The organism is Nonomuraea marmarensis (assembly GCF_043197025.1).
Lineage (GTDB): Bacteria > Actinomycetota > Actinomycetes > Streptosporangiales > Streptosporangiaceae > Nonomuraea > Nonomuraea marmarensis.
Genome location: NZ_JBICRM010000028.1, coordinates 1 through 53,671, shown reverse-complemented (window position 1 = coordinate 53,671; position 53,671 = coordinate 1). Strand labels below are relative to the sequence as shown.

Annotated in this window: 59 protein-coding genes and 4 tRNA genes (1 of these 63 cut by a window edge); 26 read left to right on the top strand and 37 right to left on the bottom strand. The window is 68.9% G+C overall.

The features are described from left to right. A protein-coding gene (locus ACFLIM_RS35225) for a hypothetical protein (RefSeq protein ID WP_393172694.1) crosses the window boundary here: on the bottom strand, positions 1-1,625 show its 5' portion. 622 nt of this gene lie to the left of the window's left edge; the window shows 1,625 of its 2,247 coding nt (coding positions 1-1,625); the start codon lies at positions 1,623-1,625; its stop codon lies beyond the left edge, outside the window. A gap of 662 nt (positions 1,626-2,287) precedes the next feature. On the opposite strand from ACFLIM_RS35225, the gene ACFLIM_RS35220 reads away from it, so the two are divergent. The 4 genes from ACFLIM_RS35220 to serS all read left to right on the top strand — a co-directional run bounded on the left by ACFLIM_RS35220 (position 2,288) and on the right by serS (position 6,371). Further along, the gene (locus ACFLIM_RS35220; RefSeq protein ID WP_393172693.1) at positions 2,288-3,475 is read left to right on the top strand and encodes a glycosyltransferase 87 family protein; all 1,188 of its coding nucleotides are present in this window, start codon (positions 2,288-2,290) and stop codon (positions 3,473-3,475) included. 18 nt (positions 3,476-3,493) lie between these two features. Continuing rightward, complete coding sequence (locus tag ACFLIM_RS35215) at positions 3,494-3,913, top strand: DUF4446 family protein (protein ID WP_393172692.1); 420 nt, start codon at positions 3,494-3,496, stop codon at positions 3,911-3,913. Between the two features lie 108 nt (positions 3,914-4,021). Continuing rightward, on the top strand, positions 4,022-4,942 hold the full coding sequence (pheA, locus tag ACFLIM_RS35210) for a prephenate dehydratase (RefSeq protein ID WP_393172691.1): 921 nt from the start codon (positions 4,022-4,024) through the stop codon (positions 4,940-4,942). A 166-nt stretch (positions 4,943-5,108) separates the two neighbouring features. Then, entirely contained in the window at positions 5,109-6,371 is a 1,263-nt protein-coding gene (gene serS, locus ACFLIM_RS35205) for a serine--tRNA ligase (protein ID WP_393172690.1), read from the top strand. On the opposite strand, the gene ACFLIM_RS35200 is transcribed toward serS, so the two are convergent. Then, complete coding sequence (locus ACFLIM_RS35200; protein ID WP_393172689.1) at positions 6,335-7,717, bottom strand: hypothetical protein; 1,383 nt, start codon at positions 7,715-7,717, stop codon at positions 6,335-6,337. The two genes, serS and ACFLIM_RS35200, sit on opposite strands and share 37 nt — an antisense overlap. A gap of 154 nt (positions 7,718-7,871) precedes the next feature. Continuing rightward, on the bottom strand, positions 7,872-8,075 hold the full coding sequence (locus ACFLIM_RS35195; RefSeq protein ID WP_219534920.1) for a cold-shock protein: 204 nt from the start codon (positions 8,073-8,075) through the stop codon (positions 7,872-7,874). Between the two features lie 222 nt (positions 8,076-8,297). On the opposite strand from ACFLIM_RS35195, the gene ACFLIM_RS35190 reads away from it, so the two are divergent. After that, a complete protein-coding gene (locus tag ACFLIM_RS35190) occupies positions 8,298-9,095 on the top strand; it encodes an HAD family hydrolase (protein ID WP_393172688.1) in 798 nt (265 codons plus the stop codon). 38 nt (positions 9,096-9,133) lie between these two features. Here the strand turns inward: ACFLIM_RS35190 and ACFLIM_RS35185 are convergent, their stop codons facing one another. Both ACFLIM_RS35185 and ACFLIM_RS35180 read right to left on the bottom strand, forming a co-directional pair. After that, entirely contained in the window at positions 9,134-9,649 is a 516-nt protein-coding gene (locus tag ACFLIM_RS35185; RefSeq protein WP_393172687.1) for a bacterial proteasome activator family protein, read from the bottom strand. A 5-nt stretch (positions 9,650-9,654) separates the two neighbouring features. After that, complete coding sequence (locus ACFLIM_RS35180) at positions 9,655-10,611, bottom strand: NAD(P)H-quinone oxidoreductase (protein ID WP_393172686.1); 957 nt, start codon at positions 10,609-10,611, stop codon at positions 9,655-9,657. A 114-nt stretch (positions 10,612-10,725) separates the two neighbouring features. Here ACFLIM_RS35180 and ACFLIM_RS35175 point away from each other — a divergent pair, with 114 nt between their 5' ends. Beyond that, the gene (locus tag ACFLIM_RS35175) at positions 10,726-12,702 is read left to right on the top strand and encodes a nucleotide-binding protein (RefSeq protein ID WP_393172685.1); all 1,977 of its coding nucleotides are present in this window, start codon (positions 10,726-10,728) and stop codon (positions 12,700-12,702) included. 1 nt (position 12,703) lies between these two features. Here ACFLIM_RS35175 and ACFLIM_RS35170 read toward each other — a convergent pair. Beyond that, a tRNA-Ser gene (locus tag ACFLIM_RS35170) sits at positions 12,704-12,790 on the bottom strand. A gap of 24 nt (positions 12,791-12,814) precedes the next feature. On the opposite strand from ACFLIM_RS35170, the gene ACFLIM_RS35165 reads away from it, so the two are divergent. Next, positions 12,815-13,168, top strand: coding sequence for an STAS domain-containing protein (locus tag ACFLIM_RS35165; protein ID WP_393172684.1), 354 nt, complete (start codon positions 12,815-12,817; stop codon positions 13,166-13,168). Positions 13,169-13,222: 54 nt separating this feature from the next. On the opposite strand, the gene ACFLIM_RS35160 is transcribed toward ACFLIM_RS35165, so the two are convergent. Genes ACFLIM_RS35160 through ACFLIM_RS35135 form a run of 6 tightly spaced genes read right to left on the bottom strand, consistent with a single transcriptional unit; the run spans position 13,223 to position 17,822 of the window. After that, positions 13,223-14,068 carry an NUDIX domain-containing protein gene (locus ACFLIM_RS35160; protein ID WP_393172683.1) on the bottom strand — a complete coding sequence of 282 codons (846 nt, stop codon included), beginning with the start codon at positions 14,066-14,068 and terminating at the stop codon, positions 13,223-13,225. 12 nt (positions 14,069-14,080) lie between these two features. Beyond that, complete coding sequence (locus tag ACFLIM_RS35155) at positions 14,081-14,806, bottom strand: M15 family metallopeptidase (protein WP_393172682.1); 726 nt, start codon at positions 14,804-14,806, stop codon at positions 14,081-14,083. Between the two features lie 29 nt (positions 14,807-14,835). Continuing rightward, complete coding sequence (locus ACFLIM_RS35150; protein WP_393172681.1) at positions 14,836-15,312, bottom strand: universal stress protein; 477 nt, start codon at positions 15,310-15,312, stop codon at positions 14,836-14,838. Positions 15,313-15,325: 13 nt separating this feature from the next. After that, the gene (locus ACFLIM_RS35145) at positions 15,326-15,562 is read right to left on the bottom strand and encodes a hypothetical protein (protein WP_393172680.1); all 237 of its coding nucleotides are present in this window, start codon (positions 15,560-15,562) and stop codon (positions 15,326-15,328) included. After that, positions 15,559-15,969, bottom strand: a complete 411-nt coding sequence (locus ACFLIM_RS35140) for a hypothetical protein (protein ID WP_393172679.1) — start codon at positions 15,967-15,969, stop codon at positions 15,559-15,561. The genes ACFLIM_RS35145 and ACFLIM_RS35140 overlap by 4 nt, the downstream gene beginning before the upstream one ends. Beyond that, positions 15,966-17,822: an MDR family MFS transporter gene (locus tag ACFLIM_RS35135; protein WP_393172678.1), complete on the bottom strand. Its 1,857-nt coding sequence runs from the start codon at positions 17,820-17,822 to the stop codon at positions 15,966-15,968. Before ACFLIM_RS35135 ends, ACFLIM_RS35140 begins: the two co-directional genes overlap by 4 nt. Positions 17,823-17,870: 48 nt before the next feature. On the opposite strand from ACFLIM_RS35135, the gene ACFLIM_RS35130 reads away from it, so the two are divergent. The 3 genes from ACFLIM_RS35130 to ACFLIM_RS35120 all read left to right on the top strand — a co-directional run bounded on the left by ACFLIM_RS35130 (position 17,871) and on the right by ACFLIM_RS35120 (position 21,025). Further along, positions 17,871-18,431 (top strand): TetR/AcrR family transcriptional regulator, encoded by a 561-nt coding sequence (locus ACFLIM_RS35130; protein ID WP_393172677.1) that lies wholly within the window; start codon positions 17,871-17,873, stop codon positions 18,429-18,431. A 139-nt stretch (positions 18,432-18,570) separates the two neighbouring features. Beyond that, positions 18,571-19,929 carry a glycoside hydrolase family 6 protein gene (locus ACFLIM_RS35125; RefSeq protein WP_393172676.1) on the top strand — a complete coding sequence of 453 codons (1,359 nt, stop codon included), beginning with the start codon at positions 18,571-18,573 and terminating at the stop codon, positions 19,927-19,929. Positions 19,930-20,041: 112 nt separating this feature from the next. Beyond that, positions 20,042-21,025: an LLM class flavin-dependent oxidoreductase gene (locus ACFLIM_RS35120; protein ID WP_393172675.1), complete on the top strand. Its 984-nt coding sequence runs from the start codon at positions 20,042-20,044 to the stop codon at positions 21,023-21,025. 79 nt (positions 21,026-21,104) lie between these two features. Here ACFLIM_RS35120 and ACFLIM_RS35115 read toward each other — a convergent pair whose 3' ends face one another. After that, the gene (locus ACFLIM_RS35115; protein ID WP_393172674.1) at positions 21,105-21,572 is read right to left on the bottom strand and encodes a hypothetical protein; all 468 of its coding nucleotides are present in this window, start codon (positions 21,570-21,572) and stop codon (positions 21,105-21,107) included. Then, positions 21,556-22,359 carry a PAS domain S-box protein gene (locus tag ACFLIM_RS35110; protein ID WP_393172673.1) on the bottom strand — a complete coding sequence of 268 codons (804 nt, stop codon included), beginning with the start codon at positions 22,357-22,359 and terminating at the stop codon, positions 21,556-21,558. Before ACFLIM_RS35110 ends, ACFLIM_RS35115 begins: the two co-directional genes overlap by 17 nt. Positions 22,360-22,484: 125 nt before the next feature. Here ACFLIM_RS35110 and ACFLIM_RS35105 point away from each other — a divergent pair, with 125 nt between their 5' ends. After that, positions 22,485-22,763 (top strand): hypothetical protein, encoded by a 279-nt coding sequence (locus ACFLIM_RS35105; protein WP_393172672.1) that lies wholly within the window; start codon positions 22,485-22,487, stop codon positions 22,761-22,763. Between the two features lie 37 nt (positions 22,764-22,800). Here ACFLIM_RS35105 and ACFLIM_RS35100 read toward each other — a convergent pair whose 3' ends face one another. Genes ACFLIM_RS35100 through ACFLIM_RS35080 form a run of 5 tightly spaced genes read right to left on the bottom strand, consistent with a single transcriptional unit; the run spans position 22,801 to position 25,717 of the window. Continuing rightward, entirely contained in the window at positions 22,801-23,769 is a 969-nt protein-coding gene (locus ACFLIM_RS35100; RefSeq protein WP_393172671.1) for a sugar kinase, read from the bottom strand. Continuing rightward, a complete protein-coding gene (locus tag ACFLIM_RS35095) occupies positions 23,766-23,948 on the bottom strand; it encodes a hypothetical protein (protein WP_393172670.1) in 183 nt (60 codons plus the stop codon). Before ACFLIM_RS35095 ends, ACFLIM_RS35100 begins: the two co-directional genes overlap by 4 nt. After that, positions 23,948-24,772: a hypothetical protein gene (locus ACFLIM_RS35090; RefSeq protein WP_393172669.1), complete on the bottom strand. Its 825-nt coding sequence runs from the start codon at positions 24,770-24,772 to the stop codon at positions 23,948-23,950. The genes ACFLIM_RS35095 and ACFLIM_RS35090 overlap by 1 nt, the downstream gene beginning before the upstream one ends. Further along, a complete protein-coding gene (locus ACFLIM_RS50390; RefSeq protein ID WP_449291490.1) occupies positions 24,769-24,954 on the bottom strand; it encodes a hypothetical protein in 186 nt (61 codons plus the stop codon). Before ACFLIM_RS50390 ends, ACFLIM_RS35090 begins: the two co-directional genes overlap by 4 nt. A gap of 31 nt (positions 24,955-24,985) precedes the next feature. Beyond that, positions 24,986-25,717: an SDR family NAD(P)-dependent oxidoreductase gene (locus ACFLIM_RS35080; RefSeq protein ID WP_393172668.1), complete on the bottom strand. Its 732-nt coding sequence runs from the start codon at positions 25,715-25,717 to the stop codon at positions 24,986-24,988. 161 nt (positions 25,718-25,878) lie between these two features. Here ACFLIM_RS35080 and ACFLIM_RS35075 point away from each other — a divergent pair, with 161 nt between their 5' ends. Further along, a complete protein-coding gene (locus tag ACFLIM_RS35075; RefSeq protein ID WP_393172667.1) occupies positions 25,879-26,742 on the top strand; it encodes a helix-turn-helix domain-containing protein in 864 nt (287 codons plus the stop codon). A 5-nt stretch (positions 26,743-26,747) separates the two neighbouring features. On the opposite strand, the gene ACFLIM_RS35070 is transcribed toward ACFLIM_RS35075, so the two are convergent. The 7 genes from ACFLIM_RS35070 to ACFLIM_RS35040 all read right to left on the bottom strand — a co-directional run bounded on the left by ACFLIM_RS35070 (position 26,748) and on the right by ACFLIM_RS35040 (position 38,018). After that, complete coding sequence (locus ACFLIM_RS35070) at positions 26,748-28,904, bottom strand: alpha-galactosidase (protein WP_393172666.1); 2,157 nt, start codon at positions 28,902-28,904, stop codon at positions 26,748-26,750. Positions 28,905-28,931: 27 nt separating this feature from the next. After that, on the bottom strand, positions 28,932-29,795 hold the full coding sequence (locus ACFLIM_RS35065; RefSeq protein ID WP_393172665.1) for a carbohydrate ABC transporter permease: 864 nt from the start codon (positions 29,793-29,795) through the stop codon (positions 28,932-28,934). Next, the gene (locus ACFLIM_RS35060) at positions 29,788-30,717 is read right to left on the bottom strand and encodes a carbohydrate ABC transporter permease (RefSeq protein WP_393172664.1); all 930 of its coding nucleotides are present in this window, start codon (positions 30,715-30,717) and stop codon (positions 29,788-29,790) included. Before ACFLIM_RS35060 ends, ACFLIM_RS35065 begins: the two co-directional genes overlap by 8 nt. Continuing rightward, entirely contained in the window at positions 30,714-31,970 is a 1,257-nt protein-coding gene (locus tag ACFLIM_RS35055) for an ABC transporter substrate-binding protein (protein WP_393172663.1), read from the bottom strand. The genes ACFLIM_RS35060 and ACFLIM_RS35055 overlap by 4 nt, the downstream gene beginning before the upstream one ends. Positions 31,971-32,008: 38 nt before the next feature. Continuing rightward, positions 32,009-34,525: a glycoside hydrolase family 97 catalytic domain-containing protein gene (locus ACFLIM_RS35050; protein ID WP_393172662.1), complete on the bottom strand. Its 2,517-nt coding sequence runs from the start codon at positions 34,523-34,525 to the stop codon at positions 32,009-32,011. A gap of 113 nt (positions 34,526-34,638) precedes the next feature. Next, positions 34,639-37,146: a glycoside hydrolase family 97 catalytic domain-containing protein gene (locus ACFLIM_RS35045; protein WP_393172661.1), complete on the bottom strand. Its 2,508-nt coding sequence runs from the start codon at positions 37,144-37,146 to the stop codon at positions 34,639-34,641. A gap of 782 nt (positions 37,147-37,928) precedes the next feature. Continuing rightward, positions 37,929-38,018, bottom strand: a tRNA-OTHER gene (locus ACFLIM_RS35040). Positions 38,019-38,244: 226 nt separating this feature from the next. Here ACFLIM_RS35040 and rpsO point away from each other — a divergent pair. Then, entirely contained in the window at positions 38,245-38,514 is a 270-nt protein-coding gene (gene rpsO, locus ACFLIM_RS35035) for a 30S ribosomal protein S15 (RefSeq protein WP_393172660.1), read from the top strand. Between the two features lie 53 nt (positions 38,515-38,567). Here the strand turns inward: rpsO and ACFLIM_RS35030 are convergent, their stop codons facing one another. Together ACFLIM_RS35030 and ACFLIM_RS35025 are read right to left on the bottom strand one after the other, a co-directional pair. Continuing rightward, complete coding sequence (locus ACFLIM_RS35030; protein WP_393172659.1) at positions 38,568-39,404, bottom strand: NmrA family NAD(P)-binding protein; 837 nt, start codon at positions 39,402-39,404, stop codon at positions 38,568-38,570. Then, positions 39,401-39,721 carry a nuclear transport factor 2 family protein gene (locus ACFLIM_RS35025; protein WP_393172776.1) on the bottom strand — a complete coding sequence of 107 codons (321 nt, stop codon included), beginning with the start codon at positions 39,719-39,721 and terminating at the stop codon, positions 39,401-39,403. Before ACFLIM_RS35025 ends, ACFLIM_RS35030 begins: the two co-directional genes overlap by 4 nt. A gap of 66 nt (positions 39,722-39,787) precedes the next feature. Between ACFLIM_RS35025 and ACFLIM_RS35020 the strand changes: the two genes are divergently transcribed. After that, the gene (locus ACFLIM_RS35020) at positions 39,788-40,249 is read left to right on the top strand and encodes a TetR/AcrR family transcriptional regulator (protein WP_393172775.1); all 462 of its coding nucleotides are present in this window, start codon (positions 39,788-39,790) and stop codon (positions 40,247-40,249) included. A gap of 184 nt (positions 40,250-40,433) precedes the next feature. Here the strand turns inward: ACFLIM_RS35020 and ACFLIM_RS35015 are convergent, their stop codons facing one another. Then, complete coding sequence (locus ACFLIM_RS35015; RefSeq protein ID WP_393172658.1) at positions 40,434-40,877, bottom strand: hypothetical protein; 444 nt, start codon at positions 40,875-40,877, stop codon at positions 40,434-40,436. Between the two features lie 110 nt (positions 40,878-40,987). Here ACFLIM_RS35015 and ACFLIM_RS35010 point away from each other — a divergent pair, with 110 nt between their 5' ends. After that, positions 40,988-41,701 carry a TetR/AcrR family transcriptional regulator gene (locus ACFLIM_RS35010; RefSeq protein WP_393172657.1) on the top strand — a complete coding sequence of 238 codons (714 nt, stop codon included), beginning with the start codon at positions 40,988-40,990 and terminating at the stop codon, positions 41,699-41,701. Positions 41,702-42,099: 398 nt separating this feature from the next. Next, the gene (locus tag ACFLIM_RS35005; RefSeq protein ID WP_393172656.1) at positions 42,100-42,231 is read left to right on the top strand and encodes an integrase; all 132 of its coding nucleotides are present in this window, start codon (positions 42,100-42,102) and stop codon (positions 42,229-42,231) included. Positions 42,232-42,347: 116 nt separating this feature from the next. Here ACFLIM_RS35005 and ACFLIM_RS35000 read toward each other — a convergent pair. The 3 genes from ACFLIM_RS35000 to ACFLIM_RS34990 all read right to left on the bottom strand — a co-directional run bounded on the left by ACFLIM_RS35000 (position 42,348) and on the right by ACFLIM_RS34990 (position 43,022). Then, a tRNA-Arg gene (locus ACFLIM_RS35000) sits at positions 42,348-42,420 on the bottom strand. 57 nt (positions 42,421-42,477) lie between these two features. Continuing rightward, the gene (locus tag ACFLIM_RS34995; RefSeq protein ID WP_393172655.1) at positions 42,478-42,702 is read right to left on the bottom strand and encodes a hypothetical protein; all 225 of its coding nucleotides are present in this window, start codon (positions 42,700-42,702) and stop codon (positions 42,478-42,480) included. Beyond that, on the bottom strand, positions 42,660-43,022 hold the full coding sequence (locus tag ACFLIM_RS34990) for a hypothetical protein (RefSeq protein ID WP_393172654.1): 363 nt from the start codon (positions 43,020-43,022) through the stop codon (positions 42,660-42,662). Before ACFLIM_RS34990 ends, ACFLIM_RS34995 begins: the two co-directional genes overlap by 43 nt. A 234-nt stretch (positions 43,023-43,256) precedes the next feature. Between ACFLIM_RS34990 and ACFLIM_RS34985 the strand changes: the two genes are divergently transcribed. From ACFLIM_RS34985 to ACFLIM_RS34965, 5 genes are all read left to right on the top strand, one after another. Further along, positions 43,257-43,577 carry a hypothetical protein gene (locus ACFLIM_RS34985; protein WP_393172653.1) on the top strand — a complete coding sequence of 107 codons (321 nt, stop codon included), beginning with the start codon at positions 43,257-43,259 and terminating at the stop codon, positions 43,575-43,577. A 387-nt stretch (positions 43,578-43,964) separates the two neighbouring features. Further along, positions 43,965-44,240: a hypothetical protein gene (locus ACFLIM_RS34980; RefSeq protein ID WP_393172652.1), complete on the top strand. Its 276-nt coding sequence runs from the start codon at positions 43,965-43,967 to the stop codon at positions 44,238-44,240. Position 44,241: 1 nt separating this feature from the next. Then, the gene (locus ACFLIM_RS34975; RefSeq protein ID WP_393172651.1) at positions 44,242-44,973 is read left to right on the top strand and encodes a prolipoprotein diacylglyceryl transferase; all 732 of its coding nucleotides are present in this window, start codon (positions 44,242-44,244) and stop codon (positions 44,971-44,973) included. Continuing rightward, on the top strand, positions 44,970-46,514 hold the full coding sequence (locus ACFLIM_RS34970) for a radical SAM protein (protein WP_393172650.1): 1,545 nt from the start codon (positions 44,970-44,972) through the stop codon (positions 46,512-46,514). Before ACFLIM_RS34975 ends, ACFLIM_RS34970 begins: the two co-directional genes overlap by 4 nt. Then, positions 46,511-46,759, top strand: a complete 249-nt coding sequence (locus ACFLIM_RS34965) for a hypothetical protein (protein WP_393172649.1) — start codon at positions 46,511-46,513, stop codon at positions 46,757-46,759. Before ACFLIM_RS34970 ends, ACFLIM_RS34965 begins: the two co-directional genes overlap by 4 nt. Before the next feature lie 3 nt (positions 46,760-46,762). On the opposite strand, the gene ACFLIM_RS34960 is transcribed toward ACFLIM_RS34965, so the two are convergent. Further along, the gene (locus ACFLIM_RS34960) at positions 46,763-47,221 is read right to left on the bottom strand and encodes a MaoC family dehydratase (protein WP_393172648.1); all 459 of its coding nucleotides are present in this window, start codon (positions 47,219-47,221) and stop codon (positions 46,763-46,765) included. A gap of 76 nt (positions 47,222-47,297) precedes the next feature. On the opposite strand from ACFLIM_RS34960, the gene ACFLIM_RS34955 reads away from it, so the two are divergent. Together ACFLIM_RS34955 and ACFLIM_RS34950 are read left to right on the top strand one after the other, a co-directional pair. Next, a complete protein-coding gene (locus ACFLIM_RS34955) occupies positions 47,298-47,441 on the top strand; it encodes a hypothetical protein (RefSeq protein ID WP_393172647.1) in 144 nt (47 codons plus the stop codon). Between the two features lie 171 nt (positions 47,442-47,612). After that, complete coding sequence (locus tag ACFLIM_RS34950) at positions 47,613-48,794, top strand: AAA family ATPase (RefSeq protein WP_393172646.1); 1,182 nt, start codon at positions 47,613-47,615, stop codon at positions 48,792-48,794. Between the two features lie 104 nt (positions 48,795-48,898). On the opposite strand, the gene ACFLIM_RS34945 is transcribed toward ACFLIM_RS34950, so the two are convergent. Then, positions 48,899-49,690, bottom strand: coding sequence for a MauE/DoxX family redox-associated membrane protein (locus ACFLIM_RS34945; RefSeq protein WP_393172645.1), 792 nt, complete (start codon positions 49,688-49,690; stop codon positions 48,899-48,901). Positions 49,691-49,695: 5 nt separating this feature from the next. Next, positions 49,696-50,643 (bottom strand): hypothetical protein, encoded by a 948-nt coding sequence (locus ACFLIM_RS34940; protein ID WP_393172644.1) that lies wholly within the window; start codon positions 50,641-50,643, stop codon positions 49,696-49,698. A 216-nt stretch (positions 50,644-50,859) separates the two neighbouring features. Between ACFLIM_RS34940 and ACFLIM_RS34935 the strand changes: the two genes are divergently transcribed. Beyond that, the gene (locus tag ACFLIM_RS34935; protein WP_393172643.1) at positions 50,860-51,357 is read left to right on the top strand and encodes a SigE family RNA polymerase sigma factor; all 498 of its coding nucleotides are present in this window, start codon (positions 50,860-50,862) and stop codon (positions 51,355-51,357) included. Here ACFLIM_RS34935 and ACFLIM_RS34930 read toward each other — a convergent pair. After that, a complete protein-coding gene (locus ACFLIM_RS34930) occupies positions 51,314-51,799 on the bottom strand; it encodes a MarR family winged helix-turn-helix transcriptional regulator (protein ID WP_393172774.1) in 486 nt (161 codons plus the stop codon). The two genes, ACFLIM_RS34935 and ACFLIM_RS34930, sit on opposite strands and share 44 nt — an antisense overlap. Positions 51,800-51,902: 103 nt before the next feature. Here ACFLIM_RS34930 and ACFLIM_RS34925 point away from each other — a divergent pair, with 103 nt between their 5' ends. Both ACFLIM_RS34925 and ACFLIM_RS34920 read left to right on the top strand, forming a co-directional pair. Next, entirely contained in the window at positions 51,903-52,463 is a 561-nt protein-coding gene (locus ACFLIM_RS34925; protein WP_393172642.1) for a YceI family protein, read from the top strand. 176 nt (positions 52,464-52,639) lie between these two features. After that, a tRNA-Ser gene (locus tag ACFLIM_RS34920) sits at positions 52,640-52,728 on the top strand. 84 nt (positions 52,729-52,812) lie between these two features. On the opposite strand, the gene ACFLIM_RS34915 is transcribed toward ACFLIM_RS34920, so the two are convergent. After that, the gene (locus tag ACFLIM_RS34915) at positions 52,813-53,169 is read right to left on the bottom strand and encodes a tyrosine-type recombinase/integrase (protein ID WP_393172641.1); all 357 of its coding nucleotides are present in this window, start codon (positions 53,167-53,169) and stop codon (positions 52,813-52,815) included. Positions 53,170-53,671 lie beyond the last annotated feature (502 nt).

Sequence of the window (53,671 nt, the reverse complement as noted above, 5' to 3'; positions counted from 1 at the left end):
CCCCCGTACACCGCGCACACCGCCACCACCACAACCCTGGACACACCCCTGCCGACCAGCCACTGAGCCACTCCAGCCAGCCCGAGGACGGTGCCGGTGGCGTAGACGGCGAAGGCGATGTTGCTGAAGCCGTAGAACCGTCCCCCGGTCACGGGCTCGTAGCCGGTCACGGCGTTCACCTGGAGTTTGGAGCCGGTCATGACATCGACGAGGAGAGCGAGCGAGGTGACGGCGGCGACCACGGTGAGCGGGCCCAGCACGTGCGAACGCCACGGCCCGGCGAAGGCGATGGCGGTGATCAGCCCGGCGATGCCCAGGATCGTCACGATCACCGACACCATCGGCACCGGCAGCGTCCACCAGGGCACCAGCTGGGCCAGGAACGTGGAGACGGCGATGGCTCCGCTGACCACCGCGACGATCTGCACGGCCTTGAGGAGCTTGGAGGTGCTCGCAAGAAGAAGGCCGGTCGGAGGGGTGGCGGCGGGCTCTGCCGCGCGCCTCTGATCGGTGGTGGCGGCGGTGGGGTCCGGTATGCGTGCTTGATCGGCGGAGGTGGCGGGGGGCGCGGACGTGGTGTCGTGCGGCGTGTCGGCAACGGCGGTCTGGGGTGGTGTTTCGGGGAGGTCGGTGGAGCGGCGGCGGAGGGCGAGGGCGGCGAAGGCGTAGAAGAGCAGCTGGACCGTCACCAGGACGGTGAAGAACGGGCCGCGTACCTCTCTGAGGACCTGGCTGGCCAGGTCTCCGTCCGAGAGTTCCGTCACCGTGTCGGCCGATGCGGCGGGGGCGGGGCCGCCGGGTTGCCAGGGGCGGCCGACCACTTCGCGTGGAGAGGGCAGGCCCAGGAGCTGGAGGGTGGTGGCGGTGAGGTCGGTGATCGTGACCAGGGCGTCCTGGCGGGTGGAGGTGGCGGTGAGGTAGCCGTGCGGGTATGCCTGTCCGCTCGAGGACGGGCCGGTGGCGATCGCCACGTGCAGGTGGGCGTTCGTCGTCACGTCGGAGACGCCCGCCAGCAGGATGGACGTGCCGGGCGGCAGCTTGCCGATCAAGGTGCCGATCTGCTGGTCCGCCTGGGTTACGGCTGCTTGGCGCGCTGCGGCGGGCAGAGGGGTGGGGACGCCGTACTCGTCGAGGGGTTGGCGGGTCCAGGCGTTCGCGAGGTCGGCGGCTTCGAGGACGATCAGGTTGTACGGGGTGGGGTCGCCGAGGGCATCAGGAGTGGGGGCGTATTTAGCGATATTTCCGGACTTGTCCGCCCCGCCAACGGCGGCACCCGGGCCGATGGCGGCGACCTTGCCCCCACCGTCGACCACCAGCTGGCCCAGAGTGCCGAGTCGAGCGTCGTAACCGGTTTCGGACTGGTATGCGGCCAGGGCCGACCAGCTCGGGATCGTGGCGCCCGTGTCCGTGAGCTGGGGTGTGGACGGTGCGGGGCAACCCCTGCCCGCCGTACCGGCCCGTTGGCCTGCCGAGATGGTCAGCCAGCCCGCGACAGGGCAGGTGATGCCACGGTCCGGGGGTGGCACGGCTCGCGTGGAGAGGGAGGCGGAGGCGCCTTGGCCGACGAGGCGCCACAGATTGGGGGTCCGTGATCGGTCGAGGTCGCTCCATTCGAGGCCGGGCACGCCAATGAGGGCTACTCGGCCTTGCGCGGCTGGAGCGTTGGTCGCGTGCGCGGGGTTTGTGGTGGACGTGCTTGCGGTGAGGGAGGTTCGGCCAAGGGTGGTGGCGTTGGCGGAGGTCGGAGTCAGGCACGTAGCGAGGGCCAGACCGAGGAACAGCGTGGTCATGGTGCGCTTGACGCCTCGTCCAAGAACTGCCCGCGCAGGCGATATGCGGCGGTCCCCGGTTCGGCGGTGCTCGCCGTTCCAGCCGTGCTCTCCACACCGGCTGCGCTCCCCGGACCGCCCAGAAGGTGGGTACGGTGTGGCGTTCGGCATGTACGGACCCCCAGTGTCTGCCCCTCGATCAACAACAGCCAAGCCACCACACGGTAACGTGCCACATCTTGACATCCTCCCCTGTCCGAAGACGGAGGATTTCAACAGCCCCACGAGGAGGAGGTCGTGTTGAGGTTCGCGGTTCGCAGGCCCGGCGGCCCGGTCGCCTCCCCGCGCGGCCACCGCGTGCCACCCGAGCGCCGCCTCCCGGGCGGTCGCCGGCCGTTAGCGCGACCTGCCGATCAATCTACCGGCCGCCGACGACCACACCAGGAGACGACAGTGCCCGGCCGCTCCGCGTATCCTCCCCCGCCTGAAGGACGCGGACGGCACGCTGCGAGTGCGCGATGATCCGGCGGCAGTGGTGGGCGTGGGCGATCGTGGCGCTCGTCGTCGCGGCGGCCGTGGCGCCGTTGGTGCACACGTGGCTCACCAATCCGGACGACCAGCGGCTGGTCGACCTGGACGTTTACCGTACCGGGGGGCAGATGCTCCTCGACGGGCAGCCGGTGTACGAATTCTTCACGCCCGCGCCCCAACTGCTGCCGTTCACATATCCGCCCATCGCGGCCATGCTGGCCGTGGTGCTGGCCGAGATGTCCTGGAGCACGGCGCAGTGGGTCTGGACGGTCGGGATCTTCGTGGCGCTGGCCGTGACCGTGGGGTTCGCGTTCCGGCAGGCCCTGGGGAGGCAGGGGCTGCGGAAGTACGTGCCGTGGGTGTTCGCGTTCCTCATGGTGGCCTGCGCGTACTTGATGCCGATCAGGGATCAGGTGCGGTTCGGGCAGGTGGACATCCTGCTGGTCGCCCTGTGCCTGGCCGACTGTGTGGCGAAGCGGCCCTGGTGGCCTCGGGGGTTTCTGATCGGGCTGGCCACGGCGGTGAAGTTGACGCCTGGGGTCTTTCTGATCTATCTGCTCGTCACCAGGCAGTGGCGGACGTTCTTCATGGCGGCGTTCGTGGCGGCGGTGCTCACGTTGTTGCCGTTCGCGGTGATCCCGCGGGACGCGGCCGACTTCTGGTTCTGGGCGCTGCTCGATCCCGAACGGCTCGGCGCGAACGCGGCCACCACCAACCAGTCGATCCGCGGCATGCTGATCCGGCTCTACCTGCCCGAACTCGCGACGTCTGCGATCTGGCTGGTGATCGTCGCCGTGGTCGCCTGGTATGGGTTCCGTGGCGCGCGTGCCGCGTACAAGGCGAACGATCCGGTCACTGCCGTCGCGCTCGCCGGCCTGATGGCCGTGTTGCTCTCGCCCGTGGCCTGGATCCACCATCTGGCCTGGGTCGTCGTGGTGCTCGGCGCGATCGTGGGGGATGGGCGCGATCCGGTCAGGTTGCGGGTGGCGGCGGGGGTGTGGCTGTTCTACGTGGTGCCGGTGCCCTGGTGGGGGGTTTCGCTGAAGGCCGCCGACATCCCGGGGGTCAGTGTGGTGCTCGGGAAGATCGTTCAGAACGGGTTCGGGCTCGGGGCGCTGGCTCTGGTGTGGTTGTTGGTGTCCTGGTTGCCGAAACGGCGGAGATCGCCTGACTGAGCCGTTACCCTCTGTGCCGTGCTCGTTACCACATGGGTCATCGTGGGCGTCGTCGCCGGAGTCAGTGGCGTATTCATCGGGTATCTGGCGCTCCGGCAGGCCAGAGCCACGGTGGAGGACTGCCAGCGGATGCTCGCCAGGCAGACGAGCGAGGGCATGGGCGACCTCAAGGCCATCAGGGACGTGGCCGTCTGCCGGTACGACGCCCTCTCGGAGATGACCGGGCGGTTGTCGTTCTCGGTCGCGATGATCAACGGGCTGGGTGACGGGATCGTGTTGACCTCGATCAACGGCCGGAGCGAGACGCGTACCTATGTCCGGCCCGTGGTGGCCGGGAAGGGGCAGCAGCCGCTTTCGCCCGAGGAGGAAGAGGCGGTGCGGGCGGCCAGGCTGGGGCTCGGACCGCTGATCGCATCCCGGGCCTCAGGAATGATGTAGCTCGCCGAGCCCAACCTGACGGCTGGTCCGCGACGTGGAGGCCGACTCGTCCGTACGCGCCGGGCCGAAAGGACGCGTGTGGCGTCAACCTGCGGATACTCTGGATGCATGCCCAGACTCGCCTATCTCGGGCCGGAGGGGACCTTCACCGAAGAAGCCCTGCGGCTCCTTGACCCCACCGCCGAGCAGCTACCCTGCGCCACGGTGAGCGCCGCGCTCAACGCCGCCCGCACCGGCGACGCCGACGGCGCTGTGGTGCCACTGGAAAACTCCATCGAGGGCGCGATCACCACGACGCTCGACGAGTTCGCCTGGGGCGAGCCGTTGCTGATCACCGCCGAGCTGTTGCTGCCCGTGCAGTTCTCGCTGCTGGCCAGGCCCGACACCGAGATCCCCCACATCAAGCGGGTCTACACCCATCCGGCCGCTATCACCCAGTGCCGCGCCTTCATCTCGCGCGAGCTGCCCGACGCCGTCGTGGTGGCCGCCCCTTCGACAGCCGCCGCGGCGCAGGAGGTCTCACTGCCCGGCTCGCCGTACGACGCCGCCATCGCCGCGCGCATCGCCGGTGAGCACTACGGTCTCGTGGAGCTGGCCGGCGACATCGGCGACAGGTCCGACACCGTGACCAGGTTCGTCAGGGTGAGCCGTCCGGGGCCGCTGCCGGCGGTGACCGGCTCCGACCGCACCACGCTGGTCGTCTTCCTCGCCGACGACCACCCGGGCGCCCTGCTGGAGATGCTGACGGAATTCTCCGTGCGCGGGGTCAACCTGACGCGCATCGAGTCGCGGCCGACCGGCGACGGCATCGGGCGCTACTTCTTCCATTTCGACTTCGAGGGTCACATCGCCGACGCCCGCGTCGGGGAGGCCATCGCGGGGCTGCACCGCATCTGCGGCGAGGTGCGGTTCCTCGGCAGCTATCCGCGGGCCGACGGTGTGGCGCCGCAGATCAAGCGGGGCACGGCCGACGCCGAGTTCGCCGAGGCGGGCGACTGGCTCGCGCGAATCCGCTCGGGCCAGGTCTGAGAAGCGCGTCCAAGGCACCCCGGTGCGCGGCTGAGGGCCCGGGTGGGCTCATCCAAGGCCGAGCTGTGTCTGGATGCGCCGCGTCACGGGCGGGCGCGGCCAGCGGCCCAGAGGCCTCACGGGAATCCAGGGGCGGGACGCCTCCGGGCGCCGGTAGCCTTGCCTTGTGATTGACCTGCGTACCCTTCGTGAGGACCCCGACCGGCTACGGGCGTCGCAGCGTGCCCGCGGTGAGGACGACTCCGTCGTCGACACGCTGCTCGACCTCGACGAGCGCCGCCGATCCGCGCTGACCTCGTTCGAGTCCCTGCGCGCCGAGCAAAAGAGCATGGGCAAGTCGGTCTCCAAGGCGCAGGGCGAGGAGAAGGCCGCGCTGCTCCAGCGGGCCAAGGATCTCGCGAGCCAGGTCAAGGCCGCCGAGGCCGAGGCGGAGAAGCTGGCGGGCGAGCTGGACGAGGTCCTCCAGACGGTGCCCAACATCGTCGAGGCAGGCGCCCCGTCCGGTGGCGAGGACGACTACGTGGTGCTCGAGACGCATGGCGAGCCGCGGGTGTTCGACTTCGAGCCCAAGGACCATCTGGAGCTGGGCGAGGCGCTCGGCGCCATCGACATGGAGCGGGGCGCCAAGGTGTCCGGCTCGCGGTTCTTCTTTCTCAGGGGCGTCGGCGCGCGCCTGCAGCTCGGCCTGCTCAACATGGCCATGCAGCAGGCCATCGAGGCCGGGTTCACGCCGATGATCACGCCGGTGCTGGTCAAGCCGGAGACCATGCAGGGCACCGGCTTCCACGTGGCCCACGACAAGGAGATCTACCGGCTCCCCGAGGACGACCTCTACCTCGTCGGCACCTCGGAGGTGTCGCTGGCCGGCTACCACGCCCAGGAGATCCTCGGCGGCGACGACCTGCCGCTGCGCTACGCGGGCTGGTCGTCGTGCTTCCGGCGCGAGGCGGGCTCGTACGGCAAGGACACCAGGGGCATCATCCGGGTCCACCAGTTCGACAAGGTGGAGATGTTCTCCTACGTACGCCCCGAGGACGCCAACGAGGAGCACCAGCGGCTGCTGGCGTGGGAGAAGGAGATGCTGGCCAAGATCGAGGTCCCCTACCGGATCATCGACACGGCGGCGGGCGACCTCGGCATGTCGGCCGCCCGCAAGTTCGACTGCGAGGCGTGGATCCCCACCCAGGGCCGCTATCGCGAGCTGACCTCGACTTCCAACTGCACGGAGTTCCAGGCCCGCAGGCTCGCCGTCCGCTTCCGCGACAAGGACGGCAAGCCGCGGCACCTGGCCACGCTCAACGGCACGCTGGCCACGACCCGCTGGATCGTCGCGATCCTGGAGAACCACCAGCAGGCCGACGGCTCCGTGGTGGTCCCCCAGGCACTGCGCCCCTACGTGGGGCTCGACGTGCTGGAGCCGTCCAAGTAGTAGCGGCGGGCGTCGTTCCTGATGAGGGCGACGCTCGCCAGCAGCACGAGGGCGGTCAGCAGCACGGCGATCGCGACGGCGGCCCAGTAGGCGCCGGGCACGCCCGCGGACCAGCCGTAGAAGGGCAGGTAGACGCCGGCGTAGACGAGCGGCGCGGCCGTTGCGCCGACCGCCGCCGTCACTGGCCGGGCCCGGCCCGCCAACGCCAGCACGAGGCACACCACGGTGCCGACCACGGTCGCGATCATGCCGGAGACTCCGATGCCCAGGAGGGCTTCCAGGTTCAGGTCGGAGGCGAACAAACCGGCGAGGCCGAGCGGGTCGGCGCCGCGTCCGGCGCTGAGTACGGCGAAGAAGCCCAGGCAGGCGGCCGCGGCGAAACCGGTGTAGACGCGGTGGAACTGCCGCAGTCCCGCCCCGACGCCGCCGAACAACACGCACGCGGCCAGGAAGAGCGCCACGTTCCGTTCCGGGGACAGGTCCATGGCCGGGGCCTCCACGGCCGCCGTCTCCTGCGAGCCGGGCCAGCCCACCCGCCGCCACGTCCCCTGCACGTCACGGACCAGAATGCCGTCCAGGCCGTTCGCGACGACCACGACGTGCCCGCCGGGCCGGGGCTGCGCGGCCAGCGCCATCGAGTACTGGCCGGTCGAGTTGGAATAGGTCCTGTTGAGCCGTTCGACGTCGTCCTCGCTCATCGCCCATGAGGGGCCCCACGTCCTGCCGCCGTCGTCGGACTGCTCGACGGCCATGCGGTCGGGCACGACCCGGTAGCACCGTGTCGCCTGCATGGGGACGCAGGCGGCGCTCTGGGCCGGCTTCGGCCGATCGTCGGTCGTCCCCACAGACCATGTAAGCCCGCCGTCCTCGGAGACCCGCGAGGAGGTGTCGTACATGTGGACGATGATCCGGTTTCCGGCCACCTCGACGGAGTGGGCCGTGGGGTGGCGCACGCCCGAGGTGGCGGTCACTGCCAGCACGGCCAGCGGCACGGCGACCATGATCCGCAGACGGGCGGAGTCGGAGTGGAGGCTGCGCCGGCGTACCCACCAGGCCAGGGCGAGCACGGGCAGCGCCAGAAGGTCCGTGGGATCGGCCAGGACGCGCGACGGGCCCGCCACGAGGGTCCAGGCGTGGGAGGCGATCTCAGCGCCCGTCTCCGTGGTCTTCACGAGCGCGAACAACACCCCGGTCAGTACGGTCGCCGCCAGGTCGGCCCGCCGCCAGAAGAGCAGCGCCAGCAGGGCGGGCGCCACGACGAGGCCGGCGACGTCGCTGAGCTTGCCCGTGACGAACCCGGGCCAGGCCTGCTTGAGCAGGTGGTCGTTGATCAAAAGCACGATCACCCCGGTAACGGTCACGGGGTGGCATAACCACACGTACCTCATGTAGAGGTCGATGGCTGGAAGGAGCAGAAGGTTCGCGGCCGTGACCAAGCCGACACAAGCAAAAGACCGGAGCCCGCTGGAAGCGAACTCCGGTCTGTCTCGCTGCTACAGGTCAGATGGCTCGGACCTGAGAGGCCTGCGGCCCCTTCTGGCCCTGCGTGATCTCGAACTCGACCCGCTGCCCGTCTTCAAGGCTGCGGTAGCCGTTGCCTTGGATCTCGGAGAAGTGCACGAACACGTCCGGCGCACCGCCGTCCGGGGCGATGAAGCCGAAGCCCTTCTCGGCGTTGAACCACTTGACGGTTCCCTGAGCCATAAAGCTCTCCCTCAGGATGTGAATCTATGGGACCCACACCTCGTGGGTCCCGGTGTGTCGTACAGCAAGCACCCGGGGTGGCTCAGACAAAGTCATGCTGGTTTTCACTACGGGATCAGCTAATACAACGCCATCACATCTAACACCATTCTGGAGCGTTGGTGTTCCCGTCCCTAGGAAGATTTCTGTCGAGCGGCATCACCGGGCAAACTGGAACCTGTTATGCAGAGCCTTCCCGCACCGCGCCTAGTGGCCACCGACCTCGACGGTACCGCGTTGCGCACGGACGGAACCGTGTCTCCCCGCACGGTCTCCGCCTTCGGCAAAGTCGAGGAATCGGGGGCCGTGCTGGTGTTCGTGACAGGGCGCCCGCCTCGGTGGATGGGCGGGGTCGCGGGTGTCGTACGTCACCGCGGGCTCGCCATCTGTGCGAACGGGGCGCTGATCTACGATCTTCATACCGAACGGATAGTGGAATCTCACCTGATCACCGTCGACGTACTCGTGGAAGTCGTCGCTCAGCTAAGAGCGAACGTGGCCGATCTCGTATTTTCGGTCGAGTATGAAGCCGGTTTTGCGCATGAGTCAGATTTCCTGCTCGGCGGCCTGGACAGGGGCGTGGGGGCGGTACGCGTCGAGTCCGTGACCGCGCGCCCGTGCGCCAAGCTGCTGGCCCTGCACCGCGGCATGACCGCGGACGAACTCCAGGCCACCGTGGAGGAGTTGGTGGGGCACCTGGTGACCGCCACGCACTCCAGCGGCAGGGGACTGATCGAGATGAGCGCCCAGGGCGTGACGAAGGCGACGGCCCTGGCGGCGCTCGCCGGGCAGCACGAGATCAAGCCCTCGCAGGCGATCGCGTTCGGCGACATGCCCAACGACCTGCCCATGCTGAGCTGGGCAGGCACGTCGTACGCCGTCGCGAACGCGCACCCCGACGTGCTGGCGGCGGTCGATCACGTGACCGCGGCCAACGACGACGACGGCGTCGCGCAGGTGATCGAGCGGCTTTACGGATAGCCGCGGCCAGCGGCTGTCCGCAGCAGGCGCTTGCGCCGCTACAGGTAGGGCCCCGAGCCGCCGTGCGGCCGCCCCTGCTCGTCACCCTGCGGCACACCGGGCAACGCCCTGCGCATCTGCTCCAACTGGGCGCGAGCGGCCATCTGTTGCGCGAACAGCGTGGTCTGGATGCCGTGGAACAACCCTTCGAGCCAACCGACCAGCTGGGCGTGCGCGATGCGCAGCTCCGCCTCGCTCGGCGGCGTGCCGTTCTCGTCGGTGAACGGGAGCGACAGGCGCTCCAGCTCGTCGACCAGCTCCGGCGCCAGGCCGTCCTCGAGCTCCTTGATGGAGGACTCGTGGATCTCCTTCAACCGCTTGCGGCTGGCCTCGTCGAGGGGAGCCGCGCGGACCTCCTCGAGAAGCTGCCTGATCATGCTGCCGATGCGCATCACTTTGGCGGGCTGCTCGACCAGGTTGGTCACCGATCGATCGTCCTCGCTGTTATCGCCCTGACCCTGGAAGTCGGGGCCCACCACCACGATGTGGGGGGTGTTGTTCTCCTCAGCATTCATAACACTCACCGTACTAGCAGGATCTTGCCGACGTGTTCTCCAGAATCCAACATTCGGTGTGCTTCAGCAGCTTCCGACATGGGCACCTCGGCGTACACCACGGGCCGCACCGCCCCCGCCCCGACCAGGGGCCACACGTTGTCCACGACGCTCCGTACGATGACGCCCTTCTCGTCCACGGGACGCGAGCGCAGCGTCGTGGCGTGCACGGTGACGCGCTTGGCGAGCATGGCGCCCAGGTCGATCTCGGCCTTGCGCCCACCCTGCAGCCCGATGATCACCAGCCGGCCGCCGGTACGCAGGGCCCGGACGTTGCCCGCGAGGTATTTGGCGCCCATGATGTCGAGGATGACGTCGGCCTTGACCTTGTCGGCGAAGTCCTCCTCGCGGTAGTTGACCACCTCGTCGGCGCCCAGCTCTCGGACGCGCTGGGCCTTGGCCTCGGATCCGACGGTCGCGATCACGTACGAGCCGAGCGCCTTGGCCAGCTGCACCGCGAACGTGCCGATCCCGCTGGCCCCGCCGTGCACCAGCAGCGTCTCGCCCCTGCGCAGCCGCCCGACCATGAACACGTTGGACCAGACCGTGCACGCCGCCTCGGGCAGCCCGGCCGCCTCCGGCAGCGTCAGCCCGTCGGGCACCGGCATGACCTGCTGCCAGGGCACCGCTACGCGCTCGGCGTAACCGCCGCCGCCGAGCAGCGCGCACACTCGGTCGCCTGCCTTGAACTGCTCGACGTCCGCGCCGACCTCGGCCACCACGCCGGAGACCTCCAGCCCCGGGTACGGCGAAGTGCCCGGGGGAGGGTCGTAGAATCCTTGCCGTTGCAGGACATCGGCACGGTTCACCGCCGAGGCGGCCACGTCGATCAGCACGTCTCCCGGTTCGACCCGCGGCTCAGGCACCTCGTGCCACTCCAGCACTCGTGGTCCGCCCGGCTCGGTGATCTCAATGGCTCGCATGCGAACCACGGTAGCCGGGCAAAGAAGTTCTGGGTTGCCGGGCTGTGCGGTAGCCCGTGGCGTTAACCTGCAATGTATTTGCTGCCCCTTTAGACCCACCCGAGGGGGAACACGGTGGCAAGACACGATCGAGAAGAATCTCTCGAGGAACAGCTGGCCTGGCTGGACGCGATCAAGGAGACGGAGGAGGCCCCCGTACCTGTCAGCGCCTCGACTGCTTCTGCCGACGAGACGGTCGCTTCGCCGTACCCCAAGGACCCGTGGCTGCTGGTGCCCACGCAGCACGAGACGCCGACGCCGCCGCTGTTCCGCGCGGCCGTCGACTCCGTCTACGGCGCCGCGGCGGCCGAGGACCTCCCCGAGGGGGAGAGCGAGGCCGGGGAGTGGCTCGACAAGGCGAGTACGAAGGAAGCGCCCACGGCTCCACCAGCCGGTCAGGCCGATCCCTTCCTCGCTCCGCTGAAGCCGCTGCCGCGGCCCGACGACACCGACTCGTACGCGCTGTCGTTCTCGCCGCCGGAGCCCGAGCCGAAGGACTCAGAGAAGACTGAGGAGCCTGAGGAGCAGCCGTGGCCGCGGCCGGCCGACTGGTCGCGGCCCGCGGCCGAGCCGTCCGGCCAGGAGCCGCCCGCGGCGTCGGAGGAGCCCGCTCGTGCGGAGGAGTCCGTTCGTACGGAGGACAAGCCTTCCGCGGCGGAGGACGACCGGGTCGCCTGGGCGGACACCTCCTCGGGGAATGAGCGCCCGAAGTGGACGGAGCAGCCGGACACCCTCCCGCGGATCGAGCCTCCGAAGTGGACGGAGTCGGAGACCTCCCCGGCGAACGAGCGCCCGCAGTGGACCGAGCCCGAGGCGCGTCCCCAGCGGGAAACGCCCGAGGAGCGGCCGCAGTGGGGGGAGCCCGAGGAACGACCCCAGTGGGCGGAGGAGCCGGTCCAGCAGCCGGAGCGCCCCGCATGGACCGAGCAGGAGCGTCCGGCGTGGACCGAGCGGCAGGAGTGGCGTCCCGCCGAGCGGGAGATCCCGTCGCCGCCTCCCCAGCACCAGCCCCAGCAGCCCCAGCCACAGGCCCAGCCTCAACCTCAGTCGCAGCCGCGCTGTCGCCCGGCCCCGATCCCGGTGTTCACCGCCCCGCCCAGACCTCCGATCACCGGCCGTCCCACCGCCGACAGCCTCGACCCGGAGTCCCTGCTACGCGGAAGGCGTAACGCTCCCTCCAAGGGCTGGCGCCGCCTGGTCTACAAGGCGTCGGGAGGCTGGATCAAGCCGGGCGAGCCGCCAGAGGTACGCCGCCGCCGCGAGCTCGTGACCAGGTCCCGTACCCCGGTGACCACGGGACACCACCGCGTGGCCGTGCTGAGCCTCAAGGGCGGCGTGGGCAAGACCACGACCACGGTCGGCCTGGGCGCCACCTTGGCGCAGATGCGCGGCGACCGCGTCATCGCCGTGGACGCCAATCCGGACAGAGGCACCCTTTCCGACAAGCTCGTCCTGGAGACCTCGGCCACCGTGCGCGACCTGCTCAACGAACGCGAGCAGGTCAAGCGCTACGTCGACATCAGGGCGTTCACCTCGCAGGCGCCCTCGCGGCTGGAGGTGCTCGCCTCCGACCGCGACCCGTCGGTCTCGGAGGCGTTCAGCGGCTCCGACTACCAGGACGTCTCCCAGGTGCTGGAGAACTTCTACTCGATCTGCATCACCGACTGCGGCACCGGCCTGCTGCACTCCGCCATGGGCGGCGTCCTCGGGCTCGCCGACCAGATCGTGCTGGTCAGCTCCCCTTCGGTGGACGGCGCCAGAGCGGCCTCCGCGACGCTCGACTGGCTGGAGGCGCACCACTACGCCGACCTGGTGAAGGCGGCGACCGTGGTGCTCTGCAGCGTCAGGCCGCGCTCGAAGTCGGCGGTCGACATCAAGAAGCTGGAGGCCCACTTCGCCGCCAGGTGCCGCGCTGTGATCCAGGTGCCGTATGACCCGCATCTGGAGGAGGGCGCGGAGATCGACCTCGACCGGCTCCAGGAGCCGACCAGGGAGGCCTATCTCCAGCTCGCCGCCTGCGTGGGCGACGGCTTCGCGGGGCTGCGCGAGTGAGCGGAGGGTGTGGGATTCGAACCCACGAGGCCATCGCTGACCTGGCCGCTTTCAAGGCGGCTGCACTCGTCCACTATGCGAACCCTCCTGTGCGGAAACCACGATAGCGGCTGTGGTGACAGGGGTGTACGTTCAGGAGGTGGCGGATCTCAACGTCGAGGTGGAGCGCGTTGACATGGGCGCGCTCGTTCGCCTCGGCGGTGACCTCGACAAGCTCACAGCGCCGCTGCTCAGGGAGTCCCTGGTGAAGTTGTTCGCCGAGGGCCGGGTGCAGGTCGTCGTCGACGCCGGGGAGCTGGAGTTCTGCGACTCCAGCGGGTTGTGGGTGCTGGTGGAGCACCAGCGCCGGGTTGCCGCGCACGCCGGGTCGTTACGTCTGGTCGGCGTGCAGGGGGTGCTGCAGCGCGTGCTCGAAGTGACGGGCCTCAAGGCCGCCTTCGACAGCGTCCTCCAGGCCGACCGGTAAATCAGGCCGCTATTCGCCGAGCCGCTCGGGAGCCCGAGCCGCTCGGAGGCGGTGCTACTCGCCGATTTGTGACAGCAGCCACTTCGGGCCCGCGGTCTCGGCGCCCAGTTCGACGACCCGCTCCTTCAGCGCCCGGTCCGCGGTGACGACGAGCACGCGTTCCCACGGCTTGGCCCGGCGTACGACGTCGACGATCGCGTCGTCGCCGCTGCCGGTGGCCGCGACCACCTGAATCCCCGGTACGGCCGGCGCGCTCCTGGCCGCCCCCTCCACGACCGCCACCACCCGCGGATACCACTGCGCCAGCACCGGATGCGCCAGCCGGAGCCCCGCGACGGCCTCCAGCAGCCGGGTCGCGGCCCCCAGCCGGTCGTGCCACCAGCCGTGCTCGGCCCGGGCGCCGACGATGTTGGCCACATCGAGCACGATGGTCTCCGGCCTGATCGCGCCCTGGATCTCGCTCCACGTCGCCGCGAAGCCGGGATGCAGCCTCCTGCCGGTGATCTCGGGCAGGGGAAGCCAGCGCAACTCGGAGCTCTCGCCGTTGGCGGGCGCCGCGGCCAGCAGCTCGGCCGACTCGGCGATCACCGTCTCGAACGCCCAGCCGCCGTGGTCGTCGCGGTAGATGCCCTGCACCCGCAGCCCTTCTCCGCCGAGCGCCGCCTCCTCGCGGGCCTCGCGCATCGCGCTGGCGACGGCGTCCTCGTGGCTGTCACGCGCTCCGCCGGGCAGCCCCCACGTGCCGCCGTGGTGGCTCCACCAGGAGCGTTTCTGCATGAGCACGTGTGGCACGCCGAGAGCGTCATGGTGTACGGCGAGGAGTCCCGAAGCGCCGTGCAGCCCCCAATGCCGGTGACCTTGGGAGCACTCGGTCCAGCCGTCGCCGTCCTTAGCGGTCATGGGGTGATTCTGTCAGCCTCCGCCCTTGCTGAAATGCTGGTAGTCCTTGTCGCCCGACCAGGAGCCGCCCCACTCCCAGCCGACCTGGGCAAAGGCCTTGACGACCTTGTCGCCAGGATTTATCACACCTTTACCCATAGTTGGGCGCTTGGTGAACTTCTTGGCATTCTGGTGGGCCGAGCTGCCACTCGTGGTGACATATGGGTTCTCGCGGGGATTGATGTCTATTGCTAGGCCGTAAGCGTGTTTGGACCAATTGCTGGACCCGGTCGCCGCGCGGCAGTTGAAGGCCGAGGTGTTGTCGGCCTCGATCGAGTTGAAGTCGTCGGCCTTGTACGCGTCCACCAGCTTCATCTGCTTGATCGGCCAGCGCCACGCGTACAGCTTCCTGAAGACCGTCACGATGTCGTCGGTGACCGTCGAGCGCACCACCACCTCGCCGGTGTGCGGCTTGTCGTCGAAGCCCCAGTACGTCATCGTGATGAGCCGCAGGTCCCGGTAGCTGACGGGGCAGCCGGGCCGCCACGAGTACGGCAGCCGGTCACGGGAGATCCGCGAGACCTTGGCGCTGAACGCCGGCGGACTCGGCGTGGCCGAACTGGGCGCGGCCGTCGTGGGCGCGGGTGAGCCGGGCGTGTCGAGGACGGGATTGGCCGTCGTGGGCATTGCGGCCTGCTTCGCTGCGCCGCACGAAACGGACGCGAGCACCACGAATGCCATGGCGGCAGCACGTTTCATCCCGCCACCATATGCGACATCTCACCAGGTCAGGGAACTATCAGCACAGTACGGCGAGCCCGCTTCGCCAGCCCGACCGCCACCGAGCCCTTCCATGAGCAGCGCGACCGGCCCACCACAATGGCGTCGGCCATGTACGCGCTGGCCAGCGTCTCCAGCTCACGCGCCGTGTCACCACGCACGCTGACGAACTGCCACGGCACCCCCGCGCCCTTCAGCTCGTCCCTGAGATCCTCGGTGAGGTCGGCCGCCGAGTCGGGAATGATCGGCGACCCGGCGAAGAACCACAGTGAGGCGCTGTTGAGCGACTCCACGAAGGCGACGAGCAGCGCGGCGTTGTCCCTCCGGGCGAGCCCGGCCGCGTACGCGAGCGCGTTGCGGCTCGGGCCCGATCCGTCGAAACCCACCACGAGCAGGCCGGCGCCATCCTTGCCGATCTCGAACTGCCCTGCGGGGAGCCTGCCCGCTATCGGCTCCCGGCCAGGATCTGTGCCACCGCTGAACACGGCATGTCCAGCGTCAGGCGTCGGCGTGCTTGCCGCGGTGGGCCAGCTCGCGCAGGGCGTCGGCCGCGTAGATCACGAGCGAGACGAACGAGAGCGCGGCGATCGAGCCGCCGAGCCACAGGTCGTTGACCGTCGCGTCCACGTAGGCCGCGCCCCTCGGCTGGTAGCCGACCGCGAACGGCGCGGCGACCAGCCACAGGCCGCCGAGGAACAGCAGGACGAGGGCGGAAACGCCCAGCTTGGCCTTCATCGGTTCTCCTCCACTCGGACCAGGGAAGCCTTTTCGTTGCGGCGGTGCTCACCTGAGTTGTTCAGGTCCTTGCGCAGCGCCTCGACGAGCGGCGCCAGCAGGCTCGCCAGCTCGGCGGACGACGCCTGGGGGGCCGGCACGGGCTCGGGCTCCGGCTCGGCCCGGCGCTGGCGTACGGCCACCAGGCCCCGCACCACCAGCTCCTCGTGGATGGCCAGCACGAAGCAGAGCAGGCCGATGAGCCCCACGACGGCCACGCCGAGGCCGGTGAAGAACTCGGAAACGGTGGGGTCCGTCCAGTCGGCGTTCTCGGGCTGGGTGCCGAGCGCGAAGGGCGCGATCATCAGCCACATCCCGGCCAGGACGGCCAGGGTCGCCGCGACGGCGCCCACGAACTTGCGAATCATTGCGAGACTCCTCCTGTTACGAGGTCATTCTGTGGGGGCCTGGCCTGCGCGATCAGGGCACGCGAGGTGGGCCGCAGCACGTCATGGGCGACCGACCTGGCCCGTTCGCGCTCGGGGCGGTCGTCCGGCGGCGCCATCCTGGCGACGGCGCTGAGCAGCGCGGACCGCTCGCCGTTCACCCGCTCGATGCGCTGGGCGACAAGCTCCAGCAGCAGCCCGGCCAGCACCAGGTCGTCCTTGCCGGGCGGCTGCGGCGCGGGCGGCGCCGCGGCGCCACCGCGCAGCGGCAGCTCCTTGAGGAAGAGCACGGCCACGAAGCCGAGCAGCGCGATGGGCACGCCCACCATGAACACGGTCTCCAGCCCCCGCGTGAACGACTCCAGCACGATGTCCTTGATCGGCCCGGGCAGGTGCTGGATGGCGTCGGGGCTGCCGAGCTTGACGTCCGAGCCCCCGCCGGGCAGCGCGATCTTCGCCGCCTGGAGCATCTGGGCCATCTCGTCTTTGAGGCGGCTCGTCAGGATCGCGCCGAACGCGGCCACGCCGACGGCGCCTCCCAGCGAGCGGAAGAACGAGACGCCTGAGGTGGTGGAGGCCATGTCACGCAGCTCGGAGCCGTTCTGGGCGGCCAGGATGAGCATCTGCATGGACAGGCCGAGCCCGGTGCCCAGCACCGCCACGTCGAACCCGATGAGCCACTCGCTGGAGTCCACGTGCAGCTTGGACAGCAGGAACAGCCCGGCGGCCACGATCAGCAGGCCCGCCACGGGGAAGATCTTCCACCTGCCGGTCTGGGTGACGATCTTCCCGGAGATCACGCCGGCCAGGAACAGCGCCACCACCATGGGCAGCGTCATCAACCCGGAGTTGGTCGGGCTGAGCCCCTTGACGATCTGCAGGTACTGCGGCAGGTAGATCATCGCGCCGAACATCGCCATGCCGACGAACAAGGAGGCGAGGCCGGTGAGCACGAACGTACGGTTGCGGAACAGCCGCGGCGGCAGGATCGGGTTACGCGCGGTCCGCTCGGCCAGCACCGCCAGGGCCAGCATGAGCAGGCTGATCGCGGCCAGGAAGTAGGTCCAGAACGAGTTCCACTCGAACTCGTTGCCGCCGAGCGTCAGCAGCAGCATGAGCGCGCTGGCGCTTGCCGTGATCGTCGTCGCGCCCCAGATGTCGATCGAGGTGCTCCGCTTGATCTTCGGCAGCTTCAGCACCTTCTGGATCACCAGGAAGGAAACGATGGCGAAGGGCACGACCACGTAGAAGCACCAGCGCCACCCGAGCCAGTCGGCGTCCACGATGAACCCGCCCAGCAACGGCCCCGCCACCGTGGAGATCCCGAAGACCGCCCCCATGTAGCCGGAGTAACGGCCGCGCTCGCGGGGCGACACGATGTCCCCGAGGATCACCTGCGCGAGAGCCGACAAACCACCCACACCCAGGCCCTGTACGGCCCGCGCCGCGATGAGCTGCCCCATGTCCTGTGACAGACCGGCCACCAGCGAGGCCGCGACGAACAATCCGAGGGCGGTCTGGAAGAGCAGCTTCCGCCCGAAGACGTCGGACAGCTTGCCCCACAACGGCGTGGACACCGTCATCGTCAGCATCGTGGCCGACGCCACCCACGAGTACTGGTCCTGACCGCCCAGCTCCCCCACGATCGTCGGCAGCGCGGTGCCCACCACGGAGGTCGAGATCATCGACGTGAGCATCGCGAGCATGAGCCCGGACATGACCTCGAGGATTTCGCGGTGGGAGTACTGCCGCTTCGCGGGGGGTGCGGCCTGAGCCTGCGCTACCAAGACACCACATCCCCTTACTTCAACTTTAACCAGCTTGAGTATACGCATGTTTACTAGCCGCGCGGCAAGTGGGGGGTCGTTAAGTAGAGTGGCGGCATGGACGCCCAGGTGACCGAGGCCAGGCCGCGCGGACGCGAGGCCACCCGCGAGCGCATCCTGCGGGCGGCCCGCACGCTGTTCGGCGAGCAGGGTTACGAACGAGTGACCGTCCGCATGATCGCCGCCGCGGCGGAGGCCAACATCGCTCTGGTGGGCCGTTATTTCGGTTCGAAGGCCGGTCTCTTCGGCGCGGTTCTGGAGGGCGAGCCGGCCTTCAGCGACCTGTTCGACGGCGACCGGGAGGGCCTGCCGCGACGGCTGGCGGAGTACGCGGCCGAGCGGATGCAACACCCGCCGGAGAGCCCGATCCTGCGCACTCTGGAGCGCTCGGCCGGCCATCCGGAGGTCCAGGCGGTGGCCCACGAACGGCTGATCGCGGCGGTGCTCAACCCGCTGGTGGCCCACCTCGACGGCACCGACGCGCTCGCCAGGGCCCGCATGGCCACGGCGGTCTTCCTCGGCATCGGCGCCACCCGCCGCCGCCTCGGCCCCGTGGTGCCCACGCCGGCCGACGTCGACCGCCTGACCGCGGTGTTCGAGGCGTGCCTGGCGGAGTGAAAGTTTCACGTCTACCAAGGGCCTGGCCTGGAGATATGCGGCTGCCAGCGATCCGATGTCTTTGAGCGGGCGGTAACGGCTACCTACCATCCGGGGTGCCGGTGGGAGCGCTCCCACACAACGGACGGAGTAAAATTTCATGTCTCGCAGAAGGCCCGTGTTGGCGGTGCTCCTCGCGGCGGCCGCCACGGCCGTGGCGGGGGCGGTCGTCCTCTCCTCGTCCACCGCTCAAGCAGCCGACTCCGCTTTCTACGTGGATCCGCAGACCAACGCGGCCAAGTGGGTGGCCGCCAATCCGGGCGACAGCCGTACCTCGGTGATCCGGGACCGGATCGCCGCCGTGCCCCAGGGCAGGTGGTTTGCCACCTACAACCCCACCACCGTGCGGAGCCAGGTCGACGCGTACGTGGGCGCGGCCGCGGCGGCGGGCAAGATCCCGATCATGGCCGTGTACGCCATGCCGAACCGCGACTGCGGCGGCGCCAGCGCGGGCGGCGCTCCCGACCACGCCGCCTACCGGGCCTGGATCGACCAGATCGCGGCCGGACTCGGCGGCAGGCCGGCGAGCATCGTCCTCGAACCGGACGCGCTGGCAATCATGACCAACTGCATGAACTCCGCGCAACAGGCCGAGGTGAAGGCGTCCATGGCGTACGCGGGCAAGAAGTTCAGGGGGACGTCGTCGCAGGTCAAGGTGTACTTCGACATCGGGCACGACGCGTGGTTGGGCGCCTCGGAGGCCGCCTCCCGGCTGACCGGCGCGGACGTGGCCAACAGCGCCGACGGCATCGCGGTCAACACCTCCAACTACCGGGCGACGCCGGGACTGGTGTCGTACGCGAAGAGCGTCATCGCGGCGACCGGCGTGTCCAGGCTGAAGGCGGTCATCGACACCAGCCGCAACGGCAACGGCCCCCTCGGCAGCGAGTGGTGCGACCCGTCGGGCCGCGCGACCGGCAACTGGAGCACCACGAACACGGGCGACCCGGCGATCGACGCCTACCTCTGGGTCAAGCCGCCCGGCGAGGCGGACGGGTGCATCGCGGGGGCGGGGCAGTTCGTGCCGCAGCGCGCGTACGACCTGGCTGTCGCGGCCCCGCCGCCCACCGTGAGTCCCACGGTCACGGTCACCCCGACGGTCACCCCCACCGTCACCCCGACCGTCACCCCGACCGTGACCCCGACCACGGGACCGGCGGGCTGCACCGCCACGTACAAGGTGACGAGTCAGTGGCAGGGCGGCTTCCAGGGTGAGGTCACCGTGAAGAACACGGGCTCGGCCGCCATCGGCGGCTGGCGGGTCGGCTGGACGTTCCCGAGCGGGCAGACGATCTCGCAACTGTGGAACGGCACGCTGTCCGGCAGCGGCACCGTCACCGTCACGAACCTCAACTGGAACGGCGCCGTGGCCGCCGGCGCGACCACCACGTTCGGCTTCCTCGCCAGTTACAGCGGTCAGAACGGCACCCCCGCCGCGCTCACCTGTACTGCGTCCTAAGCCCCGATGAGCCCCTGCGCTGCGCCCCGCAGGGGCTCATCGGCGAAATAACGACGCCTACGCCGCTGTTGCACTGAGCCTGGTCACACCGCTCTGCGAAAGGCGCGTACTCATGGCTCTGCCGCTGTCCATCCTTGATCTGGCGCACATCGGCGAGGGAGAGACGGCGAGCGACAGCTTCACCGCCAGCGTGGCGCTGGCGCAGCGCGCGGAGGAGCTGGGATACACGCGGATCTGGTACGCCGAGCACCACAACATGGCGAGTATCGCGTCGTCGGCGACCAGCGTGCTCATCGCCCACGTGGCCGCTCATACCCGGACGATCCGCCTCGGAGCGGGCGGTGTCATGCTCCCGAACCACGCCCCGCTGACCATCGCCGAACAGTTCGGCACCCTCGAAACCCTGCATCCCGGACGTATCGACCTCGGCCTCGGCCGGGCGCCCGGCAGTGACCAGCAGACGATGCGGGCCCTGCGCCGCACTCCCTCCTCGGCGGACGGGTTCCCGCAGGACGTCCTGGAGCTGCAGGGGTACCTGTCGGGCGAGTCCAGGATCCCGGGCGTCGACGCCACGCCCGGCAAGGGCACCAACGTGCCGCTGTACATCCTCGGCTCCTCCCTGTTCGGGGCGCAGCTCGCCGCCGCGCTCGGGCTCCCGTACGCGTTCGCCTCCCACTTCGCTCCCGCCGCGCTGGAGGAGGCCGTCGCGATCTACCGGCGCGACTTCAAGCCGTCGGCGCAGCTCGAGAGTCCGTACGTGATGGCCGCCCTCAACGTGATCGCGGCGGAGACGACCGAGGAGGCGGAGGAGCAGTTCCTGGCGTCGAAGCGGTATCGGGTGAGCAGGTTCCTCGGGAGGGGACGCACGTTCACGCCGGAGGAGGCCGACATGATCCTCGACTCGCCGGCCGGGCAGCAGATCGTGCAGATGGCCCGCTACTCCGCGGTCGGGGACCCCGGCGAGGTGAAGGACTATGTGGCCGGGTTCGCCGAGCACGCGCAGGCGGACGAGCTGATCGCGGTGTTCTCGGCGCCGGACAGGAAGGCGTGGTTGCGCTCGGCCGAGCTGCTGGCGGAGGCGCACGGGCCGGCGTGATCAGGCTACCGGGCGCCAGGAGGGTAAGCGCACGACCCCGGGAGGGGCTCCGCCCAGGTCAGTCCGCGATGTCCACCGATCATTCCGACGGCTGGGAGCGCGGCGGATGCCCGAGCTGGTAGGGGCCTGTGGTCTCCGAGGCGGGCGCCGGGGACAACCCCGCCGCGACGAGCTGGGCGCGCAAGGTGATCACAGTACGCTCCAACGCGCGGATCTGCGCCTGGAGGCGGCGGATCTGGTCGCGCATCGCGGTGGAGCCGCTCTGCTCGCTGGCCAGGTCGGCGTTGACCTGGGCGGCCTGGTTCTGCATCCGGGCCAGTTGCCTCTCCATCTGGCTCAGCGCGTCCTCGTAGATCGTCTTGGCCCGCGCGAAGGCTTCCGCGTCCACCTTGGAGCGTTCGAGCTCGGCCTGGCGTTCGGCCTGGAGCAACGCGGTCTGCTGCGTCTTCCTGTTGGCGTCCGTGGCGGAGCGGAAGGCCAGGTACGCCACCCCGAGCGGCACGATCCCCACGGCCAATTGGATGAGGAGGTCAGTCAGCCCGGACACCGCGGCCTCCCACTGCCCGGATCACGCCGGTGTAGGTGATCCCGTCATCGCTGTGCCAGGCGTTGACCGTGAGCGCGATGGCGAACTCGCTGCCGTCGCGGCGCAGGCCGACCAGTGGGAAGATCCGCCCGGCCAGGTCGGAGCGCCCGCTGGAACGTACCCGCGCGAGCCCGGTGGTGTGCTGCTCGCGGAAGCGCGGCGGCATCAGTATCGTCAGCGGCCGCCCGACCGCCTCGTCGGTGGTCCAGCCGAACAGGCTGGAGGCCTGGGGATTCCACGACTGGATGATCCCGGCGTCGTCGGCGACGATGACGACCGGGGCACCGTCTTCTGTGCCGTCTCCTGGGAGGCGGTCGACCGTGACGGCCTCCGGCCAGGTGGCGATCAGCGCGATCCAGCCGCCGAGCGCGAGCCAGACCGCCCCGCCGACCCAGCCGCGCGGGTCGTCGCCGGTGAAGGTCGAGACCAGGTGCATCAGTCCGTACGTGAGGAGCAGCGCGGTGGCGGCGGCGAAGGCGATCCGGTCGGAACGCAGGAACATCTGCACCAGGCACAGGGCGCCGATGGTGCACCAGGCCAGCGCCCAGACGGTCAAGGGGGCGATGGAGGCCAGCATGGCGTACGCGGGGGTGGCGCGCTGGCCGGCCGGGGTGAACGCCAGGGAAGCGGCGATGGCCAGGCACAACAGGCCGGCGAAGGCCAGGGAGGCGCCGCGGCGCCCGATGCGGTGCAGGACCCGTGCGATGGAGCGGCGAAGGGGGGCCGCGGCAACGTCTCCGTTACTCACAGTTGCTAGATTAATGCATATAGTCAACATTGGATGGTGAACCGCTGGATGGGGGGCCCGCCCAGCGGCCAGCAGATCCCCCCACGCTCTTCACGTCGTCAACCGCCCACGGTCACAATGGAGCCATGTCGAGCTTCGAACGGCTCACCATCGAGGAAGCCCGCACCCTCACCCGCGCCGAACTCCTGCCTCGGATCGAGGAAGAGCAGAAATACTGGTACCACCGCATCCAGCGCTGCATGATGCAGCCCGGGGACGACGAGGCGTTCAAAACCTTCAACAAGATCATGCACATCGCCGCCGACCCCGGCCACGCCTCCTCCGACACGGAGGCCCTCCTCCAAGGCAGACCTCTGGACGAGGACTACTGGCGGACACCACTGGGCGAACTCGGCGAACTCTGACTCAACGGGGCCGGCGGCTACAGCGGCATCACCTCGGTCAGCGCAGAACGGACCCGGGCAGGGTGTCGAGCAGGTCGAGTTCAGGCCGGGCGGGCAGCCCCTCCCAGTCGCCGGGGGAGGCGACGGCGAAGGCGCCCGTGGTGACCGCCCTGCCGAGGCGGCCGGTCAGGTCCAGGTCGTCGAGCAGTCCGGAGAGGTAGCCGGCGACGAAAGCGTCGCCGGCGCCGACCACGTCGGCGACCCGGACCCGCCGGGCCGGAGTGTGGACGGCCTGCTCCACGGTGTGGCCAGTGGCGCCGTCCCCGCCGCGTTTGATGATCACTTCGGTCACACCGGCGTCGAGCAGCGCGGCCACGCGCTCGCGCTCCGTCGTTGCGGAGGCAGGGGCGACCAGTTCCAGTTCGTCGTCGGAGGCGACGATGACCGACAGCGACCGCGCCAGCGGGCGGAGCGTTTCGGCTGCCTGGTCGCGGCCCCAGAGCCGGGCACGGTGGTTGACGTCGAGACAGATCGGTATGCCGGAGGCGGCGGCCGCCTGCACCGCCGCGCCGACCGCCGCGGCCGGGCCACGCCCGAGGGCCGGCGTGATGCCGGTGACGTGCAGCAGCCTCGGCGGCGGATCGAGTGCGGGCAGGACGTCGCCGGGCGACAGGAAGGAAGCCGCTGAGCCCGCCCGGTGGTAGATCACCCGGGTCAGTTCGCCGGCCCGTCGCTCCAGCAAAATGAGGCCAGTGGGCCCGCGCTCGTCGGAGCGGGCGTGGGTCACGTCGATGCCCTCGGCGCGCAACGTTCGCAGCACGAGTTCTCCGGTCTCGTCACCTCCCACGAGACCGGCCCAGCGGACTCGGTGGCCCAGCCGGGCAAGGCCGATCGCGACGTTGGACTCCGCGCCGGCGACCGAGAGCCGCATCGTCCCACCCAGCCGGATCAGGCCGTCGGCGCGCAGGGCCGCCATCGTCTCACCGAACGTGACCACGTCGATCATGCCGTCACCGAGCGGGCTCACAACGCCTCCAGCAAGTTCCGGATCCGGACTCGCAGCTCGCTGACGCTCCCACCGGCGGCGGCAGCGCCGACCAGGGGCGAGCCCACGCCGACGGCGACCGCACCCGCAGCCAGGTAGTCGATGGCTTCGGCCGCCCCGACCCCGCCGACCGGGACGAACGGGGAGTTCTGTCCGGTCATCAACGCATCCGTTCCGCGGCCACCACGAGCCGCCAGGTCAGTTCACCGGACGAGGGGACGACCGCCGCCTCACCGGGACCGGCTTCCGCCAGGTCGAACACGGCGCCGAGCATGGGTTCCACGCCGACGCTGCGATAGGGCGCGTTCTCCGGAAACCCACCGAGATTGCGCCACAGGGCGGTGCCGACGGGGACTCCCGGTGGTGCCTCCAGCCGCAGGTCGAGGACGTCGGCCTGGTCCTCCACCCGGACGGCGGCGCACCGCAGCACGGCGCCCACGGCCGTGCCGTCGTCGGGGCCGAACCGGTCGAGTTCCAGCCCGAAGGGGGCGGGCCAGTGCCCGTCCAGGTGGGCGGCGCCGGACGGCCAGGGGGAATCCAGCAACGGTGCCGCCTCGGGGAAGATCCGCACCGGGGTTCCGTCAGGAGCGACGAGCCGCGCCTTCTCGCTGAGGTCGAGCAGGGCGTGAGCGGCCCAGAGGAACCTGAATCCCGGGTCGGCGGACAACCGGTAGGTCGCCACGACCGCTCCTGCCTCGTCGCCGATCGCGCGGGTCAGCTCGAATCCGGCGCAGCTCGCCGTGCTCCGGGCCGGAGCGCCCGTCCAGGGGCGGCTCCACGCGTCACCGTGGTCGGGCAGCCCACGGACCGTGGGCACGCACTCTTCGAGACCGCCGGCGTCGACGAACGCTGATCCGGGGACGACCGCGGACCTGGCGGGATCGTGCCGTGACCACAACCATTCGCGGCCGCCTCCGGACAACGACGTCCACCGGCCTCCGTGGGCGAGGTCGAAGCGCGCCGACAGGGGAACCCTCGTGGTCACCACTGGGCCACTCCGCCGTCGTCGTGTCTCCAGACCGGGTTGCGCCACGCGTGTCCCGCCTGGTCGGCGCGGCCCTCCACGATCGGCTCCCCGCAGCCGACCACGCCTTCGCCGGTCTCCACCCGGCAGAACAGCCAGCGCGGTGGCACGAGGAACGTCTCGATTCTGGTGATCTTCACCATGGCCTCCGAATGTCGATTCCCTGCCTGTCCGTCATGCCGAGTCCTTCACCGCCGTCCAGCCGCCGTCGACCACGAGGGACGCACCAGTGATGTACGAGCTCTCGGCGCAGGACAGGAAGGTCACCGCGGCGGCCACTTCGTCAGGGCGGCCGAACCGCGCGGCGGCGGTGGCCGCCACACTGCGCAGGCGGTCCTCCTCGCCGATGCCGTCCCAGGCAGGGGTGAGGATCGGCCCGGGAAGCACGGTGTTGACCCGCACCTCCGGGCCGTACTCCACGGCGAGCTGACGGCCGAGCGACACGAGCCCGCCCTTCGCGGCCGCGTACGCCGGGTGCCCGGGAACGCCCACCAGGGCGTGCACGGAGGAGGACAGCACGATGGCGCCCCGGTCCTCCCTCAGCAGCCCGACGCACGCGTTGACCGCCAGATATGTGGCTTTCAGGTTGACCGAGAGCTGCCGGTCCCAGTCGGCCTCCAACAGTTCGTGCGCCGGAGTCCGCACCACCATGCTGGCGTTGCTGTGGAGCACGTCCAGCCGTCCGAACTCGGCTCGCGCCGTGTCCGCGATCCGCCGCCAGGTCTCGGCGTCGGCGACGTCACCCTTGATCACCAGCAGGTCCGGCCGGCCGGGGCTCTGGTCGGTCAGGTCAACAGCGATCACGCGTGCGCCCTCGCGCAGAAAGCGCTCCACCACCGCGGCACCGATACCGGAAGCCGCGCCGGTCACCACGGCGACCTTCCCCGACAACAATCCTCGTCCCATGGTCTCCACCTTGTCGCTTCATTCTTGTCACTTCATTCGAATCCACGCCGCTGATCGGCGGGTGTCTGAGTAGAACCACTCAACACGCGCCAGCCGGTCGCCAGGAATGTCCGATGTGTAAGATCTCCTGGACGATCCGATGCATCTGCCATACTGAGCCTGTGCCGATCCAGGAAGGCTTCCGCAACCAGCGGCTGACCGTCGTGCCGCGCCGGGTCGTGGCCGCGGCGCACTCCCGCCCGGTGACCCGGCGCCTCATGGTCACGGACACCGGCTACTACCCGGTTGCCGCGGATCACCTGATGAAACGGCCCAACGGCATCGAGGAGGCCATCCTCATCCTGTGCGCGGCCGGCACGGGATGGGCGAACATCGGGGAAGTCCAGCACCGCGTCGGATCGAACGCGGCCCTGCTGATCCCCCGCGGCGTCCCGCACGCGTACGGCGCGTCCGCGGACAGTCCCTGGACGATCTGGTGGTGTCACCTGCGCGGCAGCGATCTGCCCGAGCTGATCGACGAGATCGGCGCCGGCGCGTCCAGGCCGGTGGTCACCATCCGGCGTCTCGATCGAGCCGTCGCCCTGCTCGACGAGATCGTGACCACCCTCGAACGGGATCATTCACCGGCCAGCCTGGTGGGCGCGGCGGGCGCCGCGTGGAAGCTGCTCACCCAGATCGTGGCCGACCGCGCCATGCCGGCGCCGGGCGACCCGTTGCAGCGCGCGATGGCCTACCTGGCCGAGCGGCTGGACAGCACCGTACGGGTCGCCGACCTGGCCGCGCTGGTCGGCGTCTCGCCCTCCCATCTGAGCGCGCTGTTCCGCCGCGCGACCGGAGGCGGGGTGCTCGCGCACCACACGGCACTCCGGATGGCGCAGGCGCGCAACCTCCTCGACACCACGGACGCGACCATCGCCGACATCGCCCGCGAGGTCGGCTATCCCGACCCGTTCTACTTCTCCCGTCACTTCAGGCGGATGCACGAGGCCAGTCCCACCGAATATCGCAACCGCGCCAAGGGCTGAGCGGTCTATGACGCCGCCCGCGTACTGAACACCCGGAGCAGCACCGACCGATCGACGTCCAAGGACGGCGCTTCGACGCCGACGAGCCGCAGCGCCCGCCCGGGCAGCGTGACCCCGGCGTGCTGCCACGGCGGGAGCACGGTACCGGCCACTGGGGCGGATCCCGGGTAGACGGCTTCGACCGTGTAGTGGCGCGTGTCGTCCAGCCCCGGGAACCGGATCCGTCCCGGCGGCCAGGTCGCCGGGCGGTCGACGACGCTGAACGCGTAGAGCGCCTCGGCGCGGTCGCCCGACACGACCCCCTCCAGCCGGTACGCCGCGTCGGCGAGGTCGGCGTGGACGACCTCGCCCGAGTGCAGCAGGGCCCGGTGCTCCTGGTGAAACGCGACCCACCGCGCCAGCGCCGCCCGGGTCTCGTCGTCCGCGGTGAGCAGATTCGTCTCGACTCCCAGGTGTCCCCACAGCGCCTTCTCCGCGCGATAGTCGAGCGGATGGGTCCGGTGGGTGGTGTGCGACTCCTCGGCCCCGATGTGCGTGCCCTGCATCTCCGGCGGGACCAGTAGCCCCGTCCAGCGCTGGATCTCCAGCCGCTCGTGCGGATCGTTGCAGTCACTAGGCCACACCCGGTCGGTGAACTCCAGGACGCCGAGGTCGACGCGCCCCCCTCCGCTGGCGCACGATTCGATCTCCAGTCCCGGGTGGGCGGCTTTGAGCTGCTCCATCAACCGGTACGCCTGTTCGACCTGGGTGCGCACCCCCGGCCGGCCGTCGGGAACGTGGCCGGCGTCGAGCAGGTACCGATTGTGGTCCCACTTGATGTAGGCGATGCCGAGCGAGCCGACGAGTTCGTTCATCCGGTCGAACAGGTAGGCGTACGCGCCGGGATGGCCGAGGTCCAGCACATGCTGGTGGCGGGAGGGCAAGCCGGGACCGTGCCCCGCGTCGAAGATCCACTCCGGGTGCCGGCGGGCCAGGTCGGAGTCCAGGTTGACCATCTCCGGTTCGAACCAGAGCCCGAAGTCCATCCCCAGTTCGCGTACCCGGTCGACGAGCGGTTGGAGGCCCTTCGGCCAGACGGCGGGGTCGACCGTCCAGTCGCCGAGCGAACTGGTGTCGTCGCGGCGGCCCAGGAACCATCCGTCGTCGAGCACGAACCGCTCGGCGCCCAGCTGCGCGCCTCGTTCGGCGAGTTCGAGCAGGGTGTCGAGGTCGTGCCGGAAGTAGACCGCCTCCCACGTGTTCAGCACCACGGGCCGGGGCGAGCCAGGGTGCTGCGGCCGGGATCTCAGGTGCCGATGGAAGCGCGCGGCGAGTTCGTCCAGCCCCACCCCCCACGACCCGTACTGCCAGCGGCTCTGGAGCTCATCGCCCTGCTCTAGCACCACCTCGCCCGGCAGCAGCAGTTCCCCCGCGGCGAGGTGCCGCGTGCCCGCCGGAGTCAGCTCGGCGGCGAGCACCTGGTTGCCGCTCCACGCGAGGTGGGTGGCCCACACCATGCCATCCCGGAACCCGAACCCGCGCTCACCGGCGACCAGCAGCAGAGTGTGCTCCAGTCCCGGCTTGCCGCCACGCGAGGCCCGCACCCACTCGCCCACCTGGAACGGGCGCCGCTGGGGCACGCGTTCAAGCGCCCAGCGACCGGTCAGGTCGAGGATCTCCGTGGCGTCCGACGGCACGGGAAGAGCCAGTTCGAGGGAGGTGACACGATACGGCGTCGCCGCGTCGTTCCTGATCCGGGCCCGCTGGCGGACGAGCCCGCTGCCGGAAAGCACCTGGATCTCGATGTCGATCGCGAGGCCGTACTCGGGGTCGTGCGCCCTGCTGCGGAGCACGGGCCCTTCGGCCGCGTCGCCGGCTTCGTGCGTCGCCTCGCGGAAGTAGGGCGCCCAGCGGCGGCCGTCACTGTCCCCGACAAGCCCCGGCCGGCCCAGCCAGCCCTCCGTGAGCTGGGGCAGCACCGGGACGGGCTGGGGGTAGGTGACCGCGCTGTCGCCGATGGCGGGCAGCGCGGCCCGGTGGAGGTCCGCCAGGGCGTCGTCGCCGAGCTCGCCGAGATCCGGCCCCCAGTGCAGGATGCGCGGAAGCCGTCCGCCGTCGACGGCGACGACGAGGCTGGTGCCTCCCGCGCGCAGGTAGACCGGTGTGTGCAGACTGTTGTTCACTTCGCCATTCCGTTGTTCCATGTGCCGTCATCCCTTGAGCCCGCTGTTCGCGATGCCCGCGAAGAACTGGCGTTGCAGAAGCAGGAAGACGATCACGAGAGGGAGCGAGCACACGAGCGCGCCTGCCATCAGGGTGGGGTAATCCGTGCCGAACTGTCCTTGCAGTCCGGCGAGGCCCACCGGCAGCGGCCGGTTCTCCCCGGAAGGGGAGACGATGAGGGGCCAGAGCAGGTCGTTCCACGAGTAGAGGCCGGTCAGCACGGTGAGCGCGGCGAGCATCGGCTTGGCCATGGGGAGCATGACGTACCAGAACACCTGGAACGGGTTGGCGCCGTCGAGCCGTGCCGCCTCCTCGTAGTCCTCCGGCATGTTGAGGAAGGCCTGTCGCATCAGGAAGGTGCCGAACGCCGAGAACAGGCCGGGGATCGCGAGAGCCGGCAGGGTGTCCAGCAGCTTCAGGTCGCGGATCAGCTCGTACTGGCCGATCAGGAACAGCTGGCTGGGGACCATCAGCATGGCGATGAACAGGCCGAACAGCGCGTTACGGCCGCGGAACGGCATGCGCGCGAAGGCGTAGCCGGCGAGCGCGGCGACCGCGACCTGCCCGATGACCCGCAGCACCAGCGAACCGGTGGAGACCGCGAACATCGACCAGAACGGCACGGTCGAGAAGAACGTCTCGAACGAGTGCAGGCTGAACTCGGCGGGCAGCACCGTCGGCGGGATCCTGCTCACCTCGGGGGTCGTCTTGAAAACGGTGAGGATCTGCCAGACGAACGGCACGACCATGATGACGGCCGCGGTGATCAGCATCGCGTGGACGGGCCAGGTGGAGGTCGGTTTCTCGCGCCGCCGGACACGTGACGTGCGGCGGACGGCGGGCTCAGCCATAGAAGACCCAGGATTTCTGAAGACGGAACTGCAGAGCCGTGGCGATCATGATCACGATGAGCAGCACGATCGCGATCGCGGCGCCGTAGCCCTGGTCGAACTGCACGAACGCCTTCTCGTAGAACAGGTAGACGATCGTCTTCGAGTCGGCGAGGGCGGTGTTGTTCACGTTGCGCAGCATGATGAAGATCAGGTCGAACATCTGCAGGGCGGCGATCACGGTGAGGATCGTGACGAAGAAGATGCTCGGGCTGAGCAGGGGCACGGTGATGTGGAAGAACTGGCGGACGCGGCCGGCGCCGTCGAGGGCGGACGCCTCGTAGACGGCCTTCGGGATCGCCCGCAAACCGGCGCCGAGGATGATCAGGTTGATGCCGAGGCCCATCCAGATGCCGGCGACGCCGAACGCGTAGATCGTGAACCGGGGGTCGGCCACCCAGTACTGGCCGTCGATGCCGAACCACGACAGCACATAGTTGAGCAGCCCGAAGTCGCCGTTGTAGATGAAGCGCCAGACCATGCCGATGGCGACGGGCAGGGTGACGACCGGCAGGAAGAAGAGCACCCGGTAGATCGTGCTTCCCCGTCCGGCCTGCTCGATCAGCGCGGCCAGCACGACCGCCAGGGGAATGCCGAGCAGGACGATCACGGTGTAGAGCGCGGAGTTCGTGAACGCCTTCCAGACCTCGCCGTCGCCGAGCAGGGTCTCGTAGTTGTCGACGCCCACGAAGCTTGCGGGCCCGAACGCCGGGACGTCCTGGAAGCTCTTGATCAGCGTGGACAGGAACGGCCACAGATAGAGAGCGACCAGGCCGATCGTGGCCGGGGCGATGAACACGAGCGCCCACCACCCGCTGGGCTGGTTACCGCCCGTGCGGCGGCCGACCGGCCGCCGTACGGGCTTCGCTGCCACGTTCGTCATTTCTTGGCGAGCACCTGGTCGACGGCGTCTTGGTACTCCTTCGCCGCGGCCTGGACGGGCTTGGCACCCTCCCAGGCCGGAGCCAGATACTGCGCGCCGAGACCCTGCCATTCGGCCGTGTTCCCCGCGACCGGGAGCGGAACGCTGTAGTCGATGGCGTCGATGAAGACCTGGAGCTTGAATTCCGGCATCGAGTCCAGCCACGGCTGCTGCGTCCCCTTGTAGGCGGGGAGCACCGTTCCGGTGGCGGCCTGGATCTCGGCGGCCTTGCTACCGCCGAGGAAGGCGAGGAATTTCCTGAGCTCCTCCGGGTGCTTGCTGCCGGCGTACCCGGCGTTGCCGATGCCGCTGGTGACGGTGGCGCGCTTGACGCCCTTCGGCAGCGGGGCGACGTCGATCTTGCCCTTCAGGTCGGCGTTCTTGTGGAACCGCAGCGCCCAGTACGCGCCGGAGAAGTACATGGCGACCTTCTGGTTCTCGAACATCGAGACCGCCTCGGTGTCCGACAATTGCTTCAACGTCGGCGACGAACCCGCCGCCTGCAGGTCGGTCCAGAACTTCAGGCCGGCTACTCCCGCCGGGCCGGCGAAGTCGGCGGCCGTGCCGTCGGCGTTGATGATGGTGCCGCCGGCCTGCAGGATCGTGTTGTAGTAGCCGCCCTGCGGGTCGATCGGCGCGGCGATCCCCCACACGCCCTTGGCCTTGTCGGTCAGCTTCTTGGCCGCGTCCTGCGCCTCCTTCCAGCCCCACGTGTCATCCGGGTACTTGACGCCCGCGGCGTCGAAGAGCGCCTTGTTGTACCAGATGCCGTTGGTGTCGAAGTCCTTCGGCAGCGCGAAGACCTTGCCCTCATAGGTGTAGGAGTCGGAGACGGCCTTGGGGTAGACGTTCATGTCGATCCCCGTGGACTTCACCGTGTCGGACAGGTCGACCAGCGCACCGCCCTTCGCGTACTCGCGGAAGTGGTCGGCGAGCATCCAGAACGCGTCCGGCGCGGTACCGCCGGCGACGCCCACCTGAAGCGTCGACCAGTACTCGGTCCACGGCAGCGTCTGGATCTTGACGGTGATGTTCGGATTCTGCTTACCGAACTCGGCGGCGATCTGCTCCATCGCCGGAGCCTGGTCCTCGCTCCAGTTCGCGTAGGTGAGGGTGACCTTCTCGTTCGGCGTGCTGCCGGATCCGCCGGAACAGGCGGTGAGCAGTGCCGCCGCCACGGCCATGGCCATGGCGGCCGTCCATTTGTGCTTCATGATGTTCCTCACTTGAACGCCGGTCGTCGGCCGGGGGGTTAGCGGTTGACGGATGTGACGTGGACGGTGGTGTCGACCCAGTCGACGTGCACGCCGACGTCGTCGGGACCGGCGGCTTCGCTGCGCAGGCACAGCGTACGGACCCCCTGGATCCCCAGGTTGAAGGTGGTGACGGGCTTGCCCGCCGAGACGACGGCGGCGTAGATCTCGCGGTCGTCCGCGAGGACGCTGACCCTGGCGCGGCCGGTGGACTCGTCGTCGACGCCGACCGCGCCGGTGCACAGCTCGGCGCGCCCGCCCAGGTGGAAGCGGGCCTCGGAGTACGGTGCCGTGCCGAGGCCGCGCTCGAACTCCTGTCCGGCCACGCGCATCGGCCCGCCGTCGCCGGGATTGCCCGCGCCGTTCGACTGGTCGCGCTCGACGGGACCGTCCTCATTGACGAACGCGATCATCGGCAGCTCCGACATCGTGTACTCGCCGGGCGTCAGAGGGCACACGATGCGCGCGTGCGCGACGACGGGGACCACGCCGTCGCCGTCTCGCTCGACCGTCACGATGCCGAGCCGCCCGGGGCGCAGCGCTGGTCCGGGGCGGACGGCCCAGCCGGTCTCGGTGACACGGTCGGCGGTCCAGCCTGCCGGTAGGCGCAACCGGGCGTCGGTGTCCGTCGTGATCACCGCGGTCCCGTCCGCGCCGAGCTCGGCGATGGGCGGGTGCACCGCGGGGGCGCGATGGTGCGGCCGGGGTACGGCGCGGAAGACGTCCGCGCCCGCCGGTGCCACGATGGCGGCGAAACCTCCGTCGCGGGCCACGGCGACGTCGATGGCGTCCGTGGCGATCGTGGTCGTCTCCGTGAGGCCGGCCGTCGGCTCGCCGGGTGCCGGAAAGGCGTCGCCGACGATCCACACCTGGGCGTCCGGCCCCGCTCCGAGCCGGTCCAGCGGCACGTGGATCACGCGCGCGTCACCGGCGGCGACCCCGCCCAGGAACCACCGGTCGCCGGCGCGGCGGCCGATGACCGCGTGCGTGTCGGGGTCGCCCGCCAGCAGCACCGTCTCGTCCCAGACCGGTGCCAGCTCCGCGAGGAACCGGGCCGCGGGCGGACGCGCCGCGTAGGCGTCGACATGATCGGCGAAGTGGGTGATCCCGCATTCGAACGCCACCGAGAGCCCCAGCTCATGGCCGTCACTGGTCGTGCGGCCGGCTGCGCCGAAGGCGACCGGTGTGGCGTCCATCGCCCCGACGATGTTGCGGGTGAAGGGCTGGATGACGTTGTGGGAGGCGGTGAGCGCCTGGTTCTCGAAGAACACGTAATATTCGGCGCCGCGGATCGCCTCGTAGCCGATCACCTGAGGGAACGTGCGCATCCAGCCGCGCGGGATGACCGAGCCGTGGAAGTTCACCATGAGGCCGAGCCGTGCGGATTCGGCAAGGATCGTGTCGTACCAGCGATAACGATCCTTCGACTCCGACTCCATGAAGTCGACCTTGATCCCGGCCACGCCCCAGGAGCGCCACAGCGCCAGCTTGCGCAGGTCCTCCGGGCTGTTGAGATCGCGCCAGATGGTCCACAGATGCACCTGGATTCCGCGGCGGCTCGCATAGGCGACGATCTCCGGTACCCAGGTCTCCTCCCAGCCGCAGTCGATGAGCAGGTGCTCCCAGCCGAGGTCGGCGGCGACGTCGACGAAGTGCTGCTGCTTGGCCAGTTGCGCGCCCGAGTAGAAGTCGGACCACCACGACCAGGCCGCGCGACCGGGGCGCACCCAGGTCGCATCCGCCAGCTCGGGCGCGACGGCCGGCGCCAGTTCCTCGACGAACAGCGAGGACACGAGCTCGGCGAGGGTTCCGACGAGGAAGACGCGCCACGGCGTCACGACGCCGCGGGCGACCTCGACGGCGTCGTCGGCGAGGGTGAAGCGCAGCGTCCGGCCGCCTTGCGGCTCCGGCTCGCCCGCTCGCACGTACGCGCCGGCGAAGCGGCCGTCGATCCCGGATTCGGTGATCAGGAGATGCGTCGTCTCGTCGAGGCGGGTGAGGAAGGGGAGTCCGTACGCGCCGCTCGCCAGTTCGGCGGTGTCCACGCCGAAGCGGGGGGTCTCGTACCAGGTCTGGTAGTCGAGGACCCAGCTTCGCGACCCGGCGGGAAGTGTGACGGCGGTGCGATCCCCCGTGACACGGGCGGTGCCGTCCAACGAGGGCAGAGCGTAGCGGATCGCCACGCCGTCGCGCCCGACGCGCAGGATGACCTGCCACTCGACCCCGCCGGCCGCGCGGAACGTGTGCACGCTCTCGTGGTGCTCGTAGTCGTGGTCGCCGGCGGACTTGCCGGAGCGCAAAGTGAACCGGTCTCGAACCGTGCGGTGCGAGACGTGCACGAGCTCCGCGTCCGTGCCCAGTTGGGTGCCGTCGATCGAGAATCCGAGCGGAACTCGCTCGAGGTGCGTCTCGTCGTCACGAGTTACGGTCAACTGCACGCCCACGTCCGTGTTACGGATCCAGGCGTTCACCGCGCCCACGCTCGTCGTCCGGCGGGGGCGTACATCGTCGCTCAACACGTTCTCCATCGGCTGCCGTCGGGTTGTTCACGTGGGGATTTCTTAGTTGGGTGAGGGACGATCCGGCAATTCGGAGCAGGGCCGGGGCACACTCGCCCCGGCCCCTGAGCTCACATCACCACGTCGAGCGAGTCGACCGTCACCCCCGCCCCGGACGCCTCCTTGATCAGTACGGTGTTCGCGCCGGCGTTCAGGGGGAGCCCGACGGTCGCGGTGGCGGGGGTGTCGTTGCCGCCCGTCGCGTGCAGCGGGACCGTGACCGGCGTGCCGCCGTTGACCGCGACCTTGATCGACGCGGCGGCGGACGACGCATAGTGGATCCGCACCGTCTTGTTGCCTGCGGAGATGGCCTGGAACGGCACCGAGAGCGAGCCGGCCGCCAGACCGGACACCCCGTTGCCGCCCGAGCATCCCGAACATCCGTCCAGGGCGGCGCCGCCCGCGCGCGTGTTCGCCGCCGCCTCGGCCTCGACCGTGCGTGAGATCGTCAGCGCGTCGATGTCCGGCGCGTAGGCGCCCGCGTTCAGGAACGTGATGGTGTTCGCGCCGGCGTTGAGCGGCACGTCGAGCGACCACTTGCCGACGTGCTCCCAGCCGCCGGAGTCCTTGACGTTCTCCGTCGCGATGGTGGTGCCGTTGACCTGGACCTGGACCGACCGCGGGTCGCCCGAGGTGTAGGTGAAGGTCAGCTTGTGCGTGCCCGCGGTCGCGGCCGTCACGCCGTTGAACCGCACCGAGCCGCCGGATCCGAGGTTGCCCACCTTCTGACCGCCCGAACAGCCCTTGCACGCCTGGACGCCGGCGGCGCCGCCCCGGGTGTTGGAGGCGCTCTCCGCCTCGTACCGACTGTCACCGGTGCCGACCATCGCGAGGGGCGTCTTCGAGATGTGCACCGAGACGCCTCCGGTGGCGATCATCGGCAGCGAGAGCGTGGTCGCGCTCGTGACGGTCTGGGTCGACATGGTGAGCCGGCCCGAGGCGTCGTCGGAGAAGATCGTCGCGGTGTGGTCACCGGAGCCGAGGAACGACAGCGGAACCGAGGCGGTCCTGGCCGGCGACGTCATCGCGCCGACGAACCAGTCGTCGCCGGACCGGCGCGCGACCGTGACATGGTCGCCGGGGAACCCCTCGATGACCTTCGTCTCGTCCCACACCGTCGGGATCGCCCGCATCAGGTGACGACCGGCCCACTGCTCGTAGGCCGCGGCCGAGTCGGCGTAGTTGACCATCGCGGAGGTGAAGACGATCGCCTGGGCCAGGGAGTGACCCTGGGTGAGAATCGACGCGTTCTCCGAGATCATCGTCGGCGTGTAGTCCATCCCGCCGAGCATGTTGCGGATGAAGGGGTACGTCACGTCCTGGCGAGCGGTCGTGGGCGGCGGATACAGGTAGTGCTCGGTGCCGGCGACCGCCTCCGAGGTCACCACCCACGGCCAGGTGCGGTTCTCACCGCCCGGCTTGGTGCTGCCATGGAAATTGAGCATCATCTGGTGGTTCGCCGCCGCCTGGCCGATCGACTGGTACCAGCTCATCGACTCCTGCGAGTCGCTGAGGAAGAAGTCCACCTTGAGGCCGTCGATGCCGTAGCCCTTGTGCTCGGCCATCAGGGCCTCGGCGTCGGCCGGGTCGGCGAACGGCTCGGCGTTGACCCAGGCGAACATCTTCACGCCGCGTTGCCTGGCGTAGGCCGCGATCGCCGGCAGGTCCGTCGTGCGGTTGTAGCAGCAGTCCATGGTCACGTACTCGAAGCCCATGGCCTCGGCGAAGTCGACGTACTCCTTCTGCTTGTCGAGATCGCTCGCGCTGTCCCCGTCCGCGTACCAGGACCATGCCGCACGTCCCGGGCGGACCCAGGATGCGTTCACCGACGCCGGCGGGTTGAGGTTCTGCACCAGATCGGAGTTGTAGAGCGTGTCGAGGTCCCCCGCGATGATCGCCGCGCGCCAGGGCGTCTGGAAGGGATACGTCGCCGGGATCGGGAACGCCTGATCAGGCGTCCGCTTGAGGTTCAGCAGCCCGTCATTCGCCCCGCTGCCCTTCAGCAGGGACGGCACGTAGGAGGCGTTCGAGTTCACCACCTGTGCCTCGGTGATGACGGTGAAGTAGGCGTTGTTGTCGATCGACGCCAGCAGCGGCATCGTGAGCTCCGTGCCGGAGTTCAGCTGGGACGCGTTCCGATAGGTGTAGTCCTGCTCGTAGTTCTGGTTCCACGGGGCCGCCCAGCCGCCGGTCGTCGTGGGCAGGCGAAATCCACTGGTCTCATCCGTGATCGACACCGGCCCGCTTCCCGGCAACCGGTACCGGTAGGCGATGCCGTCGTCGTAGGCGCGAATCACCAGCTCCAGCGTCTGCCCGCTCTTCGCGTACCGCAGGATCAGCTCGTTGGCATGATCGCGATTCGATGGCTTGGTCCCCGCCGGCAACGAGTAGGTGGTGTCGATCGTGGCACGCGCCTCGCTGACATAGCTCAGTCCGGACCGCAGATCGACCGTCGAGGTGGCGATGCCCAGGGGGGAGTCGCCGAAGACCGATGTGGTGCCCGCGGTCACCGCGAACGTCAGGGCACCTGCCGTCTGCTCGGTGACGGTGAAAGTGAGCTGTCCGTTGGGTGAGCTCACGCTGCGAGTAGTGAGCGCGAACGCGGGGGGCGCTGCGAGAAGAGACACGAACATCCCGAGCACAGCCACGACGACTAATAGGGCTGGACGTCGCTTTCTTGTCCTTCGCGACACGTCGCCTCCAGTTGAGCGTGATGGACTGGACTTCACTAGACAGATACACGTGGGTGAGGCAAAACTATGGGCCCCGCTGAGCGCGGCCGGAATGGTGGAACCGTTGGATCGGCTGGACATTCCGACTGCGTCGGCGAAGGTCTCCGACGGCTTGGCGGAAGTCCGAACAGCAGCACTGATCGGTCGGGCGTAGGCCACTGGGCGGCTGGCCGGACTCGCCCACGCGCGCGCACTGCTCTGCCGGACGGCGGCCCGCCTTGGATGGCGCCGTCCCACACTCCGACTTTCCGCTGATCGAGCTCGACGCTGCCAGTGTCCGGAGCGTCATACCGAACCCCGTCACCCGGTGCAGCGGCTTGGCCGTCTCCGGCGCTGAGCTTGCCTTCCTCGATCAACACCGAGCCGACGGCAGCTTCCGTTGGGAGATCCGCAGGGCCCGCCGACAGTCCGGAGCCGTCACCGAGACGGATCGTGAGCACCTATTGCTGCCAGACGACCGGCACCCCACCGGCTGGGCACGGGGGAAGATCGGCAGAGATGGGACGCTGTGGCTGTACGAAGACGGGGATCCACAGCGTTGGTACCGCTATGAGGTGGACGGTTAAACGGTCGTGACTAACACGAAGGCCCGCTCCAGAGAATCCCTGGTGGCGGGCCTTTCGTATGTGCGCGGCCGACAGGAGTCGAACCCGTAACCTTCTGAGATCGGTAGTACAGCCCGGACGGATAAATCAGTTGCGCTTTGCGCATCGACCAGCCAAGGATCGACACAACGGTACGGCGAGCAGAACCGCCGGCCGCCTTTCTGGATCGTGTCGCGGTACGGGAGGAGAACCAGCATGTTTACCGACTCTGATCAATGCAGCAGAGAAAACCCTGGTCAGCGTGAACATGCCCGCCCGGCCCCGCGGCCCTGACACTTCCGGCCCCGCTGCGGCGGCCTGACTGCGCGCGCTGACCGACCTCCAGAGATCAAGGGAGATCATGGCGCTCGAAGACGCGCGCAAGAAAGCGATCATTGCGGAGTACGCAACCTTCGAAGGTGACACCGGTTCACCTGAAGTGCAGATCGCGCTATTGACCCATCGGATCGCCGACATCACCGCGCATCTGCGCACCCACCAGCTGGACCATCACAGCCGTCGCGGGTTGCAGATGCTCAACGGTCGTCGGCGGCGACTGCTGAAGTACCTACGCAGAACCGACATCGAACGCTACCGACGCCTCATCCAGCGGCTCGGCCTGCGCCGATGACACCCGTGCCGGGGAAAACGACCGCAACACCGCTTCCCCCGGCACATCCTTCATCACATCTCCTTTTCAAGGAAGGCGCGGAAGGTGCGCGGGGGTCGACCGGTGAGGCGCTGGACGGCGTCGGTGAGGCGGTCCTCGGCTCCCTCGGCGATGGCGTGGTCCATGCCGGCCAGCATCGCGGCGAACTCCGGCGGCATCAGCGCCGTGAGGCGATCGCGCATTTGCTCGTAGGAAAGACGGTGGTGGACCACAGGCCGCCCGGTGACCTCGGTGATGATCGCGGCGACGTCGTCGTAGCTCAGTGCCTCCGGTCCGGTGAGGACGAGATCGGTGTTGGGGGCGTGTTCGTCGGTGAGGGCGTGTACGGCGGCGGCCGCGATGTCCTCGGCGTCAATGAAGCCGACACGGCCGCTGCCGGTGGCGGTCAGGATGGTGCCGTTTTCGCGGATGCCGAGGGCGTGGACGTGTGTGCCGGTGAAGTTCTGCATGAACCAGGAGGGTCGCAGCACCGCCCACTGCTCGAACAGGCCGGGCAGGGCCTGGTGCACCCTTCCCACCGCTGGGCCGCCCTCGGGTATGGCCGAGGAGCTGAGGAGCACAGCGCGGCGTACGCCGACGGCGCGGGCCTCCTGGAGGAACGGCAGCATGACCGCTGCCGGGTCGGCGTCGCCCAGTGGTGGTGTGAGGTAGATGCCATCGACTCCGTCAAGGGCGGCGACGTGGGTGGCAGGGTCGTACCAGTCGAATCGGACCGGCTCCGCGCCAGAGACCGGGGCGGCGTGACGGCTGGCCGCCTTGACGCGGTGGCCGAGGGCTGTCAGCTGCGTGGCGGTGCGGCCGCCGGTGGTGCCGGTGGCGCCGATGACCAAAACGGTGTCGGCGGCGGTCACTGGGCGCTCCCGGCGAAGCCGACGCCGGGTTCGAGAACGGCGAGGGGGTTCCAGTAGTCGCGGTAAGAGGTGACATGCCCGTCCTGGACGGTCACCACGGCGATGTAGGTCATGTCGAAGGGGTTGCCGGTCTCCACCAGGCGTCCGACGCCGCGCATCTCGACCACGATGGTCTCCGGGTCGGTGGTCTGGTGGATCCGCACCTCAGGGAAGTCGTGCAGGTCGATGTGGTCGGGATAGTGGCGCATGTAGGCCGCGATGGCCTCCTTGCCTGTCAAACGCCCCGGCCACCCCTGAGGGGCGAAGGGGAACTCCAGGATGCCGTCCTCGGCCCAGAGGCTGACCCAGGCGGGAATGTCCTTGTCCAGCAGCAGTCGCAGGCTGTGGCCGGCGTTGGCAAAGGAACGCTCTTTCGCGCCTTCGGTGACCGCACCGGACTGATCCGCGCACTGTACGCGGCACGGCTCGAACCGATCATGGAAGTCGTCGAAGCGGGTCCGCCGCCCCTGGGGCCCGCCACTCCGCCGCTTCAGCGCATACCCGCACTGCTCGACGCCGTCCTGTGCTTCAAGCTCGACAACCGCCCTCTCGCGCTGGCCCTGGAGGAAACCGGGAACAGCAGCCCTTACCAGGCAGAGCATTACGAGCGGTGGCACAGCCTGCTCCAAGCCGTGCTGGAGCAGATTCCGGGTCTGACCGACAGCGACTTCACCGCCCATGCACTGCTCGCCGCCACCCGAGCCGACCTCGTCGAACACCTGGCCGGTCAAGAGCGCGTGCCACGCGAAAGAATGCAGGCGCAGCTGGCGAGCTTCACCGCCAAAGTGATCGCCTCTGAGGACTGACCAGGGGTCAGGCGGGCCATCGGACGGCGCCCGAGTCCGGGTACGTGGTGGATCAACGCTCTGTGGGTGCCGCACGCTGGTCCTCTGGTACGGACCGCGGAAGGGCGCCTACGCGGCATGGCCCTTTCTGGTCGATGTCATGGCCATGATGGTCACAGACCTGCAGCGTGATTTCCAGCGCGCGTCAGCTGGTTGCGCCGGCGGGCTGGGTGGGGGCTGGGGTGGGCAGGGTGGTGCGCCAGCTGTACCAGCCGCGGCACAGCACGTACGCGGGGATGGTCGTCACCACGAGGCCGAGGTCGATGAGGCTGGCCGTCTGTGCCTCGGGCACGGCGCCGATCGCGAAGGCCCAGATGGTGACCGGGATCTTCTGGAGCAGGATGAGTTCCCAGAGGCCGGGGTGTCTGCGCGGCCGGAGAGCCAGCATGGCCCACATGCCGGCGAAGACGAGGTAGCCGAACGTCCGCCATCCCTCGACCATTAAGCGGTCGTCGGACGCGTTGATCATGTTCATGACCCCGCCTGTGAACGCGACGAGGGTCGCGACCGCGTCGATGGCCATCAGCGCGCGTCCGGTCCGGTCCGCCCAGGGGGCGGGGCTGGCGAGGGTGGCGGTTTTGACGGTCATGGTGGCTCCTTGTCCGGGTGGTGCCGATTGAGTTACGATCATTAACTTTTGTTACTGAACTTGACTGTAGCGTCGGATCGTAGTGCACGCAATGGGGCTACACTCCCTTCATGGCTACAGACTCCGAACCCCTCACCCGCCGCGAACGGCTCCGGCGGCAGACGGTCGAGGAGATCAAGCAGCACGCCTTCGAGCTCGTCGACGAGGGCGGCGTGGACCACGTGTCGATCGCGTCCGTCGGCAAGGCCATGGGCATGACCCCGCCGGCGCTCTACCGCTACTTCCCCTCGCGCGAGGCGCTGCTGGACGCGCTGCTCATCGCCGCCTACGCCGACCTCGGCTCCACGGTCGCCGCAGCCGGGCGGGAAGGGCGGGAGGAGACGGGGCGGGAGAAGGCCGGGCAGGATGCCCCGGGCCGGGTCGCCCGCATCGCCCACGCCTACCGGCGCTGGGCCCTGGACCACCCGCGCCGGTACGCGATGCTGTTCAGCGACCGCTCGCCCGGCGCGCAGGACCCGCCGGAGGGCGTCATCGCGTTCAACCAGGGGATGCTCGCCCTGCTCGACGCCCTGGCGGAGATCGCGCCGCCGTCCTCTCCAGACGGCGCCTCGCAGGACGAGGCGCTGTTGCGGTGGGCGCAGGAGATCGGCGCGCCCCCGGGCATCTCCACGCGGGCGCTGCGGGTCGCTGTGCTCGGCTGGTCCCGCCTCCACGGGCTCGTCTCGCTCGAGATCTCCGGCGCCTTCGACAGCATGGGCATGGACGCCGGCCACCTGCTGGCCGCGGAGATCGAGACGGTGGTCGCCGCGGCCGGCGCCTGCTGAACGTCCCTCGTCAGGGGACGGTCAGCAGGCGCTCGTCCGGCCCGAGCGACGCCCCGTCGATGACGGTGATGATCGCCGGCACGCACGCGTCACCGAGACGAGCAGCTCATACACATCCGCCACAACAGGATGATGGCGGCGGCAGATACGCCTTCTGATGAGCATGTGGATCATGCCCGAGGGCGCGCGACACAACCTGCTGCGCGCCACCGGCTGCCTGGCCGGAGCCTTCCACGCCAAAGCACGCGGAGCCACCCTGCGCCGTCACCTGATCTGCGTGCCCGCCCGCCTGTCTCGGCACGGCCGCGGCCCCCTCATCCTGCACCTGCCCCAGCACTGGCGCTGGCTGCTCGCCTGGCAAAGCCTCTTCGCGACCGTCCACGCTCCTCCTGGCGGGCGTGCCCGTCCACGTCGTCGCGGCCTGCCTCGGTCATGCCGACCCGTCGATCACGCTCCGCGTGTACGCCCACGTGATCCGTACGGCGGAAGCGTCGGCGGCGGATGTCTTCACCCAGGCGATCGGCGAGTAGTGGGAGCCACCCGGGAGCCACGCTGTTAGCCAAGGTGTTAGCAAGATCCCGATGTTGTCCTGACAAACATAAAGGCCCGCTCCAGGGAATCCCTGGTGGCGGGCCTTTTGTATGTGCGCGGCCGACAGGAGTCGAACCCGTAACCTTCTGATCCGTAGTCAGATGCTCTATCCATTGAGCTACGGCCGCTCGCTGCGTAGACAAGCATAGCGGGTTCCGGCGACTGCCTCGAACCAGATACGGCAATCATGAGCTCGTCGGCTCGGTCTTGCGCGGCCACAGGGTGTAGCTGAGGGGCCACAGGACGGCGATCAGGGAGACCTTGAGGAGGCCGGTCATGAAGTCCATCAGGGGCTGGGTGCGGCTGGGGTCGGCGACGAGCCAGGTCAGGGTGAACAGGAGGCCGCAGGTTATGGCGTAGGCCAGGACTATGCGGAGCCAGAGCGCCCACTCGTAGCGGGCGCGGGGCATGCCCCCGCCGGGGGCTTCCATGGTGGTGGGCCGTCGGCGAAGCGGTGGTGGAACTTGGCGTCCGCCCAGCGGATCGTGCGGTGGCCGAAGACGATCGAGTAGGCCAGGTACGCCGCCGCCAGACCGTGCGTGAAGTTCGCCGTGGTTCCGCTCCTCATGTCCATTGCGGCGGTCGCCAGGAGGATGACGTCCAGGAACGGGATGGCGATCAGGAGGGCGGTGCTGATTTTGCGGTGGTTCCAGAGGTAGCGGGTGGCCAGGGCCAGGACGAGAAGGAGCCAGAAGGCGATCTCGCAGGCGATGAGGGTAGCGACAATCACGTATTTCAGTTTTGGGCTCGTTTGGGGCCGGCACATCGTCAGTGGAACCGAGCCTGTGGATACATCGAAAGGTGTATCCACAGGCTCGTCTCTCGCAGGAGGGAGCAGTGGCCGGGTGGTGGTGGGATAGGGGACATGAAACGGGCGGCGTTGTGGGCTGGGGTGGCCTTCGCGATGGGGGTGCAGGCGGCGATTTACTACTCAGAGGGGTCATAGAGCCGTAGTGTGAGCGCCGTGAGCATTCCGCCTCCGCCTTCGTCCGAACCGCCTCGTCAGACCGGGGTCGTTGTTGGGCTGGCGTTCGTCGGGGTCTTCGGGTATCTGTTCGTCAATGTGGTCGTGGGACTCGTTGCTTTGAGCTTGGAGTCCACGGTGGCGATCGGGGTGGGGGCCGGGGTTCTGGCGCTGCTGGGCATCGGTGCTGGGCTGGTGTTCGTGTTCCTGCGGAAGTCTTGGTCGCTGGGGTTGGGGCTGGGGTTGATGATCGGGTGGGCGCTGGCGTCGATCGTCTCGGCCGGATACTGCACGGGGCTCAATCCGGAGATGTACACCTAGATGGACCAGATGGGCGGGTTGTCGCAGGTATTGATCGGACGTCAATTGCCGGCTCCTAGGCTGATCGCGACTAGGGGGTAAGCCGCGCTAATGACCACACCGCCGTCTTCGTCATCGCAGGAGCCGGACGATTCGGGAGAGGTGCCGCCGTCTCAAGGGGCGTCCGGATCGGGGTCGTCGGGTTATGGGCAACCGTCGGGTTATGGGCAACCGTCGTCCGGGCAGCCGCCCCACAGGCAGTCGCCGTACGGACAGTGGTCCTCCGGGCCTCAAGGGCAACCGCCGTACGGCGAGCCGCCGTACGGCCCGTCATTCGGGCAAGCCGGGTACGGGCCACCGCCACCCCCTTCATCCAGTGGTGGTTCCGTAGGAGTGCTCATTGGGTTGATGTTCGCCGGTCTGGCCCTCTACAGCGTCGTCAATAGCGTGATCGGGTTCTTCATCTTCTTCGCCGCATTGGACAACAATGGCGCCAACACGCCCTACGTCATAGCCGGCACAGCCGTGCTCGCTCTCATCGGCCTGGGCGTGGGCATCGGGCTCAACCTCATCCGTAAACCCTGGTCGAGGGGCCTGGGGCTGGGCCTGATGATCGGATGGGCTCTGTGGTCGATCCTGTCCGCCGGCTTCTGCACCGGGCTCAACCCGGGCCTGTACGCCTGACATGCCCTACCACGAGATATTCGTCGGCCTGGGGGTGTTCGTGGCCTCCGTCGTCTTCGTACGGGAAGCGAGAGGGCGGGGTGCGCTCAACGAGCAGTCGCTGATCGCCGTCACCGGAGCCCTGGTCGGGGGCGCCATCGGGATGCGGCTGGCGGGATGGCTGGAAACGCTCGACCTGCAGGACCTCTGGCTGTACGGCTCCCGCAGCATCCTCGGCGGCCTGACCGGCGCGTACGTCGGAGTGCTCGTGGCCAAGAAGATCATCGGGTACAAGGAGCGGACCGGAGACCTGTTCGCCCCGGCGGTGGCACTCGGGATGGCGGTGGGCAGGATCGGGTGCCATCTGACCGAGGCGCCCGGGCGGCCCACCGACCTGCCGTGGGGCGTGCATGCACCGCCGACGACCCCAGAATGCCCAGGTTGTCTCACCGGCCAGGCCATGCATCCGTCGTTCATCTACGAGATCATCTTTCAGCTGGCCGCGTTCGGCGCGCTGCTGTGGGCGCGCAAGCGGCTCACCCAACCCGGCGAGTCGTTCACGCTCTACCTCGCGGGATACGCCGTCTTCCGCTTCCTCGTCGAGTTCACCAGGGCGAACGAGACGGTATGGCTTGATCTGACCAGGCCCCAATGGTTCCTGATCCCCGGGTTGTTACTGCTCGCGCTGAGGCTCGGGTACGGGTGGCGGCGCGGCTACTACGATCCCCTTTTCGAGCGGAAGGTCATGACATGAGCACAGGGATGGGTCTGCGGGGTGACCGCATCCTCAGGTACGTCAACGCGTTCTGCCCCCACTGCCACGGCCAGGACCTCGACCAGGTCGAGCGGCTGAGCGGCTATCTGGCGGAACGCGACGGCCAGGTATGGCTGGAACGCGGCTGCCGCAAACACGGCCTTATCAGGACGTTGTACGACGAAGACCCAGAAATCCTGAAATATCTCGAAGAATGGACCGCCCCGACAAAACAGCACATACCCGATATGTCCGGGAACTTTCGGCCAGTCCCCGAGGCCTACCTCCACGGCCTCCCCGAGCTGCAGACCCAGCACACCTGCATTCTCCTCGAAGACATCGCCGAAGCCTGCAACCTCCGCTGCCCCACCTGCTTCGCCGACAGCTCACCGGACCTGACCGGCATCGTCCCCGTGCCGGACGTCCTCGCGAACGTCGACCAGCGCCTCAAGAGGGAGAACGGCAAGCTCGACGTCCTCATGCTCAGCGGCGGCGAGCCCACACTCCACCCCGAGCTCAAAACCCTCCTCACCGAGCTCGAACAACGCCCGATCACCCGCATCCTGATCAACACCAACGGCGTCCTCATAGCCAGGGACGACTCCCTGCTCGACCTCCTCACCGAGCACCGGGAGCGGGTCGAGGTCTACCTCCAGTACGACGGCTCGGCGGAAGCCTCGAAACACCACCGAGGCGGCGACCTGACCCGCATCAAGGCGCAGGCCGTACAGCGCCTGTCCGAACGCGAGATCTTCACCACCCTCGTCATGACGGCCGCGCTGGACGTCAACGACGGCGAGATCGGCGACGTCGTACGCCTCGCGCTCGACACCCCGTACGTCGGAGGCGTGTCCCTGCAGCCCCAGTTCGGCTCGGGCAGGTCGGGCACCATCGACCCCACGAACAGGCTCACCCACACCGGCGTGCTCAAACGCCTCGGCCCGCAGACCGGCGGCCTGGTGACCTGGCACGACCTCACCGCCCTGCCCTGCTCCCACCCCCACTGCTGCTCGGTCGGCTACCTCATCCGCGACGACGCCCGCCAGTGGCGCTCGCTCACCGCGCTGATCGGCCACGACCGCCTCAAGGAGAACCTGGGCCTGGTCTCCAACCGCATCGCCGACACCGAGATCCCGCGCGAGCTGCGGCAGGCCGTACAGGAGTCCCTGCTCGGGCTGCTGTCCGAGCAGTCGTCGCTGTCGCACCCGCAGATCGGTGACCTGTGGCGCGACATCTGCGAGAACTGCGACCTGGGCATTTCCACCCTCCTCACCCTGGCCTCGTCGGCCCTGCCGGGCAGGCGGAAGAAGCTGCGCAGGATGCTGGGGGAGCGGGTCGTGCGCATCACGGTCAAGCCGTTCATGGACATCTCGACCATGATCGAGGAGCGGCTCACGCAGTGTTGCGTGCACGTGGGCACGCGAGCCGAGCAGGACCAGTGCGCGCCGTTCTGCGCGGTGCAGGCCTGGCCGCAGCTCTCCAGGCAACGCCTGTCGGCCGTGGCCGCGCAACCCCGATCGCCGTTCGAGGTGGCCCTGTGAGAACCGAGAGGAAAGCCGAGCCGTACGACCCGCTCCGGTTGTGCGTATACGCGACCGTCGCGTTGCTGGCCTGGCTGCTCGGCCCATGGGCGGTGCTCGGGTTCGCGGTGCTGGGTTTCGCGGGCTACTGGAGGGCGCGCCGAGCCGGGCTGACCCGAAGCAAATGCCTGCTCAGGGACACCCGGCTCGTACTGGCCTATCTCGGGCTCATCGCGCTGGCCGCGATCGCGGCGATCGTCCTGTAACCGCTACTCGGCCGGAACGTACAGGCTGAGCGTCTCCGCGACGCAGGCGGGCCGCTTCTCGCCCTCGATCTCGATCGTCATCTTCAGGTTGGACAGGTAACCGGCCGGCGTCCCCTTGACGTCCGTGAGCTCGCCCACAGCCCTGACCCGTGCCCCGACCAGCACCGGCCGGGGAAAGCGGACCTTGTTCAGGCCGTAGTTGACCCCCATCGCGATGCCTTCGACCTTGACCATCTCGAACATGAACGACGGCAGCAGCGACAGGCTCAGATAACCGTGGGCGATCGTGCCCCCGAACGGCCCCTCCTTGGCCCGCTCCACGTCCACGTGGATCCACTGGTGGTCACTGGTGGCGTCGGCGAAGAGGTTGACCTGTTCCTGGGTGACGGTGCGCCACTCGGTCGGGCCGAACGTCTCGCCGACGGCCGCCTTGAGCTCCTGAACGTTCGCGAAGGTCCGCATAGCCCCGAACGCTATTGCGCGGGCGGGACGGCTGCCAAGTTCAGCACCCTGAACGTGCCGCGCTTGCCCCCAGTAGATGATCGTGCTGGGTTCGGAGGGCGTGCCGATGCCGATCCAGCTGCCCGCCTCGTCGATCGTGACCGATTTCGAACTCCACACCACAGAGACGCTCGAGAGGGCCCGCCTGTTGCAAAGATCTTTACTCGAAACCATCGCATAGGTGTTCGAGTCCGCGCTACAGTTCTAGGTAACGAAATCGAACATGGGTTCGGCCTGGTGAGAGGGGGTGTGTCCGGTGACGGTGCTCGCGACCGCCCCTGCTCGGACACGCCGTAGCACTTTCTTCCCAAATCTAAGACGGCCGCTATATCCGGCAATAAAGTCCGAGAGCGTGGACCCTGTGCGCAATCCCTACGCCCCCGGCGCCGGGCAGCGCCCGCCGGAGCTGGCCGGGCGCGACCGTGAGCTGCAGCAGTTCGAGGTCGTGCTGGAGCGAGTGGCCCGCGGTCGCCCCGAGCGCAGCATGGTCGTCACCGGCCTGCGGGGAGTCGGCAAGACCGTCCTGCTCAACACGTTCAAGTCGATGGCCATGCAGCGGCTGTGGGGCACGGGCAAGATCGAGGCCCGGCCCGACCAGTCGATCAGGCGGCCCGTGGCCGCGGCCCTGCACATGGCGATCCGCGAGCTGGCCCCGCGGCACCGCGCGCCCGAGCGCATCGAGGAGTTCCTCGGGGTGCTCAAGGCGTTCGCCATGCGCGATCCCAAGGCGGCCAAGGGCACCTCGCACTGGTCGCCCGGCATCGAGGTGCCCGCCAGCCGCGGGCGCGCCGACTCGGGCGACCTGGAGATCGACCTCACCGAGTTGTTCGTCGACGCGGCCGGCGTGGCCACCGACCTGGCCGTGGGCATCGCGCTGTTCATCGACGAGATGCAGGACGTGCAGGCCGCCGACGTCTCCGCGCTCTGCGCCGCCTGCCACGAGTTGTCGCAGACGGGCGGGCCGCTGATCGTGGTGGGGGCCGGGCTGCCGCACCTGCCGAGCGTGTTGTCGGCCAGCAAGAGCTATTCCGAGCGGCTCTTCCGCTACGCGCGCATCGACAAGCTCGACCGGGACGCCGCCGATCTCGCGCTGATCCTGCCGGCGCGGGGGGAAGAGGTGGAGTTCACCCAGGAGGCCCTCGACGCGCTCTACGAGGCGGCCGACGGTTATCCCTATTTCGTGCAGGCCTACGGCAAGGTCGCCTGGGACCTGGCGCCGCGCACCCCGATCACCATCGAAGACGTCAAGGTCTCCGCGCCGGAGGCCGAGGAGGAGCTCGCGGTCGGGTTCTTCGGCAGCCGCTACGAGCGGGCCACCCCGGCCGAGCGCGACTACATGCACGCCATGGCGCAGATCGGCGACGAGCCGGTCGCCACCGCCGAGGTGGCCGACTCCCTCGGGCGAAAGCCGTCCAGCCTCTCGCCCGCCCGCGACAGCCTCATCAAGAAAGGGCTCATCTACAGCGCCGAACGCGGCCTGATCGCGTTCACGGTGCCGCACTTCGGGAAGTTCCTGCGCGCTCAACCGATCTGAGCGGCACCCCCTAGTCCTCTATTGGGCTGTCTAGTGGGGAAGCTAGACAGCCCAATAGAGCTATATCGCCATGCCTGTCGAGCGGAATCTAACGCTCTATAGCGTCAGGCCGATACTGGCGTATATTCCGGCAGAGAGTCGCTGTCCGCCGCGCTCACCACGGCCATCCGCACCGCCGGGCGCCGCCCGCTCAGATAGACGGCGAAGACGACGTCGTCCAGGTCGTGGTTCCGGAAGGCGAAGAAACGCCAGCACAACTCGCGCCAGCTGTCGTACGGCTCGGCCGAGGTGAGCTCGTCCTGCTGGGCCCGCCAGGCGCCGCTCGACCTGAGTCTGGCCAGGGTGATCGACTCGGCAGGGCCGGGCCGCTGCTCGCAGGGGGCGCGGAACCGTACCCGGTCGATCATTTCCTCGATCTCCGGCGACAACACGGCGAGCACGGCCACGCCGGCGGCCATGAGCCACGACGGCTCGATCATGGCCGCCCACCCCGGGACCGGCGACCATACCGACAATCCGGCCATCACGGTCAGCGCCACGGTCCTGCCGATCGAACGCAGCCCGACGGGCGCCGAGCTCACCTCGCCGAAGCAGCCGCACCCCGCGTCCGGCCGCCGCCTGCGCAGCTCGACCAGCACGTACGTGGACAGCGCGAAGAACGCGACCGTACCCCACCTGAAGAGCGGATGAGTCGTGAGCAGCAACCCCGCGGCCAGCCCCAGCTCACCGGCGGCGCAGATCAGCAGCGCGGGGGCCTGCATGCGCCCGGGCACCAGCACCGCGGGCCCCAGCCTGGACAGCGAGCCTGGCTCACCTCCGGACCGCACCGTGATCACCTTGGCTACCGTGCCCATGGAGAGCAGCACGATCAGGAGCGGGAGCTGCGATTCCAGCACGCGTGTCACCCCAATCCGATCTGAGCGTTGAAGCACCCTTTGACCAAGTCGCCGCCGAGCTCCACATACGAGAACGGCGACAACTCCGTGATCCGCCCGCGCGGCGACGTGTCGCATTCGACGCAGCGATCACAGAACCGCCCGGCCACGCACCCGCAGGCCACCACCGGCACGTTGGCGGAGCGATGCGAGCAGAGGTTCCGGATCTGGAGCAACGACCCGACGGCGAGGTACGGCAGGCCCGTGCACGAAGCCCCGGCCTCCGGGCAACCGGTGTCGGTACGCTCCAGCATCGGGTAGGCCGCCCCCCGCTCTTCCTCGTCGAACGTGTCCGACCACGTGGCGGTCCCGGAGATCCGCGACTGCACTCCGGCGTACGCGGGCGGCGGTGCGGGCACGGCGCGTGCCGGGTAGGGCGGCTGCGAGGTCGCGGGCAGCAGCGCCAGCCCGGCCCCGTCCTGCCTGATCCCGATCGCGTCGAACAGGTAACCGGGCTCGAACTTCGGATGCCGCACCTGCAACCGCCCCGACGCCCGGTAGGGGATGACGATCGTACGGTGACCCCGGTGCGGCCCGCAGTCGAGCTCGACGGTCAGGTCTTTACGTCCTTGAATCGAGAGGATCGTCCCGGTGATGCGGGTGGTGTCGGCCCAGATCCGTTCGATCACGCGGCCTTCGTGCAGGGCCCGCATCATGACCATGGAACCCACGGGCAGATCGGCGGGGGCGACGTCCGCGCCGTGCCAGGCGGTGGCCCATGGCGCGATCACGAGCCGTTCCTCGGTGCCGCCGGGGGTCTCGATGATGATGAGATGCGGGCTGACGTCCAGGATCTCACCGGCGACGGCGCGCAAAGGTTCGCCGTTGTCCGGGTCAGGGCCGGGAACGCCGGATTCGCGGCCGAGCGCGGCCGCGGCGAGCACCCGGCGGCGCACAACGCTCGGATAGCCCATCCGCCCTCCCTCGTCAGGTACTAGATTCACATGACTTGGGGGTGGCTCACACCGTAGTGGCGCAGACGAGAGCAAAATACGCATCCCTGGGGAAGGGAGTAGACACCCGGCGTCGAAGAAACCGCCACCGACCTTGACTGACCTTTATCCTCGGCGGACCGAAACCTGAATTCTGGTTCAGGCTCAATAGGGCATCAAGCTGCGATTCTGGCCACGATGCACTGGGAAGACGAGTTCCACGACTATGTGAGGGCCCGCGGGCCCTCGCTGCTGCGTGCGGCTCATCAGCTCACGGGACACCCGCTGGACGCGGAGGACCTGCTGCAGAACGCGCTGACCAAGACGTACCTGGCCTGGGACCGCATCGAGGACCGCGGCGCGCTGGACGGCTACGTGCGGCGGGCGATGGTCAACATCAACATCTCGCAGTGGCGCCGGCGCAAGCTGGAGGAGTATCCGTCCGATGAGCTGCCTGAGACTCCACCCGAGCCGGTATCCGTCGGCGACGTGCACGAGCTGCTCGAACAGGCGCTGAACGAGCTGCCGGAGCGCATGCGGGCCGCGATCGTGCTGCGCTATTACGAGGACATGACCGAGCCGGAGATCGCCAGGACGCTCGGGATCAGCGTCGGCACGGTCAAGAGCACGGTGTCACGCGCGATGGCCAAGCTCAGGAGCGCGCTGGGGCTTCCGTCTCGACAGCCCCCGCCGTAGCGCACGGGCGTACGACGCCTCTGATCTTGCGCAGGGTGGTCAGGAACGCGTCCAGCTCGCTCTCCCCGAGCAGGCCGGTGAAGCAGTCGTCGATGTCCTGCAGGTGCTGGGGCAGCACGGTCTCCAGCCGCTCGCGTCCGGCTTCGGTGAGCACGGCGTACGAGGCCCTGCGGTCGGTTGAGCACGCCTCCCGCTGCACCAGCCCTTCGCGTTCGAGCCGGTCGACGACCCTGGTGACGCCGCTGGTCGAGAGCCCGGTCTGGGCCGCCAGATCGCTCATCCGCAGCCGCTGGCCGGGGGAGCGGGCCAGCCGGATGGCGGTCTCGAAGTCGATCTCCGACAACCCCGCGGCGCCGAGCACCGGCTGGAACGTGGCCATCAGCCCAGCGTGCACCTCGCTCAGCAGCCCGACAGCCGTCAGCCGGGAGTCGTCAAAGTTCATCACGCTCATACCTTAGCCGACGATAGTTGACTTGCGGAATATTCCTCGTGTAGACATTTGTTGCCGCAGACATCCGCACGACAGTCTTCTTAGGAGAACCCCGATGACCACCCGTACCTGGGAGTCCCTGACCCTCCCCGCCGCCGGCACTTACAACCTGGACGTAGCCCACACCCGCATCGGTTTCGTGGTCAAGCACATGATGGTCAGCAAGGTCCGCGGCCAATTCGACGCCTTCACCGGCTCGGTCACGGTGGCCGCCAACCCGCTGGAGTCGACCGCCGAGCTCACGATCCAGACGGAGAGCATCACCACCGGCGTTCCGGACCGTGACACCCACCTGCGCAGCGACGACTTCCTGTCCGTCGACAAGTACCCGACGGTCACCTTCCGGAGCACGCGCGTGACCGGCCACTCGGGCGACGAGTTCACCGTCGTCGGTGACCTGACGATCCGTGACGTCACCAAGGAAGTGGAGCTCACGGTCGAGTACGGGGGCGCCGGCAACAACCCCTGGGGCCAGGCGGTCTGGGGCTTCTCGATCACCACGGAGTTCGACCGCGAGGACTTCGGCCTGACCTGGAACCAGGCCCTGGAGACCGGTGGCGTCCTGGTGGGCAAGAAGGTCAAGATCGAGATCGAGGGCGAAGCGAACCCGGCGTAGCGTAGTCCGTGGTCGGAAGTTATCCACAACCCGCAAGCCCGCCCTGGCTCTGGGCGGGCTTCATCCACAGGCAGTTACCCACAGGCTGTTGATAACTCTTGGTGAAGGCGGGAGTGCAATCGCTTTGCCGCCTTGGCGGAAGGCCGGTACGCTGTGCTGAGCCGCGATGGCTTCCGGGAGGATTCGCCTAGTCAGGTCTATGGCGCCGCACTGCTAATGCGGTTTGGTGGCAACACCATCCGGGGTTCAAATCCCCGATCCTCCGCAGCTAGAAGGCCCTCACCCCAGTCTTGGGGGGAGGGCCTTTTGATCTTTGAGGGGTTCATAGTTGCAGGGCTAGTTGCAACGGCTACGGATTTCCCCAGAGTGCGGAGGCTAGGCGCTCGCCTGCGTCGCGCATGAGGGGCGTGGATACGTGGGTGTAGCGCTCGGTGGTGGTCACCCTCGTGTGACCGAGCACCTCCTGTACGACCCTGATGTTCACGCCCTGTTCGATGAGGAGAGTCGCGGCAGTGTGGCGGGCGTCGTGGACTCGTACGTCCCGGACTTCGGCCTGCTGGAGAATGGCTTTCCACAGCTTCCAGTCCTCGGTGCGCTCGATCGGCGTGCCGTGGCGGGTGGCGAACACCAGGTCGTGATGCTCCCAGCGGTCGCCGGCCTTCTCGCGCTCGGCGTCCTGGAGCTGGCGGTGTTCCTTGAGCTGCATGAGGAGCTCGGGCGGGCATTGGAGGGTCAGCTTGCTCCGGCCTTTGCGCTTACGGAAGACGATGCCGCCGCCCTTGCGTAGCGGGCACTTGTCGGCGTGGCCAGCGCAGTCCTTGAGGCAAGGGCGTTTGTAGCAGTTGTGCCCGGGGCTGGTGCATCCGGGCTTGCAGGTGGGCCGGTGCCTGTGAAGCTTGCATTTCTTGTGGCACGGCCAGCGGTGCCACTTCTCGCCGCACTTATGCGGGTCATCGCAGCCGTGCTGCCATTCCTGGCGTTGTACTTGAAACCAGGCGCGAATCTCACCCGTGTCCATGTCGATGTACGACCAGCGCAGGCCAAGAGCTTCCCCTTGCCGGATGCCGAGAGCGAGGGCTACTGGGGTGCCCCGATCTTTCCGGACACGGACCCAAGTAGGGTTTACGTGACACCCGGAAGGCAAGGTAGTGGCGAAGAGGCCGAGGCATTACTCTCCCGAATTGCGGGCCGAAGTCGTTAAGTACGTC

What these genes read in the sequence shown, in the direction of transcription:
- ACFLIM_RS35220 (WP_393172693.1), top strand. Translation starts at nt 2,288, where the DNA reads ATGATCCGGCGGCAGTGGTGGGCGTGGGCGATCGTGGCGCTCGTCGTC.
- pheA (WP_393172691.1), top strand. Translation starts at nt 4,022, where the DNA reads ATGCCCAGACTCGCCTATCTCGGGCCGGAGGGGACCTTCACCGAAGAA.
- ACFLIM_RS35195 (WP_219534920.1), bottom strand. Translation starts at nt 8,075, where the DNA reads ATGGCTCAGGGAACCGTCAAGTGGTTCAACGCCGAGAAGGGCTTCGGC.
- ACFLIM_RS35190 (WP_393172688.1), top strand. Translation starts at nt 8,298, where the DNA reads ATGCAGAGCCTTCCCGCACCGCGCCTAGTGGCCACCGACCTCGACGGT.
- ACFLIM_RS35185 (WP_393172687.1), bottom strand. Translation starts at nt 9,649, where the DNA reads ATGAATGCTGAGGAGAACAACACCCCCCACATCGTGGTGGTGGGCCCC.
- ACFLIM_RS35180 (WP_393172686.1), bottom strand. Translation starts at nt 10,611, where the DNA reads ATGCGAGCCATTGAGATCACCGAGCCGGGCGGACCACGAGTGCTGGAG.
- ACFLIM_RS35160 (WP_393172683.1), bottom strand. Translation starts at nt 14,068, where the DNA reads ATGACCGCTAAGGACGGCGACGGCTGGACCGAGTGCTCCCAAGGTCAC.
- ACFLIM_RS35155 (WP_393172682.1), bottom strand. Translation starts at nt 14,806, where the DNA reads ATGAAACGTGCTGCCGCCATGGCATTCGTGGTGCTCGCGTCCGTTTCG.
- ACFLIM_RS35145 (WP_393172680.1), bottom strand. Translation starts at nt 15,562, where the DNA reads ATGAAGGCCAAGCTGGGCGTTTCCGCCCTCGTCCTGCTGTTCCTCGGC.
- ACFLIM_RS35140 (WP_393172679.1), bottom strand. Translation starts at nt 15,969, where the DNA reads ATGATTCGCAAGTTCGTGGGCGCCGTCGCGGCGACCCTGGCCGTCCTG.
- ACFLIM_RS35135 (WP_393172678.1), bottom strand. Translation starts at nt 17,822, where the DNA reads ATGCGTATACTCAAGCTGGTTAAAGTTGAAGTAAGGGGATGTGGTGTC.
- ACFLIM_RS35130 (WP_393172677.1), top strand. Translation starts at nt 17,871, where the DNA reads ATGGACGCCCAGGTGACCGAGGCCAGGCCGCGCGGACGCGAGGCCACC.
- ACFLIM_RS35125 (WP_393172676.1), top strand. Translation starts at nt 18,571, where the DNA reads ATGTCTCGCAGAAGGCCCGTGTTGGCGGTGCTCCTCGCGGCGGCCGCC.
- ACFLIM_RS35120 (WP_393172675.1), top strand. Translation starts at nt 20,042, where the DNA reads ATGGCTCTGCCGCTGTCCATCCTTGATCTGGCGCACATCGGCGAGGGA.
- ACFLIM_RS35105 (WP_393172672.1), top strand. Translation starts at nt 22,485, where the DNA reads ATGTCGAGCTTCGAACGGCTCACCATCGAGGAAGCCCGCACCCTCACC.
- ACFLIM_RS35095 (WP_393172670.1), bottom strand. Translation starts at nt 23,948, where the DNA reads ATGACCGGACAGAACTCCCCGTTCGTCCCGGTCGGCGGGGTCGGGGCG.
- ACFLIM_RS50390 (WP_449291490.1), bottom strand. Translation starts at nt 24,954, where the DNA reads ATGGTGAAGATCACCAGAATCGAGACGTTCCTCGTGCCACCGCGCTGG.
- ACFLIM_RS35080 (WP_393172668.1), bottom strand. Translation starts at nt 25,717, where the DNA reads ATGGGACGAGGATTGTTGTCGGGGAAGGTCGCCGTGGTGACCGGCGCG.
- ACFLIM_RS35065 (WP_393172665.1), bottom strand. Translation starts at nt 29,795, where the DNA reads ATGGCTGAGCCCGCCGTCCGCCGCACGTCACGTGTCCGGCGGCGCGAG.
- ACFLIM_RS35060 (WP_393172664.1), bottom strand. Translation starts at nt 30,717, where the DNA reads ATGACGAACGTGGCAGCGAAGCCCGTACGGCGGCCGGTCGGCCGCCGC.
- ACFLIM_RS35055 (WP_393172663.1), bottom strand. Translation starts at nt 31,970, where the DNA reads ATGAAGCACAAATGGACGGCCGCCATGGCCATGGCCGTGGCGGCGGCA.
- rpsO (WP_393172660.1), top strand. Translation starts at nt 38,245, where the DNA reads ATGGCGCTCGAAGACGCGCGCAAGAAAGCGATCATTGCGGAGTACGCA.
- ACFLIM_RS35015 (WP_393172658.1), bottom strand. Translation starts at nt 40,877, where the DNA reads ATGACCGTCAAAACCGCCACCCTCGCCAGCCCCGCCCCCTGGGCGGAC.
- ACFLIM_RS35010 (WP_393172657.1), top strand. Translation starts at nt 40,988, where the DNA reads ATGGCTACAGACTCCGAACCCCTCACCCGCCGCGAACGGCTCCGGCGG.
- ACFLIM_RS34995 (WP_393172655.1), bottom strand. Translation starts at nt 42,702, where the DNA reads ATGCCCCGCGCCCGCTACGAGTGGGCGCTCTGGCTCCGCATAGTCCTG.
- ACFLIM_RS34980 (WP_393172652.1), top strand. Translation starts at nt 43,965, where the DNA reads ATGTTCGCCGGTCTGGCCCTCTACAGCGTCGTCAATAGCGTGATCGGG.
- ACFLIM_RS34975 (WP_393172651.1), top strand. Translation starts at nt 44,242, where the DNA reads ATGCCCTACCACGAGATATTCGTCGGCCTGGGGGTGTTCGTGGCCTCC.
- ACFLIM_RS34970 (WP_393172650.1), top strand. Translation starts at nt 44,970, where the DNA reads ATGAGCACAGGGATGGGTCTGCGGGGTGACCGCATCCTCAGGTACGTC.
- ACFLIM_RS34960 (WP_393172648.1), bottom strand. Translation starts at nt 47,221, where the DNA reads ATGCGGACCTTCGCGAACGTTCAGGAGCTCAAGGCGGCCGTCGGCGAG.
- ACFLIM_RS34955 (WP_393172647.1), top strand. Translation starts at nt 47,298, where the DNA reads ATGATCGTGCTGGGTTCGGAGGGCGTGCCGATGCCGATCCAGCTGCCC.
- ACFLIM_RS34940 (WP_393172644.1), bottom strand. Translation starts at nt 50,643, where the DNA reads ATGGGCTATCCGAGCGTTGTGCGCCGCCGGGTGCTCGCCGCGGCCGCG.
- ACFLIM_RS34935 (WP_393172643.1), top strand. Translation starts at nt 50,860, where the DNA reads ATGCACTGGGAAGACGAGTTCCACGACTATGTGAGGGCCCGCGGGCCC.
- ACFLIM_RS34930 (WP_393172774.1), bottom strand. Translation starts at nt 51,799, where the DNA reads ATGAACTTTGACGACTCCCGGCTGACGGCTGTCGGGCTGCTGAGCGAG.
- ACFLIM_RS34925 (WP_393172642.1), top strand. Translation starts at nt 51,903, where the DNA reads ATGACCACCCGTACCTGGGAGTCCCTGACCCTCCCCGCCGCCGGCACT.
- ACFLIM_RS34915 (WP_393172641.1), bottom strand. Translation starts at nt 53,169, where the DNA reads ATGCAGCTCAAGGAACACCGCCAGCTCCAGGACGCCGAGCGCGAGAAG.